General features: G+C 58.9%; 51 protein-coding genes and 1 riboswitch (2 of these 52 only partly in view). Of the genes, 23 read left to right on the top strand and 28 right to left on the bottom strand.

Features of this window, described 5'->3' with window-relative positions; all coding sequences use genetic code 11:
* On the bottom strand, positions 1 to 4,222 hold the 5' portion of the coding sequence (locus ACQRAP_RS04215) for a hypothetical protein (RefSeq protein WP_427747531.1). Its footprint begins 137 nt before the window's first position; the window shows 4,222 of its 4,359 coding nt (coding positions 1–4,222); its start codon is at positions 4,220 to 4,222; its stop codon lies off the left edge, out of view.
* A 155-nt stretch (positions 4,223 to 4,377) separates the two neighbouring features.
* Complete coding sequence (locus ACQRAP_RS04210) at positions 4,378 to 5,382, bottom strand: helix-turn-helix domain-containing protein (RefSeq protein ID WP_427794976.1); 1,005 nt, start codon at positions 5,380 to 5,382, stop codon at positions 4,378 to 4,380.
* Positions 5,383 to 5,679: 297 nt separating this feature from the next.
* On the opposite strand from ACQRAP_RS04210, the gene guaA reads away from it, so the two are divergent.
* The 3 genes from guaA to ACQRAP_RS04195 all read left to right on the top strand — a co-directional run bounded on the left by guaA (position 5,680) and on the right by ACQRAP_RS04195 (position 11,020).
* Positions 5,680 to 6,660, top strand: coding sequence for a glutamine-hydrolyzing GMP synthase (gene guaA, locus ACQRAP_RS04205; protein ID WP_427794284.1), 981 nt, complete (start codon positions 5,680 to 5,682; stop codon positions 6,658 to 6,660).
* Positions 6,661 to 6,938: 278 nt separating this feature from the next.
* On the top strand, positions 6,939 to 7,523 hold the full coding sequence (locus ACQRAP_RS04200; protein ID WP_427794975.1) for a DUF5714 domain-containing protein: 585 nt from the start codon (positions 6,939 to 6,941) through the stop codon (positions 7,521 to 7,523).
* 242 nt (positions 7,524 to 7,765) lie between these two features.
* Positions 7,766 to 11,020, top strand: coding sequence for an ATP-binding cassette domain-containing protein (locus ACQRAP_RS04195; protein WP_427728377.1), 3,255 nt, complete (start codon positions 7,766 to 7,768; stop codon positions 11,018 to 11,020).
* A gap of 419 nt (positions 11,021 to 11,439) precedes the next feature.
* Here the strand turns inward: ACQRAP_RS04195 and ACQRAP_RS04190 are convergent, their stop codons facing one another.
* Positions 11,440 to 12,156 (bottom strand): hypothetical protein, encoded by a 717-nt coding sequence (locus tag ACQRAP_RS04190; protein ID WP_427794974.1) that lies wholly within the window; start codon positions 12,154 to 12,156, stop codon positions 11,440 to 11,442.
* Positions 12,157 to 12,465: 309 nt separating this feature from the next.
* Between ACQRAP_RS04190 and ACQRAP_RS04185 the strand changes: the two genes are divergently transcribed.
* A complete protein-coding gene (locus ACQRAP_RS04185; RefSeq protein ID WP_427794973.1) occupies positions 12,466 to 13,419 on the top strand; it encodes a tRNA dihydrouridine synthase in 954 nt (317 codons plus the stop codon).
* Between the two features lie 144 nt (positions 13,420 to 13,563).
* Here the strand turns inward: ACQRAP_RS04185 and ACQRAP_RS04180 are convergent, their stop codons facing one another.
* The 5 genes from ACQRAP_RS04180 to ACQRAP_RS04160 form a co-directional block, all read right to left on the bottom strand.
* Positions 13,564 to 13,830, bottom strand: a complete 267-nt coding sequence (locus ACQRAP_RS04180; RefSeq protein ID WP_195361954.1) for a ribbon-helix-helix protein, CopG family — start codon at positions 13,828 to 13,830, stop codon at positions 13,564 to 13,566.
* A gap of 8 nt (positions 13,831 to 13,838) precedes the next feature.
* Entirely contained in the window at positions 13,839 to 14,105 is a 267-nt protein-coding gene (locus ACQRAP_RS04175) for a hypothetical protein (RefSeq protein ID WP_427794972.1), read from the bottom strand.
* Positions 14,106 to 14,162: 57 nt separating this feature from the next.
* Positions 14,163 to 15,566 (bottom strand): hypothetical protein, encoded by a 1,404-nt coding sequence (locus tag ACQRAP_RS04170; protein ID WP_427794971.1) that lies wholly within the window; start codon positions 15,564 to 15,566, stop codon positions 14,163 to 14,165.
* Between the two features lie 175 nt (positions 15,567 to 15,741).
* Positions 15,742 to 15,987, bottom strand: a complete 246-nt coding sequence (locus ACQRAP_RS04165; RefSeq protein WP_427794969.1) for a glutaredoxin family protein — start codon at positions 15,985 to 15,987, stop codon at positions 15,742 to 15,744.
* Between the two features lie 51 nt (positions 15,988 to 16,038).
* Entirely contained in the window at positions 16,039 to 16,866 is an 828-nt protein-coding gene (locus ACQRAP_RS04160; RefSeq protein ID WP_427794968.1) for a TipAS antibiotic-recognition domain-containing protein, read from the bottom strand.
* A gap of 141 nt (positions 16,867 to 17,007) precedes the next feature.
* Here ACQRAP_RS04160 and tsaA point away from each other — a divergent pair, with 141 nt between their 5' ends.
* Both tsaA and ACQRAP_RS04150 read left to right on the top strand, forming a co-directional pair.
* Positions 17,008 to 17,745 carry a tRNA (N6-threonylcarbamoyladenosine(37)-N6)-methyltransferase TrmO gene (gene tsaA, locus ACQRAP_RS04155; RefSeq protein WP_427794967.1) on the top strand — a complete coding sequence of 246 codons (738 nt, stop codon included), beginning with the start codon at positions 17,008 to 17,010 and terminating at the stop codon, positions 17,743 to 17,745.
* A 112-nt stretch (positions 17,746 to 17,857) separates the two neighbouring features.
* On the top strand, positions 17,858 to 19,129 hold the full coding sequence (locus ACQRAP_RS04150) for a MalY/PatB family protein (protein WP_427794966.1): 1,272 nt from the start codon (positions 17,858 to 17,860) through the stop codon (positions 19,127 to 19,129).
* A gap of 35 nt (positions 19,130 to 19,164) precedes the next feature.
* Here ACQRAP_RS04150 and ACQRAP_RS04145 read toward each other — a convergent pair whose 3' ends face one another.
* Positions 19,165 to 19,644 (bottom strand): pyridoxamine 5'-phosphate oxidase family protein, encoded by a 480-nt coding sequence (locus ACQRAP_RS04145; protein ID WP_154516961.1) that lies wholly within the window; start codon positions 19,642 to 19,644, stop codon positions 19,165 to 19,167.
* Positions 19,645 to 19,819: 175 nt separating this feature from the next.
* On the opposite strand from ACQRAP_RS04145, the gene ACQRAP_RS04140 reads away from it, so the two are divergent.
* The 3 genes from ACQRAP_RS04140 to ACQRAP_RS04130 all read left to right on the top strand — a co-directional run bounded on the left by ACQRAP_RS04140 (position 19,820) and on the right by ACQRAP_RS04130 (position 22,326).
* Positions 19,820 to 20,326 (top strand): potassium channel family protein, encoded by a 507-nt coding sequence (locus tag ACQRAP_RS04140; protein WP_427794965.1) that lies wholly within the window; start codon positions 19,820 to 19,822, stop codon positions 20,324 to 20,326.
* Between the two features lie 36 nt (positions 20,327 to 20,362).
* Positions 20,363 to 20,896 carry a TIGR00730 family Rossman fold protein gene (locus ACQRAP_RS04135; protein WP_427747526.1) on the top strand — a complete coding sequence of 178 codons (534 nt, stop codon included), beginning with the start codon at positions 20,363 to 20,365 and terminating at the stop codon, positions 20,894 to 20,896.
* 125 nt (positions 20,897 to 21,021) lie between these two features.
* Positions 21,022 to 22,326, top strand: coding sequence for a chloride channel protein (locus tag ACQRAP_RS04130; RefSeq protein WP_427728357.1), 1,305 nt, complete (start codon positions 21,022 to 21,024; stop codon positions 22,324 to 22,326).
* A gap of 83 nt (positions 22,327 to 22,409) precedes the next feature.
* Here ACQRAP_RS04130 and ACQRAP_RS04125 read toward each other — a convergent pair whose 3' ends face one another.
* From ACQRAP_RS04125 to ACQRAP_RS04105, 5 genes are all read right to left on the bottom strand, one after another.
* Positions 22,410 to 23,147, bottom strand: a complete 738-nt coding sequence (locus ACQRAP_RS04125) for an SAM-dependent methyltransferase (RefSeq protein WP_427794964.1) — start codon at positions 23,145 to 23,147, stop codon at positions 22,410 to 22,412.
* A 257-nt stretch (positions 23,148 to 23,404) separates the two neighbouring features.
* Positions 23,405 to 24,280, bottom strand: a complete 876-nt coding sequence (locus ACQRAP_RS04120; RefSeq protein ID WP_427794963.1) for an EamA family transporter — start codon at positions 24,278 to 24,280, stop codon at positions 23,405 to 23,407.
* 450 nt (positions 24,281 to 24,730) lie between these two features.
* The gene (locus ACQRAP_RS04115) at positions 24,731 to 25,429 is read right to left on the bottom strand and encodes an ABC-2 transporter permease (protein ID WP_427728346.1); all 699 of its coding nucleotides are present in this window, start codon (positions 25,427 to 25,429) and stop codon (positions 24,731 to 24,733) included.
* Positions 25,426 to 26,307, bottom strand: coding sequence for an ABC transporter ATP-binding protein (locus tag ACQRAP_RS04110; protein WP_427728343.1), 882 nt, complete (start codon positions 26,305 to 26,307; stop codon positions 25,426 to 25,428). The genes ACQRAP_RS04115 and ACQRAP_RS04110 overlap by 4 nt, the downstream gene beginning before the upstream one ends.
* A gap of 23 nt (positions 26,308 to 26,330) precedes the next feature.
* Positions 26,331 to 26,711: a GntR family transcriptional regulator gene (locus ACQRAP_RS04105; RefSeq protein WP_370450620.1), complete on the bottom strand. Its 381-nt coding sequence runs from the start codon at positions 26,709 to 26,711 to the stop codon at positions 26,331 to 26,333.
* A 471-nt stretch (positions 26,712 to 27,182) separates the two neighbouring features.
* Here ACQRAP_RS04105 and ACQRAP_RS04100 point away from each other — a divergent pair, with 471 nt between their 5' ends.
* The 3 genes from ACQRAP_RS04100 (at position 27,183) to ACQRAP_RS04090 (ending at position 30,365) form a co-directional block, all read left to right on the top strand.
* Entirely contained in the window at positions 27,183 to 28,796 is a 1,614-nt protein-coding gene (locus ACQRAP_RS04100) for a peptide chain release factor 3 (protein WP_427719358.1), read from the top strand.
* A gap of 156 nt (positions 28,797 to 28,952) precedes the next feature.
* On the top strand, positions 28,953 to 29,675 hold the full coding sequence (locus ACQRAP_RS04095) for a VUT family protein (RefSeq protein ID WP_427728338.1): 723 nt from the start codon (positions 28,953 to 28,955) through the stop codon (positions 29,673 to 29,675).
* A 9-nt stretch (positions 29,676 to 29,684) separates the two neighbouring features.
* On the top strand, positions 29,685 to 30,365 hold the full coding sequence (locus tag ACQRAP_RS04090) for an SDR family NAD(P)-dependent oxidoreductase (protein WP_427728335.1): 681 nt from the start codon (positions 29,685 to 29,687) through the stop codon (positions 30,363 to 30,365).
* 49 nt (positions 30,366 to 30,414) lie between these two features.
* On the opposite strand, the gene ACQRAP_RS04085 is transcribed toward ACQRAP_RS04090, so the two are convergent.
* Positions 30,415 to 31,140 (bottom strand): uracil-DNA glycosylase, encoded by a 726-nt coding sequence (locus ACQRAP_RS04085; RefSeq protein WP_154516983.1) that lies wholly within the window; start codon positions 31,138 to 31,140, stop codon positions 30,415 to 30,417.
* A gap of 11 nt (positions 31,141 to 31,151) precedes the next feature.
* Here ACQRAP_RS04085 and ACQRAP_RS04080 point away from each other — a divergent pair, with 11 nt between their 5' ends.
* Entirely contained in the window at positions 31,152 to 31,445 is a 294-nt protein-coding gene (locus ACQRAP_RS04080; protein WP_427794961.1) for a hypothetical protein, read from the top strand.
* A gap of 27 nt (positions 31,446 to 31,472) precedes the next feature.
* On the opposite strand, the gene ACQRAP_RS04075 is transcribed toward ACQRAP_RS04080, so the two are convergent.
* Entirely contained in the window at positions 31,473 to 32,855 is a 1,383-nt protein-coding gene (locus ACQRAP_RS04075; protein ID WP_427728328.1) for an MATE family efflux transporter, read from the bottom strand.
* A gap of 178 nt (positions 32,856 to 33,033) precedes the next feature.
* Between ACQRAP_RS04075 and ACQRAP_RS04070 the strand changes: the two genes are divergently transcribed.
* Complete coding sequence (locus ACQRAP_RS04070) at positions 33,034 to 33,849, top strand: putative RNA methyltransferase (protein ID WP_154516992.1); 816 nt, start codon at positions 33,034 to 33,036, stop codon at positions 33,847 to 33,849.
* A 129-nt stretch (positions 33,850 to 33,978) separates the two neighbouring features.
* Here the strand turns inward: ACQRAP_RS04070 and ACQRAP_RS04065 are convergent, their stop codons facing one another.
* On the bottom strand, positions 33,979 to 34,380 hold the full coding sequence (locus ACQRAP_RS04065) for a hypothetical protein (protein ID WP_427728325.1): 402 nt from the start codon (positions 34,378 to 34,380) through the stop codon (positions 33,979 to 33,981).
* A 440-nt stretch (positions 34,381 to 34,820) separates the two neighbouring features.
* On the opposite strand from ACQRAP_RS04065, the gene ACQRAP_RS04060 reads away from it, so the two are divergent.
* Positions 34,821 to 35,525, top strand: a complete 705-nt coding sequence (locus ACQRAP_RS04060; protein WP_427728322.1) for a class I SAM-dependent methyltransferase — start codon at positions 34,821 to 34,823, stop codon at positions 35,523 to 35,525.
* A 48-nt stretch (positions 35,526 to 35,573) separates the two neighbouring features.
* Here ACQRAP_RS04060 and ACQRAP_RS04055 read toward each other — a convergent pair whose 3' ends face one another.
* A complete protein-coding gene (locus ACQRAP_RS04055) occupies positions 35,574 to 35,870 on the bottom strand; it encodes a hypothetical protein (RefSeq protein ID WP_427794960.1) in 297 nt (98 codons plus the stop codon).
* A 77-nt stretch (positions 35,871 to 35,947) separates the two neighbouring features.
* Here ACQRAP_RS04055 and ACQRAP_RS04050 point away from each other — a divergent pair, with 77 nt between their 5' ends.
* Positions 35,948 to 36,436 (top strand): N-acetyltransferase, encoded by a 489-nt coding sequence (locus ACQRAP_RS04050; protein WP_427794959.1) that lies wholly within the window; start codon positions 35,948 to 35,950, stop codon positions 36,434 to 36,436.
* 118 nt (positions 36,437 to 36,554) lie between these two features.
* Here ACQRAP_RS04050 and mscL read toward each other — a convergent pair whose 3' ends face one another.
* Positions 36,555 to 36,980 (bottom strand): large conductance mechanosensitive channel protein MscL, encoded by a 426-nt coding sequence (gene mscL / locus ACQRAP_RS04045; protein ID WP_154517006.1) that lies wholly within the window; start codon positions 36,978 to 36,980, stop codon positions 36,555 to 36,557.
* 243 nt (positions 36,981 to 37,223) lie between these two features.
* Between mscL and ACQRAP_RS04040 the strand changes: the two genes are divergently transcribed.
* From ACQRAP_RS04040 to ACQRAP_RS04030, 3 genes are all read left to right on the top strand, one after another.
* Entirely contained in the window at positions 37,224 to 39,227 is a 2,004-nt protein-coding gene (locus ACQRAP_RS04040) for a GTP-binding protein (RefSeq protein WP_427794958.1), read from the top strand.
* Between the two features lie 93 nt (positions 39,228 to 39,320).
* Positions 39,321 to 40,439 (top strand): AAA family ATPase, encoded by a 1,119-nt coding sequence (locus ACQRAP_RS04035; RefSeq protein WP_427747512.1) that lies wholly within the window; start codon positions 39,321 to 39,323, stop codon positions 40,437 to 40,439.
* Positions 40,432 to 42,945 (top strand): excinuclease ABC subunit UvrA, encoded by a 2,514-nt coding sequence (locus ACQRAP_RS04030; protein WP_427794957.1) that lies wholly within the window; start codon positions 40,432 to 40,434, stop codon positions 42,943 to 42,945. The genes ACQRAP_RS04035 and ACQRAP_RS04030 overlap by 8 nt, the downstream gene beginning before the upstream one ends.
* A gap of 111 nt (positions 42,946 to 43,056) precedes the next feature.
* Here ACQRAP_RS04030 and ACQRAP_RS04025 read toward each other — a convergent pair whose 3' ends face one another.
* From ACQRAP_RS04025 to ACQRAP_RS04000, 6 genes are all read right to left on the bottom strand, one after another.
* Positions 43,057 to 43,656: a tRNA (cytidine(34)-2'-O)-methyltransferase gene (locus tag ACQRAP_RS04025; protein ID WP_427728310.1), complete on the bottom strand. Its 600-nt coding sequence runs from the start codon at positions 43,654 to 43,656 to the stop codon at positions 43,057 to 43,059.
* Between the two features lie 98 nt (positions 43,657 to 43,754).
* Positions 43,755 to 44,885, bottom strand: coding sequence for a GTP-binding protein (locus tag ACQRAP_RS04020; protein WP_427719863.1), 1,131 nt, complete (start codon positions 44,883 to 44,885; stop codon positions 43,755 to 43,757).
* A gap of 86 nt (positions 44,886 to 44,971) precedes the next feature.
* The gene (locus ACQRAP_RS04015; protein ID WP_022093957.1) at positions 44,972 to 45,313 is read right to left on the bottom strand and encodes an arsenate reductase family protein; all 342 of its coding nucleotides are present in this window, start codon (positions 45,311 to 45,313) and stop codon (positions 44,972 to 44,974) included.
* 16 nt (positions 45,314 to 45,329) lie between these two features.
* Entirely contained in the window at positions 45,330 to 45,953 is a 624-nt protein-coding gene (locus ACQRAP_RS04010) for a flavodoxin family protein (protein ID WP_427728306.1), read from the bottom strand.
* Positions 45,954 to 46,064: 111 nt separating this feature from the next.
* The gene (locus tag ACQRAP_RS04005) at positions 46,065 to 47,594 is read right to left on the bottom strand and encodes a diguanylate cyclase domain-containing protein (RefSeq protein WP_427728303.1); all 1,530 of its coding nucleotides are present in this window, start codon (positions 47,592 to 47,594) and stop codon (positions 46,065 to 46,067) included.
* A 126-nt stretch (positions 47,595 to 47,720) separates the two neighbouring features.
* On the bottom strand, positions 47,721 to 50,438 hold the full coding sequence (locus tag ACQRAP_RS04000) for an EAL domain-containing protein (protein ID WP_427728300.1): 2,718 nt from the start codon (positions 50,436 to 50,438) through the stop codon (positions 47,721 to 47,723).
* 322 nt (positions 50,439 to 50,760) lie between these two features.
* On the opposite strand from ACQRAP_RS04000, the gene ACQRAP_RS03995 reads away from it, so the two are divergent.
* Positions 50,761 to 51,630: a patatin-like phospholipase family protein gene (locus ACQRAP_RS03995; RefSeq protein ID WP_427728297.1), complete on the top strand. Its 870-nt coding sequence runs from the start codon at positions 50,761 to 50,763 to the stop codon at positions 51,628 to 51,630.
* A 174-nt stretch (positions 51,631 to 51,804) separates the two neighbouring features.
* Here ACQRAP_RS03995 and ACQRAP_RS03990 read toward each other — a convergent pair whose 3' ends face one another.
* The 3 genes from ACQRAP_RS03990 to thiM are packed head-to-tail and all read right to left on the bottom strand — an operon-like array spanning position 51,805 to position 53,681.
* Positions 51,805 to 52,500, bottom strand: coding sequence for a thiamine phosphate synthase (locus ACQRAP_RS03990; RefSeq protein WP_427728197.1), 696 nt, complete (start codon positions 52,498 to 52,500; stop codon positions 51,805 to 51,807).
* Entirely contained in the window at positions 52,497 to 52,838 is a 342-nt protein-coding gene (locus ACQRAP_RS03985) for a thiamine-binding protein (RefSeq protein WP_427719764.1), read from the bottom strand. The genes ACQRAP_RS03990 and ACQRAP_RS03985 overlap by 4 nt, the downstream gene beginning before the upstream one ends.
* Before the next feature lie 3 nt (positions 52,839 to 52,841).
* A complete protein-coding gene (thiM, locus tag ACQRAP_RS03980) occupies positions 52,842 to 53,681 on the bottom strand; it encodes a hydroxyethylthiazole kinase (protein ID WP_427794956.1) in 840 nt (279 codons plus the stop codon).
* 51 nt (positions 53,682 to 53,732) lie between these two features.
* A riboswitch (TPP riboswitch) is annotated at positions 53,733 to 53,843 on the bottom strand.
* Between the two features lie 160 nt (positions 53,844 to 54,003).
* Between thiM and ACQRAP_RS03975 the strand changes: the two genes are divergently transcribed.
* From ACQRAP_RS03975 to ACQRAP_RS03965, 3 genes are all read left to right on the top strand, one after another.
* Positions 54,004 to 54,912 (top strand): HAD-IIB family hydrolase, encoded by a 909-nt coding sequence (locus ACQRAP_RS03975; RefSeq protein ID WP_427794955.1) that lies wholly within the window; start codon positions 54,004 to 54,006, stop codon positions 54,910 to 54,912.
* Positions 54,913 to 54,922: 10 nt separating this feature from the next.
* Positions 54,923 to 55,819 carry a LysR family transcriptional regulator gene (locus ACQRAP_RS03970; protein WP_427728200.1) on the top strand — a complete coding sequence of 299 codons (897 nt, stop codon included), beginning with the start codon at positions 54,923 to 54,925 and terminating at the stop codon, positions 55,817 to 55,819.
* 148 nt (positions 55,820 to 55,967) lie between these two features.
* On the top strand, positions 55,968 to 56,863 hold the 5' portion of the coding sequence (locus ACQRAP_RS03965) for a 5-methyltetrahydropteroyltriglutamate--homocysteine S-methyltransferase (RefSeq protein ID WP_427794954.1). It continues 238 nt past the right edge of the window; 896 of the gene's 1,134 nt are visible here — the first part of the coding sequence; it begins with the start codon at positions 55,968 to 55,970; its stop codon lies off the right edge, out of view.

Below are 56,863 nucleotides of genomic sequence, written 5' to 3'. Positions count from 1 at the left end.
CCGTGCCCGCAAGCGCGCCCGCTTTTCCGGGGCGCTTGCTATTGTTGTGGTCCTTGCCGCTGCTGGAGCTGCTTCCGCCGGAGCCGCCGCCCTTGTCAGTACCGCCGCCACTCGAGCCGCCACCGTCGTCCGCCGTCATCGGTGCATCGTGAAGCCCCGTCGTATCCGCGCTGTCGCATACGCCGACCTGAACTTCTGAGCGTTCGCATGCCGCGTCGGGCACATGAAGCTCGTGCAGTACGGCACCCAGCGCCGAGTTTGCACCCGGCCGAATTTCCTCGAGCGTTACGGGATCGAGCGCCACCAGATTATGCGCCTTCGCATACAGCGTTACGCGTTTGCCCACTTCGTCGCTCCAGCTCTCGGGGATGGCAAAGCTCATGCGGAACTGTGCCGTGCAACCCGGTGCCAGCACGGCGTTGCCGTTGTCGGCTACCAGCGGGTGCGTTGCAAAACGTGCGCCCAGCGTCTCGAGCGCGTACTTCACGTGTGCCATGTCTTTGGCCGAAGCATCCTCGGCAAGCTCTGGATCGTAGATCGAAACCATGCGTGCGTTCAGTCCGAATCCGATGGATGCGCTGGAGAACGGCTGGCTGGAGCCCTCTCGGTACAGATCGATCGTGCCGGCGGTCAGCAAGGTGTTGCCGTCGTTTCGCACCGTGACCATGAAGGATTCGCCTGCTGCTCCGGGTACCACCGCGCCCGAGGTAGCGACCGCGCCCGTCGGAGTGGCACACGCCACCAAGGGCACTTCGATGCCGTGCAGCTCTGCCTCGCTCTTCTCCGCGCTCACAATGTGCGTGGCGAGTGCGGAGAGCATGCCTCCCGACGTCAAAAATGTCGTTATCTGATCGACGGGATGGTCCAGCTCGCACATCACGAACGGCTCCGTGAACAGATCGCCTGCCAAGGTGCTGGCGAAGATGCGGAAGTGCTTGCCCATCACTGCTACCGGGTTGCCTTCTTCGTCGTAGGTTTGTCCCACCTTGCCATCGGTGTTCTCTACATAGAGCACGCACCTGCCGTTGTTGCTTACGCTAAACGATGCCGGGCCACAGCCTGCGGCACCCACGGGCTGCGTTGCAAATGCCGATGCGCCTCGCGTCCAAGTAATATGCTGCAGTTGCTCGTTGACGGTTGCCAAAAAGCCCGAATGTTGTGGCCATGGCACCGCATGAGGTACCGTGGCGTCTGGTGACATAACGTCCCAGCACGCAATGGACTGGCCGATCACGGCGTACGATGCGCAGCCGCAACCGTCTGCGGTCTCGTACGCAACGGACACCACCATTTTGCCGTTGATATTCTCGGGCTTGCCCAGCTCGATACTCGACGGTGCTTGCGGAAAGCGGAGGACCTGACGGAACGTGAGACTGTCGCCCAAATCATCCGACCACAAGGTAAAACATTCCAGCGCAACCTCGGCCTCGCTGCCGAGCGCCTTTTCTGCGGTGGTTCCGCGGCGGTGGAGGTAGGCACCCGACAGGCGCCCGTCGACGAGCGTCTTGCCCACCGTGATACGCGGGCACTGCAGACAATGGTAGCCATCCTCCTGAAGGCGGCCGCGCGAGATGCTGCGCCACGACGTATACGACACCACGCGAACTTCGCTATTACTTATGCGCAGGCGCACGACGGACAGTATGCCGGCTGTGCTTGCCGTATCGAAAAGGGTGTTGTCACCGGCGGGGCGCTCGCCCGAGATCAGCAGCACGTAGGCGTCCTGGTTTCCTCTTCCGTCCGTATATTCCACCACGTCGAAGTCGTAATCGAATATGCCGTCGCGCTCCACGTCGCCCTCGCCAAACCCAAGGGGAAAGTCCACGGGAGTGGGAGCGGACCACGTGCCGTTTGCCTTTGTGTGCACCACCAGGCGCGAGCGGCCATTGTCGCCGTAGCGCACCGAGGCGATACGGAACAGACATTCTACGCCGGCAATCATTGCCAGCTTCATGTGGGCTTCGCTGAGCACGCCAGCAAACAGCACGTTGTCGCTCGAGGGTTTTATGCCGCCACGCTCGTCCTCCGATACACCAGCAGAATTGGCGTTGGGGTCCGCAGCGGCGTCCTTCGCCTGCCCGATATAGGTGTACTCATACATCGGCGCGGCGTTTTCTATCAGTGTATGGACGAAATGCTCGATCTGTCCCGTGTCGTCGCTTTCTGCATCCGCCTCGAGCTCAATGCGCGTGACCGCTTGATCCCAATCGCGCACGACAGGCGCGACGTTTACGGCAGTGGCCTTAACCTCGGCGCGTGCGAGCAGCTCGGCGTTGGTGACGATGGTGGCCGATGCGATAAATTGCGGCACGCCGCCTGCCTCGGCGTTGCCGGCCGTGCCGAAGCGGGCATCCAACGTGTAAGGCGTATCTCCACCCAATGCGAGCTCAGAGCGCTGGAGCACATACTGGTTGCCATTGTTCACCGACATATTCCACGAATCGAGGAGTGTGGGCCACGACCCCGACCAAGCCTTGGTGGTCCACTTGAACATTACGAACTGGAGTATCACATCGACATCGACGTCTGCACCTACGCGCAGTCGCGGAAGCTGGTGTCCATCTGCCTTCTCGTACCCAATGAACAGCGTGAGGGATGCGGCGCCGCGCACGGCAGACGAAGCGACGCCTGCAACGCCGGCGCCAAAGGTGACGGCAAGCCCGATCTGGATGGTGAACGAGCCCGAGGTGTTTGAATAGTCGAGCGAAATGTTTTTAAAAAACGCCGCGCCGCTGCCGTGCGTGTGGGCACCCACGGCGAGCGCCAGCTTCGCCAGCACCCAGGGGTTGACGTTTAGGAAAAACGGCACCGGTCCTAGGGTAAACTGCTCGGTCCAATTGAGGTCGGTTCTTACCTGGAAGAGGGCCTTAATATTGCCAAATGCGGGGTCGTTGTTGTCACCCCAGGTTTTGCCCACCCAGTCGTAGGCGAGCGATCCGTACAGCTGTGTGGCGATATCCATCGTAAAACGCGGCGTGCAGTGGTGACGAAGCAGCTTAGTGTTCCTTGGATCGGTGCCCGAACCGGCACTCATACTTTTGTACTGATTCCACTTCCCCTCCATCTCGTCGAGGTAGCGGTTTGCCTGCTTGGCGCCCGACTCGCGCGGTGACTTCTTCCAGTACTCCGGATCCGGATTGCCCGAATCGTTCATGTAGCCGACCGGTTTGTATCCTCCGCCAAACAGCACGTATCCGGCAAAAGAGAAATTGAACAAAATGGGGAACGAGGGCATCCAGCACGTGAACTTATTGCCGCCGATTCCGGGAAACGCCGCCGGGAAATCAAACGGAGTAATCTCTTGGTCCATGGTGGTGGGGACGATAGTGGTCGAGCCCGATTCTGCCTTTGCGGCCGGCGCGGTGACAACGGCCATGTGGGAGGAGAGTGTATAGGTCTTGCCCTGATAGTCGAGGACAAAGCGCAGCTTGCATCCTTCCTCCAGAAGGCCCGAAGCTGCATCGAGGAACGTGTCTTCGAGTGTGAACGTTGCCAGATTGTCCGAACCCGATGCACTGGCCTTGACTTGGCCAATTTGCGTGACGGTTTCGGATGAGCTGCTCGTGGCGGGCATTACCTTGTTGATGCACAGCGTTGCCTGTCCACCCTGTGGCAGATGTGCCTGCACGGTAAAGGCGTGCGTGTCGGGTTGGTCGTTTCCGGCGTCGTCCTTCGGCAGTGCCATGAACGTGGCGTCGGCGTACTGGATGTCCCACTCGTCGAACGTAAGCTGGCGAAAGTACGGCTCACCGTCGGAAAGCGGACGTGTGGGCGCGGTAATGGCGGTGCCGCCCTGGATGCGCGTGAGGGGGATCTCGACATCACGGTAGCCCGCCATGCTGATGGAGATGCCACCGTTAAAGTCGTACGCGTCGAGAAGCGTTGCCTGGTCCACGTAGCCTTCCGAAAGCGGCGCGACCTCAAAGATGGCCGTGCCCTCGTCGTCGGTAGTGGCGGAGATCTGCTTGCCCGCGGCATAACGCGACGCGAGCGTGACCTGGGCTCCCTTGATGGGCATATTCTTGTTGGCGACGTCGACCACGACCACACCAAACATGGTGCGTGAGAGAACGAGCACCTTGAAGGGGTCTTCTTCGTCGGCATAGGCCTCGGTGGGGGCGAATGGCAGTATGAAGGCGTTTGCGCTGCTCGGCACGCGAGGCAGCATGATGCCTGCCAGCGAGGATGCTCCGGCGATAAGTAGCGAACGACGATCAAGCATTCTGGGCTCCCATCCCGCAAATAACGGAGGAAATAATCCTATTTTGCGAGGAGGTGCCCCGTGGCGGTAGTGCCGTTCACGGGTCAAAATGTCCAAATTGATCGAGCGAAGCGCCGGGTTCCGGAACGCGTTCGATGCGCTTGGCAGCCCGGTCGCTAACGCAACATATGCGCGACCAGCTCGGCGCGAGTTCCGATACCAAGCTTGGCATACACTCCTGATAGGCGGTTTTTAACAGTGCCCGGCGATACTTCCATGTGGCGTGCGATTTCGGCGTTGGTCCATCCGCGGCAGGCGAGCATGGCCATGGTGAACTCCGTGGTCGTTAAATCGTCGGCCACGTCCTCGCCCGAATCGGGGTTGTGGATGCGCCGCCAGCCGTAGCTGAATCGATACGTAATCTCGATGATGCGTGCGAAATCGTCAGGGTATTGCGCTTTTAGGCACACCTCGATGAGCCCCTGTAAAAGGCCGTGGTGCGCGCCAATGAGCTCGATAAGGCCGTCGGGGCGCGCAATGTCCCAAGTGGCTCCGAAATGTGCCTTTGCGGCGTCGATGTCCTTGAGGCTCATGCATGCCATGGAAGCCGCCAGGTGCAGGAACAGTTCCGAGATGGGATAGCTTCCCTGTTTCATGATCAGGGCATTTTCCACCATGCCCAGGCTGCGGCCGTATTCGCCGCGCAGATACAAGGCGTGCGCCATCACGTAGCTGGCGAACAGGCGCAGGCCTTCGGGCAAATGCGCCGCAAGCGGATAAAACTCTTCGGCGGAATACGGGGAAGGCAAGTGCAGCAGGATGCTCGCGGCCGAGGCGAACAGGATATGCATGGCGTGGACGGCAGGCGATTCCTCGTCGGCCGGCGTATCGAGGATGCCAGTAAGGCACCGGCGGGCATCGGCGATACGGTTGAGCGACAGACTGGCGTATCCGCAGATAAAGCATGCGGAATAGCGCAGTGCGGGGTCGGTGGCGTCAAGATAAGGGCGCGCCGTCTTGGCAGCGAGGGTGGCCTGTCCGCGAAAGTACAGCGCTTCTGCCGTGGCAATGGCGCGCGAATCGGGGTCGGAAATGCCTGCAACCGCAGCGTCAATCTGCCCCGGCACAAAGGCGGTGCACATCAACGGCATGGGAACGCATGGGTAGCCATCGCAGTCCATCTTCCATCTCCCAACAGCTGGCAACAATAGCAGCAATTGTACTCCTGTTACTCGGGACTGGAATTTGCGGGTATGGCATACGATTACGCAGAACGTATAAAGGAAGAGTCTATTGGCGATGCTGCCAAGGTGGCTACCGAAGCCTAGCTGACCTCGACAATAGGAAAAATTGCCACCCCTGCAAAAAGCTTTGTCGCAGCGATGGGAAACACATCTTCTTCTGCATATAATGAGGTCATATGACGGTGCGTCTGCATACGAGCGACGCATTTCCATCGAACCGAAAAGGAGCTTTGCATGGATTCCAACAAGCGTCCCGACGACATGGTGCGTATCACCACTTCCGAACTTGCCCAGGTGTTCATCGATGAGCAGGTCGCTGCAATCCGCGAGCAGATCGGCGACAAGAAGGTCCTGCTGGCCCTTTCCGGTGGTGTCGACAGTTCGGTTGTCGCGGCCCTGCTCATCAAGGCCATCGGCAAGCAGCTTATCTGCGTGCACGTGAACCACGGCCTGATGCGTAAGGGCGAGAGCGAGCAAGTCGTCGACGTCTTCAAGAACCAGATGGACGCCAACCTGGTCTATGTGGACGCGACCGATCGCTTCTTGGATAAGCTCGTGGACGTCGAGGAGCCCGAGGCCAAGCGCAAAATCATCGGCGCCGAGTTCATTCGCGTGTTCGAGGAGGAGGCCCGCAAGGTTGGCGACGAGGTCAGCTTCCTCGCCCAGGGCACCATCTACCCCGACATCCTGGAGTCCCAGGATGGCGTGAAGGCCCACCACAACGTGGGTGGCCTGCCCGAGGACCTGCAGTTTGAGCTTTGCGAGCCCGTCAAGCTGCTGTACAAGGACGAGGTCCGCGTCGTGGGCCGCGAGCTCGGTCTGCCCGAGAACATGGTCGAGCGTCAGCCGTTCCCCGGTCCCGGCCTGGGCGTTCGCTGCCTTGGTGCCATCACCCGCGACCGTCTTGAGGCGCTGCGCGAAGCCGACGCCATCGTGCGCGAGGAGATCGACAAGGCAGGTCTGACCATCTGGCAGTACTTCGCCGTGGTGCCCGACTTCCGTGCCACCGGCGTGCGCGAGGGCAAGCGCGCCTACGACTGGCCCTGCATCATCCGCTGCATCAACACCGTCGACGTGATGACCGCCGAGGTACCTGAGCTCGACTGGGCACTGCTCAAGCGTATTACCGCTCGCGTCACAGCCGAGGTTCCCGGCATCTGCCGTGTGTGCTACGACCTCACGCCCAAGCCCGTCGGCACCGTTGAGTGGGAGTAAGCTTTTTGGGCTGCTTTGATCATAGTTCCATGAATGGGGAGGCCTCGCGCGATTGCGCGGGCCTTCTTTTTCGAAAAGGGCTGCCGTCGTGGTGTTGCCACTGTCCATCGTGCTTGTCATCGCCTCTGGTGTTGCTCCTGAGCAGGGCTGGTTTGCGACGAGAACTAGCAGGGCTTGTTGGCGGCACGAGCGAAGCAGGTTGTTTCGCATTGAGCGCGCCGGGCAGAAGAAGGCCATAATGGAGTGTGCGCACAATTTGTTTTAGAGGAGGATGCCGCATGGCAAAAGACGAACAAACAGGCTGGATTGTTGAGATGCTCATGGCCAGTGTGTCGGTGGCGCCCGCGGCTCTTTTGGAAGAGGTTATGGCAGATGAGCGCTGCGTGGCTTTTGGCCCCATCCACCATTTTATTGTGGGCGCGGTGCTGCTTGCGTGCTGGCGCAACGCCGAAGCATCTGGGGAGCGAGATGCGATGCTCAAAGACGATCTTGCCGATTTGATGTCTCGGTCGGATTGCGTGCCGGGGGCGACGTGTGCCCGTTGGGGCGTGTGCGGGGCAGCTGCGTCTGCGGGCATGGCATATGCAATCGTGCGCGGCAATGCGCCGCTGCGCAGTGAAGGCTGGCAGGAGGGGCAGCTTATGGTTTCGGAGCTGCTTGCCGCCATCGCGCGCTCGGGAAGCCCACGGTGCTGCAAGCGAGATGCGCGCGTGGCGATTCGTGAGGCCGTTTCGTTTTTTAATGCGCTCGGCGGACCACAGCTTAAAGCATGGGAGAAGACGCCAGCCTGCGATAGCTATGCGGCCAATACAGTGTGCATGGGCGAAAAGTGCCCGTATCATCCGTCCTTTATCATCCAATAGGGAACCGGGTGCCCCAATAAGGGTTGGGCAGATGTGATAAAATGACAGTTCCCTTGTAACATTATCGACGGTATGCGCGGGATGGCGCGCCACGCGGCGTGCCGTCCCGTTCGTTTTTTGGTGCGGTTTGTTACATTCCTCACTGGCGCCGGTAAAAAATGGGGATAGAGTAGGACAAACGCGTCGAATACGAACGGCGGGGGAGAGCGGGCAAGGTGCCTGCGCAGGAGAGGTTGCCGTCCATGCTGGAGCTCAAAGGAATTTGCAAAAGGTACGTTACGCAGTCGTTTACGCAGGTGGCGCTCGACAGCGTGAGCCTGTCTTTTCGGGATAACGAGTTCGTGGCCATTCTGGGGCCCTCGGGTTCGGGTAAGACCACGATGCTCAACGTTATCGGCGGACTCGACCACTTTGACTCGGGTGACCTGCTGATCGACGGTATTTCGACCAAGGACTTTCACGATCGCGATTGGGATGCCTATCGCAACAACCGCATCGGCTTTGTGTTCCAAAGCTATAACCTCATTCCGCATCAGACCATTTTGGAAAACGTGGAGCTGGCGCTTGCGCTCACGGGCGTGGGGCACGCCGAGCGCCGCCAGCGTGCGCGCAAGGCGCTCGAGGCCGTTGGTCTGGGCGAGCACGTGAACAAGCGCCCGAGTCAGCTTTCGGGTGGACAGATGCAGCGCGTGGCCATCGCCCGCGCCCTGATTAATGATCCCGAGATTGTGTTGGCAGACGAGCCGACCGGCGCTTTGGATTCCACAACGTCCGTGCAGGTCATGGACTTGCTCAAGGACGTCGCGCGCGACCGTCTGGTTATCATGGTCACGCATAATCCCGATTTGGCGTACGAGTACGCCACGCGCATCGTCAACCTGGCGGACGGCAAGATTACCGACGATTCTGATCCTTTCGATGTCGCTGACGCCACGCGCCGCGAGGCCAAGCCTACGCGCAAAACCTCGATGAGCTTTGTGACGGCGCTGGGGCTTTCTGCCCGAAACCTTATGACCAAGAAGGGCCGTACGGCCATGACGGCCTTTGCGGGCTCGATTGGCATTATTGGCATCGCGGCGATTTTGGCGCTGTCCAATGGCGTAAACGGCTACATCAAAAAGGTCGAGGAGGATACGCTTTCGAGCTACCCGCTTACCATTTCCAAGCAGGATTACGACCTGTCGTCCATGATGGGCGAACAGGGGGCCACGGATGACGATACGTCCAAGAACGAGGGTTCGTCCGACGACGGCACCGACGGCAAGGCTCAGGGAACCAAAAAGATTCCCGTGGTCACGGCCGTAAAGGATATGTTTGCAAGTGTTAAGTCCAACGATATGACGAGCTTTAAGGCATGGCTCGATGCCGGCGGCGACGGTATCGACAAAGAGGTCAACGCCATCCAGTACGGTTACGGCGTGACGCCGGTTGTCTATCGTGCCGGCAAGGGCGATGAGAAGCCTGTCCGGCTGGTGCCCAACGCTATGACCGAGGCCATGAGCGGTGGTGCGAGCTCGGCGGCAACGGTGAGCATGGAATCCATGGGGACCTCGGTCTTTAACGAGATGATCGACGACCAGAGTTTGCTCGACAGCCAGTACGATGTTGTCGCCGGCCATTGGCCTACGTCTGCTCACGAAGCCGTAATGGTGCTTTCGAGCCGTGGAACGGTGGGCGACTATACGCTTTACAGCATCGGTGCGCTGGATATCGATGAGCTCAACGACCTGGTGAACAGTGCCATGGCCGCCGACGGTAAGATTGAGACGCCTGAGAGCGGCGTCGACTTTACTTACGACGATGCGCTGTCCACGACGTTTAAGGTGTTGTCGCCGGCCGATGCTTATCGCAAAAACGAAGAGACCGGCATGTGGACTGACATGTCCGGCGACGCCGACTTTATGACGGCCAAGGTTGCCGACGGTATTGACGTGCACATTGTGGGCGTGGTGCGACCTAACGAGACGGCCAATGCGAGCGCGTTGTCTCCGGGCATTGCCTATACGCATGCGTTGACTCGCCAGCTTATGGAGCGCGCCGCCGATTCGCAGATCGTGCAAGAGCAACTTGCCCACCCCGAGACGGATGTCTTTACGGGCAAAACTTTCGACGAACTGCAAGGCGAGGCCAAGCAAGGCGTGGATCTGGGCAGTATGTTCAGCGTGGACGAGGCGGCGCTCAAGAGCGCGTTCTCGTTCGATGCGTCTGCACTCTCGGGTGCTGCCGGTGGCATGGATCTTTCGGGCATCGATTTGTCGGGCCTGGATATTGACCTTTCGGGCGTTGGCAAAGACATCGACTTAAGCGACATCATGGCCAAAGCGCCGACCCCCGATTTTTCGGGCATCTTTGACGGTCTGGAGCTCACGCCCGAGCAAATGCAACAGGTGGGAACGCTTGCCAACCAACTATTTGAGGGCTTTTTGCAGTCTGATCAGTTTAGGGCGCTGTCACCCGAAGATCTCAAAGACGCGTCAAAGCTTGCTGCCGCATTCTCGACGTATCTCGAGAACGATGTTGTGGCGCAGCAGTGCCTGGCACAGCTCAAGGCGCTCGGCGGCGATGCCCTGGCCGAGCGCCTGCAACAGGCGATGACCGACTATGTCCAAAAGCAGTTGGCTCCGTATCTGCAGCAGGCTATGGATCAGGTGATGAAGGCGATCGGCGAGCAGGTGGCAACGACCGTGTCGACCCAGCTTAAGGCCGGCGCGGCAGGGCTCATGGACCAGATGGTGACGCAGATGTCTTCGAGTTTTGCCAACCTGGCGAGCGCCATGCGCGTGGATGCGAGCGCCTTTGCTCGTGCCATCCACTTCAACATGGACGCCGAGGACCTGAGCTCGCTCATGATGAGCTATGCCAAGGCGTCGAAGCTCACCTACGACAACAATCTGACCACGTTGGGCTACGCGGATGAAGCGGATCCCATCTCGGTCAAGATTTTCCCGCGCGACTTTGAGGCCAAGGAGCGCGTACTCGACCATATCGATGCGTACAACAAGCAGGTCAAAGCCGCCGGCCACGACGAGCAGGCAATCTCGTACACCGACTACATGGGCATCATCATGGGCTCGGTGACCGACATCGTGAATACCATCAGCTTGGTGCTCATCGCGTTCGTGAGCATCAGCCTGGTCGTGAGCTCCATCATGATCGGCATCATCACCTACATCAGCGTGCTGGAGCGCAAAAAGGAGATTGGCATCCTGCGCGCGATCGGCGCGTCGAAGCGCAACGTGGCAAACGTGTTCAACGCCGAGACCTTTATCGAGGGCCTCATCGCCGGTGTCTTTGCCATTGTCGTTGTGGTGCTCGTGAGTTTTCCGGTTAATGCCTGGGCGCTTGCTGCTAAACAGGTACCCAATCTGATGAGCCTGCCCGTGCAGGATGCGCTGGCGCTCATTGCAATTTCGGTGCTGCTGACGGTCGTTGCCGGCCTGCTGCCGGCCCGCAGTGCATCCAAGAAAGACCCCGTAGAAGCCCTGCGCTCCGAATAATGTGACAAAGGGACTGTCCCTTTGTCACATTGAGTGACATGTAAATCGAGGTCTAATACTTTTCCCGAGAAGTGAACGAGTCAAAATGGACCCCCGAAGCATCGACACTTATTGAAGGCGGTTTCCTGCGGTTTTGCCAGCCAAATCCTGCGGGTTTGGCGTCTAAAAATGTCGATGCTTCAGGGGTCCAAATATAGCCGTTCACTTCTCGGGAAAAGTATTAGACCTTGAGATATAGACGGCGTTTGCGAGCGTCAATTAGAGCGTAAGTTGCTAGTCCTCCTTTGCGGAGAGCATGAGGCTAATTTCCGGATGGGTGTACTTGTCGAACTCTTCTTTGGGCTCGGTGTCAAAGGTGTAGTACGACTTGATAGATTCGTCCTCCGTCTTGATGCTGATTTCTTCATATAGGGATCCGGCTAAAATGCCTGTTTAAATTCATCCGACAGGCTGCATGGCGTGAGGAGGCCCGGTGTGGCAACGGAAATGTCCAACCCGTTAAGCGGGGCGCAGAGTGTCGCGATATCCTGCTCGGTGCAGGCGAGGTTGTCTGTAAGGCTTGCCTCGGGGTCGATCTGATTGGTGTAATCGACGTCCGCGAGCATGCCATCCGCATCGAAAGAAAGGTAGACATAGGCTGCTTGAGCGCCGAGGTCATTATCACGCAGATAGCCGATAATGCGGTAGCCGTAGTCGTGATGCGACTCGTATGGGTCGTCTGCCGCGACGCGTTTGCACACGGGTTCCAAGGCATCTTGCGCGGCGAGCACGCCGGCGACCTCCGCGGAGCGGTCTTTGTTGGTTTGGGCTACCGCAAGTCTGCTCTGCAGCTCCTTCCACTGTTTGCCCTGCATTCCAAAGCGCGGCGCAAGAGCGCAATAGCAAAAGATGACGAGTTCGATTGCGGTGAGTGCAATGGCGGTATATATGCCCGCGGGTTGGAATTCCTTTTGATGGAACGCGATATCGTTGATCATTTGGAGCGGCAACATCAACAGGCATGCTACGAACGACATGACGAGTGCGGTCGCTGCGATTTTGGGGTATGTGCAGCACCGCTGGATGCGTTTCTTTTCTTGCTCGGTGAGCGGCTGCATGGGGCCTCGACTCTCATTTTTTTCGGGGGCGATGCGCACACGTTCTTGAGTATAGATGAGCGGAGGGTGTCTGTTGTTCAGACATGGCGGTCAGCAGCGTGCTGTTGGTGATCGATTGATCGCGAACGTCCTCTTTTGGACAAGGAAAAAGTGGCGAGTGAGGGAGCTGCTGTGGGGCGGCCCTCCTTGCTGTTTGTGGGCGCCATTCACCTTGTTGCACAGGGATGGTCGGAGGGCTGGTTGACATCAAGTAACCGTCTCCGCCTTGTGGGCCGCCTCAAGGACAAGGCATAATGCATGTGACAAAGGGACAGTCCCTTTGCCGCATTGATCTGAGGGTAGATGTTGATGATTCTATCGTTGGCCCCCATGGAGGGGATTACCGGGCATGTGTTCCGTCGCGTGCATGCGGAGTGCTTTGGCGCGCTCGATTGTTATTACACGCCGTTTTTGCCGCCGCCGCGGGTGGGAAACCGTTTTGGCGGCAAGGCGTTTAAGGAGATCGATCCTGCCAATAACCAGGGACTTAACGTGGTGCCTCAGCTGATGTCTAAGAACGCGGACGAGTTTGTGTGGGCGGCACAGGTGCTCGCCGACATGGGCTACCGCGAGGTTAATCTCAACCTTGGCTGCCCCTCGGGTACGGTTGTTGCCAAGGGTAAAGGATCGGGCTTCTTGTGCAACCTCGATGAGCTCGAGGTGTTCTTGCTTGATGTGTGCGAGCGATCGCCCTTGCCGGTGTCGGTAAAAACCAGGCTGGGGCTGGAGAGCGACGACGAATACGAGCGCGTGCTCGACCTGTACTGTCGCATGCCGCTGGCAGAACTGATCGTGCATCCGCGCGTACAGAAGGATCGCTATACGGGCTCGCCGCGCAAAGAGTTTTATGGCGAGACGTTGAAGCGGGCACCGTTTCCGGTGGCATACAACGGCGATATTTTTGTTCTTGAGGACATGGAGGCGCTGGTGGAGGCCTATCCCGGTACACGCCATGTGATGCTGGGGCGTGGCTTGCTTGCGAACCCCGCGCTGGCTCGCATGGTCAAGGGCGGCCCTGCTGCCACGGCAGCCGAACTGCAGCGCTTCCACGACACGCTGTTTGCGGCATATGCAGAAGAGATTGGCGGCAACGCGGTTTTTCGCATGAAGGAGTGGTGGTTCTACGCTAAATGCGCCTTCGCCGAACCCGCTACCGTTCACAAGCTCGTACGCAAGACTAAAAAGGTCGACGAATACCGCGCCGCCGTCGATCGCGTCTTTCGCGAGCAGCCACTTGCGCCCATAGCCCGCTTCCACGGTTAGCTAGTCATTGGGGACGTTCTTTAACGGCTAGTCATTTAAGAACGTCCCCAATGACGATGTTGCAAAAGCTGTACATCAGCATCCAAAGATGTCGAAAAATGTCGACTTTGGATGCTGGTGTACATGTTTGGGTGTGGTGGGTAACTAGGCAATCATTGCATCAAGCGTGATGAGCTCCCTGAGTCGCTCCGTGCGTGTTTGCCCATGGCGCTTTGCTTTTGCGTCAAAGGCTTCAAGGACCGATTCACCTACACGTGCGGATAAAACAACGCTTGGCTCGTCAGAAATCGGCGGCCTTCCCAACTTGATGGTGCGACCCTTCGGCCACTCATCTTTTTCGTATGCCTCCGCGGCCTTTTCCAACTCTCCGGGGGCAAATCCGATCATCTTTTCGAGTTGCTTAGCGTCCATAGCGCCTCCTATCGATCGATCCCGATTTCCCTGAGCACCTTGCGCGTAGGAGGGACAAGGGCGTGGTAAATGATGTAGCCATCTCGATTGGGGCAATATCGAGCGATGAGCTCCATGAGACGGTTTCTTCCATCAAGTCCAACGAGAACGTAATCGATACCTCCGTTTTCAAGATCACGCCTGAACCATGCAAAAGCGGAGTTCCAGGCGCAGGTGATATCCGTCTCCGTCAGCCCGTGTTTGAGGGCGTGGGGGTGGATTGCGATGAGATCCATAAGGGCCTCTCTTTTTGTATACAGTTTTGTAGACAAAAATGCAAGCAGTTAATAGGCTTAAGCGGCTTGTTTTGATTGGACTTCTCGATGTAAAGCCGACGTCGGAGGCTCCACTACTCCTTCGCTTTCTAGCTCGGTATGTGAACGTCCGTTGAACTCCCAGAGTGGAGCGTCTTCATAGATTATCGAGAGGAGCTTGGAGACTTCGGCTGTTTTCTTGCGTTCGTAAAACTCGGGCCGTACGACAATCAATAAGAAAGCTGCGTCTTCGGTAATTTGCTGTGCTGTCGGCATACCGTTGAGTCCAACGGAACGCAAAAGCTTTGTCATGATGAAATCGAACTCATCTTCTCTTGCATGGAGATCGGATGCCTTAATCTCAGGGTCTCTCAGGACGTACTGCTTGAGTCGTTCGACAGATCGACTGCACTTTATATGCCCGCAGATGACTTCGTCATAGCTGAGCCTTTTGATTGGAAGACGTTCGTGACCGGCGAAGATGGCTGCCACTCTGATGCCAACGCGCCGTTCGCGCAGCGCGCGCATCTCACCGGTGTATTCGCTGCGTCGTTCATATTTTCGATAGGAGTATCCGTAGTCATCGTAGTAATAAGGGGCTTCATCGACAGCGACATCGAGCTCAGGCGCTATGAGATAGAGTTTTCCATCTCTGGATATGACGCAGGGATTGTCGATTAGACCCGATTCGTTCCTGATTTGCCAAATAGTTTCATTTATCTCAAATCTCGAGACTGGATTGGGGGCACAGGAGTTGTAGAGCTCAATAAGTTCATCGAGCGAAATGATTCCACAGACATCTGTGTAGGCGCGGGCGAAGCGCCGTACTTCTTGATTTGATTCAAGCGCACGGCGCTCCCAAGCATCCAAAACGTCCTGCGGACTTCGATAGCGGGCATGACGATCGATGCGCGATGCGCTCCAACGGTTATCAGCGGCAACGTTCATCAGATCCAAGCGCAGATCTTTGTCGGCGATGCGAGCGAGCGACTGATAGTGTTCTAGATCAAGCTCCGGTCGAAAACTCATGTCTTCCGGAACAGTTCGTGCGAGCTTTATGCAACGCTTGAGATAGGTCGTGCCCAGGCTTGGGCTAAAGTGCTGCTTGAGGTGGCAAGCGATGGGCGAGAGTAGGCCATTTAGATTGGAAATGGGGTATCCGGCAATCTCTTGCTCGAGACGGCGCCCGATGAGCAGAGCCCCTTCCGAAGAGGCCTCGTGGTCGGTGCCTTTCTGGCCGAGGTGTTTGGCCTCGACAATCCTGCTGATATCCGAGCAGGTGTTTGAAACAATGTTGGGTGAAAGGGTTGGTATCTTTTTGCCATAGCGACGCACTCCTGTGTGACTCACGGAAAAGAAACAGTCTGATTGTGAGTGCCGTTCTTTGATGGCGACGGCGAACAGGAGCGCAGCCTGTCTGAGATGGGTGAGTGCGGTAACCACCAATCTTACTTACCGAGCTCGCTCCAGCGTGTCATTGGGGACCTCCGCAGGAGCTCTCGACCAGTCTCATGCCTTGGGATGAGTATAACACAGAGAGCAAACATATGTTCTATAAAAATGAGAAACTGAATCCCTGCCTACTCATTTAAGTGCGTCCCCAATGAGTACTCGCACGCTAGAGCAGGTTCTCCTGTACCCATGCGATGATGTCGCTCGATTCGTAGAGTGGTTTGCCGTCGATGAACAGACAGGGAACCTGGCGTTTTCCGCCGACGGCGATAAGCGTCTGCTCGGCATCGGGGTCGGTCGAGATGTTGCGCTCAGGGATGGTCACACCGTTATCGGCAAGGAAACGCCTGACCTTCATGCAATACGGGCAGCCAGTCATAACGTACAGCGTGAGCTCATGTTTAGTAGCCATAGGTCTCCAATCGGTTGAGGTTTTGATTGAAATACCCAAAGCCGCCGCGGTCTATGCATGAGCTGACGACGACTCGATGGCCTGTACCAGAAACGCCGTGGCTCCGGTGCCGCAGGGCTTGTCGTAGTAGTCGATAAAGCGCTGGTCAGCAAGATAGCCGTGGGCGAGGCCCAGGTATGCTTCGTCTTGGGGCTTGTGCCCCCAGTTAAGGCCAATCCATCGACGGTGCATCGCGACAAGTTTGCGGGCCTCGCTTCCATCCGTATCGCCGTCGCCCATGGCAATCGAAAGCTGGCCCAGAATAGCGCGTTCAAGTTCCTTCATGTCGTTCCATGTCTCGGGGTCCATGTCCAGCAGTGCTTCGTTTGCTGCGTCGATCGCCTCGTCGCCATAGCGCGCCCGCGCCTCGGCACCGTAGCGCTTCTCGTTTTCCTGCACGGAGCGCCAGCGCTCCAGTTGCGGCAGGACGGCGCCCATGAGCGAGACGGCTTCGTCGAGCGACATGCCGGTGTTTTGCGCCAGCCGCGGGGCACAATCCTCGATCATCGCTTCCATGGTGGTGTCGTAGGTGTACTGGCCGTGGTCGTAGCACCACTTGCAGTAATGGTCGGTCGTGGCGCCCACAGCATCGGTGCCGCAGTCGTCGGGTGTGAGTATCATGCCGCAGCTCTGGCAATAGTGCTCGGGCATTTCGAGCAGGTGGGACAGCGGTTCTCCGGTTACGGAGGCAATGAGCTTCATCATGTCGATGCCCGGGGTGACTTCGCCGCGTTCCCAACGGCTGACGGCTTGGCGTGTGACGAAGAGCTTGGCGGCGAGCTGCTCTTGGGTAAGGTGATGGGCGCGGCGAATGGCAATGAGCTTTTCTGCAAAGGCCATAGCGACTCCTTTCTGCTGGTTGATGGCTTAAGCATACGCGGCGGCCAGCTTCCTTCCAAGCAACCGTTGGTTGCACGACGGGAGACCGCGGCGAAGAATTGCGCGCTGCACCCCACACCTCCATGCCGTACAATGACCGGCATGGAACCTATCGCACACATACATACCGACCTGCCGCAGAAGTTCGGCATTCCGCGCAACAGCTTCTTGGCGCTCCACCTGCAGGGACGCATCGTCTTTGAGCCGGAATTTGCCTCCAACGCAGCAGTTGAGGGTCTGGACTCCTTCTCTCACCTATGGCTGCTGTGGCGCTTCGAAAACGGAACGCCCGGCGGCACGGCTAAGGATATAGCTGCCGATGCCAAGACGCAGGACAGGTCCGGCACCAACGTCAAGTGGTCGAAGACTGTGCGCCCGCCGCGTCTGGGTGGAGCCGAGCGCGTGGGCGTGTATGCCACGCGGAGTCCGTTTCGCCCCAATCCCATCGGTCTTACCTGCGTCAAGCTCAGCCGCGTTGAGCGCACCGACGACGGCCCCATCATCCATGTACTGGGGGCCGACCTGCGTGACGGCACGCCCATCTACGACATTAAGCCCTACATCCCGTTTGCGGACTGCCACCCGGATGCGACCGGCGGCTGGATTGAGGATGCTCCGTGGCAAGAGCTCGATGTTGAGTTCCCGCAAGCGCTTCAAGACATGGTCCCGCCCGTAAAGCTCCCCGGCCTGGTCGAGGTTCTTCGCCAAGATCCGCGCCGCGCGGGCAGCAAGCACGAGCCAAACCGCGTTTACCACTTGGCTTACGCCGGACTCGACATATCGTTTACGGTTGACGGGGCCAGGTTGACGGTAACCGCCATCAACGACGCGCGAGACTAACCAGCCATTCGTCCACACCCGTCAAATTAAGCGCCAAACCCCATGCCAAAATCGCCTACGCTGGTGGACAATAACGCCTACCGAATCATTCCGCTCTGCACGGGGGCTCAGCATGAAATACGACTTCACTTCAATCATCGACCGTCACGGCATGGACTCCATCGCCGTTGACTCTTGGGGTGAGATCCCCGGTATGGCTCCGAACGCACCCGACGAGGGCTTCGACCGCATTCCCATGTGGGTGGCGGACATGAACTTCGCCACGGTGCCTACAGTCCAGGAGCACATCATTCAGCGCGCCCAGCACCCCATGTTTGGTTACTTCAATCCGCGTTCCGAGTACTTCGACCGCATCATCGAATGGCAGAGCCGCCGTAATGGCGTCGAGGGCCTGGCGCCTGAGCATATCGGCTACGAAAACGGCGTGCTGGGCGGTGTCGTGTCGACGCTGCGCGCGTATGTCCAGCCGGGCGATGCGGTGTTGGTCCACAGCCCCACCTACATCGGCTTCACCAAGTCCATCGAGGCCGCGGGCTATCGCATTGTCCACAGCCCGCTTCAGCTCGACGACCAGAGCGTGTGGCGCATGGACTTTGAGGACATGGAGCGCAAACTCGCCCAAAATCACATCCATGCCGCAGTGTTCTGCTCGCCGCACAATCCCTGCGGCCGCGTATGGGAGCGCGACGAGATCGAGCGCGCCATGGACATTTATCGCGAGCACGATTGCGTGGTGATCTCGGACGAGATTTGGTCCGATATCATTCTGCCGGGACACAAGCACATCCCGACGCAGTCGGTGAGCGAGGATGCCCGCATGCGCACGGTTGCCCTCTATGCGCCGAGCAAGACGTTTAACCTGGCGGGTCTGGTCGGCAGCTACCACATTGTCTACAACGAGACGCTGCGCGACCGCATGTGCGCTGTGTCTAACAAGACCCATTACAACGAGATGAATGTCCTTTCGATGCATGCGCTTATCGGTGCCTACCAACCGCAGGGCTACGAGTGGGCGGACGAACTCAACCAGGTGCTTGCCGACAATATCGAGTACTTCTGCGATTACGTGGACGAGCATTTTGAGGGTGTGTCCTATTCGCGTCCGCAGGGCACGTACATGGTGTTTCTGGACTGCACCGAGTGGTGCCGCGAGCATGGCCGTGATATTCAGTGGTTGCTCGACGAGGGGGCACGCGTGGGCGTGGGGTATCAGGATGGACGTCCGTTCCATGGCCCCTGCCACATTCGCGTGAATCTGGCGCTGCCGCTTTCGCGCGTAAGGGAAGCGTGCGACCGCCTAGACCGTTACGTTTTGGGGTATAGGGATCGCACGATTCAGGTACTGCGGCTTGCGCCCGCGTCGTCAACGTGCGTGGGCGCATAGGGCATAGAGGGTTGCGAGCGCGTTTTCCACGTTTGCTACTTTTCTTGAATTTGCTTGCCGCAAAGGTGTTCAACCGTAATTTCATACAGCTGGACGCCCCTGATACTTTGCTTGATCTCCTCTTCGACCTCTTCGGCAGAAGGATAGTACTTGAGGGCAAACTGTCGGACTTTGTCTTCGACAAACGCCGGGTCATCGTTCACGAGGCGGCAACGGCCAAAAACCACGGTGCTCTGAACATAGGGTGCCCAGTCGTCGTCTTTGTACCAATCGTTGCCATAGACGGTAAAGCAGACTTTGTCGCTGCGTTTGAGTGCATCGACCTTATGCCCCGCCTTGGCTCCATGAAAGTAAATTTTGTCGTGCTCGGGGTCAAAGTAGTAGTTAACGGGAATGGCGTAAGGATAGCCGTCGTCTCCGTTGACGGCAAAAATGCCGCGTTTGCAATTAACAAGTAGCTCTCGTGCCTCTTGATCGGTGATAGCACGCTTCTTTCTACGAAGAGGTCTAAACATCGTGGGTTTCCTTTCTTTCCGCGTGCTGCGTGCACGGCGGTGGGTGGTATGTCTATATCAAGATACTAGTTCAGGCTGCGAGGCCGACGGGAACATCCTATTTGTCGCAGATTGAAACGCACTTTTTGTTGTGGAAGGATTGTCCCTCACAACTCGTCGTCTAGGGGCATTCTCGATGGCTGGTTCCGTTTGCGGGGGAGGCGTGGGACAATACCGACCAAAAGCGATTGCTTGTCCTGAAAAAAAGGGGGTCTCGATGAAAAAGCTGAGGACGCTGGCCGATGTGTTGCGTCAAGCCGGTTTCGTGCGCATCACGGGCCTTTTTCTCGTCTTTTATCTTCTGTGTTCAATGGCTGTTTGGCTCTCTGAGCCAACAACTCTTACGTTTGGCGATGGCCTTTGGTTTAGCTTTGAGACCGTATCGACGATCGGCTTTGGCGACATTCCGGCCGAAACGCCGGTCGCCCGTGTCATCACGGTCGTCCTAAGCGTTATCAGCATTTTTTACATTGCCATGCTCACGGGCGTGGCGGTGAGCTACTGCAATATGCTTATCAAGATGCATCAAAAGGACACTATGGCGCGCTTTATGGATGATCTTGAGCATTTGGAAGAGCTTGATCGTGACGAGCTCGCCGATCTGTCGCGCCGCGTGCGCGAATATCGCCGGCGCCAGCGCTAAAACGGGCGCCGCGCGTCACGATGAGGGGGACTGAATTTGAATATCACCGTGTATCTGGGTGCCAGTATCGGCAATGACCCGGCGTTTCTGCCTGCGGTGCAGGAGCTGGGCAACTGGATTGGCGCCAACGGGCACGCGCTCGTGTACGGCGGATCCAAATCGGGCCTGATGGGCGCGCTCGCCGATAGCGTGCTTAATGCCGGCGGGCACGTGACGGGTGTGGAGCCGAGCTTTTTTATCGAGGCCGAGTTTCAGCATGACGGTATCGACGACCTCATCGTGACGAGCGATATGGCGGAGCGTAAGGCAAAGATGATCGAGCTCGGCGATGCGTTCATTGCCTTTCCCGGTGGGACGGGCACGCTCGAGGAGATTGCCGAGGTTATGTCCGCGGTGTCGTTGGGGCACCTGAGTGCTCCGTGCATCCTGTATAACCTGGACGGTTACTACAACGACCTCAAGGCGCTGCTCGTACACATGATTGATAAGGGTTTATCAAGCCCACGGCGCCAGCAAGGCATTTACTTTGCCGAGGATCTGTACGAAATCGCATCAATTATCAACGGATAAGCCTTGAGCCTGTCCCGCTGCGGCCCCCGGTGGCTCCGTTTGCAGCGCAGACGGTTGGCTCGTCTGGGCCACACTCGCTCTACAATAAAATGTATCTATGTCGACTTTGACCGCGGGAGGACCCGATGGATAAGCTCGCTAAACCCACAAACCGCGCGCTGTTTTTAGTTAGCGTTGCCGTGACCGGTGCGTTCGCAGGTGCCGCGGTCTGGCTGTTCTTTTTTGTGATGGAGCACGGCATCGACTATCTATGGACCGAGATTCCGCACGCACTGGGCGTCGCTTCGCCCGAGCTCGCCAGCGGCCCGTTTGGCTTTCTGCCGTACCCGTTTTTTGTCTGCCTGCTGGGCGGCCTGTTAATCGGTCTGTACGAAAAGATGACAGACACCAAGACCGATAACCTCAATCAGGTGATGGCTAAGGTCAAGCAAGATGGGCGCTACCCGTACGACAATCTGGGCAAGCTTTCGCTTGCGGCATTGCTGCCGCTGCTGTTTGGCGGAAGTATTGGACCGGAGGCCGGCCTGACCGGCGTTATCGCGGGCCTGTGCAGCTGGGTCGGCGACCGCATGCGTCGCTTTGGCGCCGAGTTTAGGGAGCTCACGCTGCTAGGTACCCAGGCTGCCCTGACGGCGCTCTTTACCGCGCCTGTCTTTGGCTTTGTGGCGCCGCTCGCCGGTAGCGCCGACGGCCAGGGCGAAGATGCCGACGATGAGTCCGCGTCCGACGAGATCACCATCAAGCTGCCCAAGGCGCAAAAGACCGTGGTCTATGGCATTGCGATTGCCGGCGGTCTGGGCACTTACCTGTTGCTTGGCCAGCTCGTGGGCGGCGGCATGGGCATGCCCAGGTTCGAGTCCGCCGAGGTGGGCAACCTGGAGCTTGCCTGGCTCATTCCGCTGGCGTTGCTCGGCACCGTTTGTGGTTGGCTGTACTTTGTCTCCGAGCATGCAAGCGAGGCGCTGTCCCGTGCAATAGGGGAGCGTCCTGTCGTCAAGGCCATGATGGCCGGTCTGGCGCTCGCCATCTGTGGCACGCTCCTGCCCTACACCATGTTTGCCGGCGAGACCCAGGCCGACGTGCTCATGGAAACCTATCTGACCATTCCCGCCGGCGTGCTTATCGCGACCGGTCTTGTCAAGGCTATGCTGACCCCCGCCCTCATCAATATGGGCTGGCGTGGCGGTCACTTCTTCCCGGTTATCTTCTCGGGCGTAAGCCTGGGCTATGGCCTTGCCATTCTCACCGGCGCCGATCCGGTCTTTTGCGTTGCCGTCTGCACGGCATCGACGATGGGCGCCGTCATGCGCCAGCCTGTTATGGTCGTGGGCCTGCTGCTCATGTGCTTCCCGCTCAAGGGCATCGTCTGCATGATCATCGCCGCAGCCATTGCCGCCGGCATTCCGCTGCCCAAGCCGCTGCGCAAGTAGCATATTGCGCTTTGCGTTTGTTCAGAACTCGTTTTGAAGAAGCCGCGCGAGGCCATTTGTTTACGGCCTCGCGCGGCTAATGTTTAGAGCTTCCTCAGCACAATGGCGATGGTGTTGAGGTATTCGAGCGCGCCGGCTTCAACGGCAGCGCGGTCGCCTGCTGCGTACTCGTTGTCGCAGGCGAGCCAGTCTTTCCATGCTTCGTCCGTGCAGAGCATAGGCTGCATCGAGACAATCTCGACGCCAGGGGTCGGCTCGATCATGGTGCGCCACCAGGCTATGTCGTGCATATACTCGAGCTGCTCGGGTGTCCAGGATTTGAGCAGGCAAACGGGCAGGTTGTCGTGGCAGTCGCGAACCATGCCGGGGATGCTTAAGTAGAGCATCCCGCCTTGCTTTACGTAGGGGAGTAGGCGCTCGCCCAGATAGTGTGGGTCACGGCCGTAGTAGTTGTACGAGTCGATGCTTACGACCGCATCAAAATAGTCGTGCTCAAACGGCAGCCCCTGCGAGGCGTCTGCCTTAACAGGGTGAATCGTGTCGCGCGAGATACCGAGCGAATCGAAGAACGCACGGTTTTCGACGGGATCGCTCCACAGATCGACAGCGTAGGTGTCAAACCCGTATTCGCGGGCGAGTAGGGCGCTGGTGATACCGGTGCCCGATCCAAGGTCGCAGACGCGGACGCCGCAGGGGATATGCACATCGCGAAGCAGCTCTTCGCAGAGCTTGAGGGGATTGGGTCCCATAATCTTAGAGCGTACGAGTGTCGCGTCGAAGCTAGTTGCTTTTGGGAAGGATTGAGATTTCTGGGTTTGCATTGTTCTTTCCTATCAGGCGCAAAAATGGCAGATGACGGAGGCGGAACGGCGCAACAAACCACGGCCGTTGGACGGCCGTTTTCGTGGTTCTATGCGATTGACCGTTCCCTAAAGAACAATGACCAAAAAGACATCCCCTTGGATGATCGAGACTGAGCCGAGGCCCGTGACGTTTATATTGTAAAACGTCACGGGCGTGCCGGGATATGCCGTTTGTCACGGATTTGCGAGCGTCTAGATCTCGCTTGGCATCGGCGCTATTTCCAAATCGCGAGCGCGGCGGTGCCCAGGACGATGAAGGCGAGACCGATGGCGCTGCGCCGTGAGAGTTTTTCGTTGAATGCCAGGCGCGCAAATAGTACCGATACGACAATCGATAGTTTGTCGATCTGCACCACGACGCTCACCTGGCCTGTGGCGATGGCGTAGTAGCACAGCAGCCACGATGCGCCAGTCGCAATGCCCGATGCCGCGAGAAATACGAGTTCGTAGCGGTCTACGTGCACGGCTTGGCCCATCTTGCCTTTAGCTGCCACGATTGCCCATGCCATAACCAGTACCACACAGGTACGGATTGCCGTGGCCAGGTTGGACTCGACGCCTTCGATGCCAACCTTGGCAAGGATGGACGTGAGCGCCGCGAACACGGCGGCGCCGAGGGCGTAAGCGAGCCAGGTCCGGTCTTGCTGCCGCTCGGGTCCGGCAGACTGCTTCTTCTCGATCATTAAAAACGTGCCGAGGGTGATGACAGCGGTTCCCACGAGCTTAACCTCAAGGTTGCTCGTCTCGCCAAAAAGCACGATGGCGATCAGTGCAGCGAGTACGGTGCTCATCTTGTCGACCGGTACGACCTTATTGACGTCTCCGATGCCCAACGCCTTAAAGTAACAGATCCACGAAGCACCGGTAGCGAGTCCCGAGAGGACGAGAAAGAGCCAAGATCTGGGCTCGATGCTGCCGATGGTTCCAATGGATCCAGAAATGCCCGCCATTGCCCAGGCGAAAACGAGCACCACGCAGGTGCGAATGGCCGTCGCGACATCGGAGTCGGTCTGCTTGATGCCGCATTTGGCCAGGACTGATGTGACGCCGGCAAAGAAAGCCGACACAAATGCTGCTGCGACCCACGACACGGGTGAAATGCCTCCCCAAAGAACGACCGAGCCAGATTTACGGCGCTCGTCCGATGATACCGTCCCGCCATGAAGCTTTGATATCGCTGTGGTGAGACAGGGGCCATAGTTCGAGAGGGCATTTGGTTAAGGCTCGAATCGAAGGTGAATGGTTTTCCGCGAAGTGAACGAGTAAATCTGGATCCCTGGAACATGCACACTTTTTTCGAACAAAACCGCAGGATTCTTAGACAAAAACCGCAGGAATTGAGTCCTTAAAAATTTCGATGCTACAGGGCACTGTTTTTACTCGTTCACTTCTCGGAAAAGTATTCACCTTCGATATGCTGACGGTGTCTTTTTGGTTGCCAAGAACTAGACGGCCTGCTGTGAAGGGCGGTGGTGACGCTATGCCGCCTCGTTTCATTGAAAAAATAAGCGGGGTACCGCCTAAGCTTTTTTAGCCGTCGATTACAGATCGCGTACTCGATAAACCTTGGTGCTGACAGCGCAGCTGATTACACATAGTGCGAGCGCCAGTACTGCAGTTCCTGCACACAGCCAGCCAAGAACGGCGGGATCGGGATTCGCCCCGGCAATCGACATAAGCCAGTTGCTGATGGGGTTGGAGGAGCTCAACGTGGCCATGGCAAGGCATCCGAGCAGGGCAAACAGGCCAACGGATAGGCGCAGCGCCTCCATGTGTCCAAATCGAAAGAACAGCGGCTGCGCCAAAAACACCATCATGAGGGAGATGAGCATCGATGCTGCCGAGGCGATTGCGATTTCAAAGACCGTCTGTCCCGTCGAAGGAATGCCCGCGCTGTTGAAGAGCGGGATGGCGACGATACTCAAAAGCGTGGCGGCGCACGTCATGACGGCCGAGAAGACAACGATGCTCAGGTAGCGTGCGCAGATGATGTCTTTGCGCGAGAGGGGCAGCGTTGCCCGATAACGCTCCCATCCGTTTTGATTGTCGAAGCCTGCCAGCGAGCTCATGACCATGATAGGCGACATGGCGCTGAGCGCGCAGGCGCCGGCACTCATGCCGGAGTCGCCACCTGACGTGTTGGCGAGGGTCAGCACAACGAATATGAACAGGCCGACGCCCGCTATGCTTGGGACAAGCGTGCGAACGATGGCGAGCTCGGACATAAAGGCGCGTTTCATTTCGAAGCCCCTTTCAGCGTGAGGCGTAGATAATCGTCAATGGTTGCCCGATCGCAGGGAATCTCGGGGAAGGCCTCGAGCGTTTCGCGACGGTTGGGCACGAGCACGTCCACGCTATAAGCGTGGTGGGCGGCACGGGCGCCTTCGACGCAAGCCATAAGCTCGGCGGCCTGCGCTTGGGTACAGTGGGCGATGCCGGCGCGGTCGGTAATGTCCTCGCGCGGCAGGTCAAACACAATCGAGCCGTTATCGATGCAAATGATGCGGTCGGCAGCGCGATCGAGGTCGGACGTAATGTGACTCGAGAGCAACACGCTGCGCTGGCCGTCGGAAACAAAGACGAGCAGCTCGTCGAGCAGCTCCTCGCGTGCCATGGGATCAAGACCCGCGGTGGCTTCGTCCAAAACGAGCAGCTTGGCCTTGTGGCTGAGCGCGCAGGCAAGCTGCAGCTTCATGCCCATGCCGCGGGAGAGGTCCTTGACCTTCGCCTTGGGATCCAAGCCAAATCGGTCGATGAGGCTGGCGAAGGTGTCGTGGCTCCAGGTGGGGTACGCCGGGCTTACGAGTGCCTCAACTTCGGTCACCTTGAGTGTGGAAGGGAAGGGGCATGTGTCCAGCACGAGGCCGATACGGGTGCGCAAGCAGCGCTGCACTTCACCGGGCGCGTCGGCGCCGCAGTGCTGCCCAAACAGGTGCACCTCGCCGGCATCGAGCTTTATAAGCCCGAGCGCGGCGCGAATGGTCGTTGTCTTGCCGGCGCCGTTTGCGCCCACAAAGCCAACAATCTGGCCGGGCTCCACGGCGAGCGTGACATCGCGTAGTGAAAAGCGGTCGCTTACAGCGCGTGAGATGCCTTTGAGTTCAAGCAAGTTTTGCATGGTATAGCCTTTCTTGCAGATGGCTACTGCATGGTTTCGGGGGCTACCAGGTCGAGCATTTCGTGCAGTTTGTCGCGCGTGACGCCCAAGGCTTCGGCTTGGCTCGCCGCTTTCGCAAGCAGGTCTTCGATATGGCAGAGCTGGTTTTCGCGCAAGAGCTCCTGGTTGCCCTCGGCGACAAAACAGCCCTTGCCCTGCACGGTGCAGATAAACCCGAGTTGCTCTAGGTCGGCGTAGGCGCGCTTGGTGGTGATGACGCTCACACCCAGGTCGCTCGCGAGTGCACGGATGCTGGGGAGTTTGGCTCCCGCAGCGAGCGTGCCCGATAAGATCTGAGCTTTGACTTGCGAGGTTATCTGCTCGTAGATGGGCTTGTCGCTCGAATTGGATAGGATGATGTCCACAGCGGCTCCTTAGCTGTTGGGCTACACGTGTATATAACCGGTAAGCACAGTATATATACACTATGCACAGTTATGCAAGAGGTAAATAGGGATTGTCCGCTCGTTCATTCATCTCAATCTGTAACATCTGGAACCGATTTGGACGGCTACCTGTTACAGATTGAGATTTTGCTGGTGGGCCCCACCTGGTTGTCTCAATCTGTAACAACTGGAGAAGTTTTTGGCTGCTAGATGTTACAGATTGAGATCTTTCTGGGACGCCCACCTGTTTGTCTAAATCTGTAACAGGTAGAGGTTCAAAAACCGTCTAGATGTTACAGATCGAGAAAAACTGCTGTGGAGTGCCGTCATCGACTGCTACACAGGCCCCAACTGATGAATTTGTCCTGATAGGCGCCCTAGAGCGGAATTTCGCGGCTACAATAGTGCGGTTACAACGACGTAATGCACTCAATGCAAGAAAGGATCCGCATGGCAAGCCTGTCGGATGAAATCTCGTCGCGCCGCACATTCGCGATCATCAGCCACCCGGATGCCGGTAAGACCACGCTTACCGAGAAGCTGCTGCTCTATACCGGCAGCATCCAGACCGCCGGCTCGGTCAAGGGCAAGAGCTCGGCCAAGCATGCCGTCTCGGACTGGATGGACATCGAGAAGGAGCGCGGCATTTCCGTCACCTCCTCGGTGCTGCAGTTCACTTACAACGGCGCCTGCGTCAACATCCTCGATACCCCCGGTCACCAGGACTTTTCGGAGGATACCTACCGTACCCTTATGGCCGCTGACGCCGCAGTCATGGTCATCGACGGCGCCAAGGGCGTCGAGGCCCAGACCAAGAAGCTCTTTAAGGTCTGTACGCTGCGCCACATTCCCATCTTCACCTTTGTGAACAAGCTCGACCACGAGGCTCGCGATCCGTTTGAGCTCATGGAAGAGATCGAAAATGTCCTGGGCATCAATACGTATCCCATGAACTGGCCGATCGGCAGCGGCCGCAATTTCCGCGGCGTGTTCGATCGTCAGACCCGTCGCGTCATTGCCTTTGAGGGCGACGGTCACGCCAACGCCACCAAGAAGGTCGCCGAGGTCGAGGCCGAGCTGGGCGATTCTTCCATGGATGAGCTCATCGGCGAGGAGAACCATAAGAACCTGATGGACGACATCGAGCTGCTCGATGGTGCCGGCGACGAGCTCGACTTGGATGCCGTGGCCTGCGGCAAGCTGAGCCCGGCGTTCTTTGGCTCGGCGCTTACCAACTTTGGCGTGGAACCCTTCCTTAAGGAGTTCCTGCGTCTGGCCCCGACACCGCGTGCCTATACCGATACGCTTACCAGTGAACCGGTCGATCCCTGCCGCGACGACTTTAGCGGCTTTGTGTTTAAGATCCAGGCCAACATGGACAAGAACCACCGCGACCGCATCGCCTTTGTGCGCATTTGCTCGGGTAAGTTCGAGCGCGGCATGGATGCCTTCCACGTGCAGGGCAACCGCAAGCTTAAGCTTGCCACGGGCACGTCGATGATGGCCGACGACCGCGCCATCGTGGACGAGGCGTACGCGGGCGATATCGTGGGCCTGTTCGACCCGGGTATCTTTAGCGTCGGCGACACCGTGTGCTCCGGCAAGCGCCATGTGCAGTATCCGCAGATCCCGACGTTTGCCCCCGAGATGTTCGCTCGCATTACGCAGGTCGACACGCTCAAGCGCAAGCAGTTCGTCAAGGGCATGGAGGAGCTTGCCCAGGAGGGCGCCATCCAGATCTTCCGCGAGCTTGGTGCCGGCATGGAGAGCGTCATTGTGGGCGTGGTCGGCGTGCTGCAGTTTGAGGTACTCGAGCGCCGCCTCAAGGCCGAGTACCGTGTTGAGGTTCGTCGCCAGCCGCTGCCCTATACGGATATTCGCTGGATCCAGAACGACCCCGACACCATCGATATCCCGGGCCTTTCGCTCACGCGCGACACGCTGCGCGTCGAGGACATGCGCGGTGGCAAGCTGTTGCTGTTTACGAGCCCGTGGAACGTGGATTGGGCAACCGACCACAACCCCGACCTTATCCTGTCGGAGTTTGGCAACGTAGTCTTTTAACGCATCGGCGTGGTGGCCCTGCGGGGCTGCCGCGCTGCCTGCTTGCCTGATGCCGCATGAGCGGCTATCATGCCCACCGTCGCCTCAAGACCGGGGCGTCCGAGCAGTTCGGGTCCGATATCCTGCTCGTTAAACCTAAAACCAAAGGAGTACATAATGATCAAGAAGGTCATGGAGGACTACAAGGTCCTGTTGCGGAGCATTCCCGCGGCAACGGTTTCGCTGTTTTTCGTGAGCGTTATCATGATGAACCTGCTGGCCAACAAAGAGCTCATCAGCCTGCCGTATCTGGCACTCGATTGCGGCTTTGTGGTGAGCTGGGTCTCGTTTTTGTGCCAGGACATGATCTGCAAGCGCTTTGGCGCCAAGGCATCCATCAAAATCTCTATCCTCGCGCTGGCGGTCAACCTTGCCGTGAGCCTGTGCTTTTGGGCATGCTCGCTCACGCCCGGTATGTGGGGTGCCTACTACGACACGGGCATGATCGAGGTCAACACCGCCCTTAACGCCACTATCGGCGGCACCTGGTACGTGGTGCTGGGCTCTTCGCTGGCAATGTTCGTTTCTGCCGTGGTTAACTCCACGCTCAACCAGTCGCTCGGCCGTATGCTCAAAAAGAATAACTTTGCGAGCTTCGCCTTCCGCTCCTATGTTTCCACGGGTGTTGGCCAGTTTATCGACAACCTGGTCTTTGCCATTGTGGTGAGCCACACGTTCTTTGGCTGGACCTGGGTACAGGTCCTTATGTGCTCGCTGACCGGCGCTGTTGCCGAGCTGCTGTGCGAGGTCTTCCTGAGCCCCGTGGGCTACAAGGTCGTGCGCGGCTGGGAGCGCGAGAATGTGGGCGCCGAGTACCTTGAGCGCCACGCAACCGCCTAAGGAGCAAGTATGCGGGTTTTGATTACGGGCGCTTCGGGCGGTATCGGAGCCGCGTGCGTGCAGCGCTTTTTGGACGAGGGCCACGAGGTAGTGGGCTTTGATCTGCTGCCGGCGGCGATCGAACACGAGCGTTACCGCCATCTGGTCGTTGATGTACGCGAGCCTGACTCGTTTCCAGGCGATCTTGAACCCCAGGTGATCGTGAACGTTGCCGGTGCGCAGGATTCGGCTGACGACATCGCCGCCAACCTGTGTGGCACCATCAACGTGACCGAGTGCTACGCCTTTGTGGGGGAGGGGCTTGCTGCCAAGCCGGCGTCGGCTATCAAATCCGTGGTCAATGTGGGGTCGGCGAGCGGGCATACGGGATCGGAGTTTCCCGCCTATGCTGCCAGCAAGGGCGGCGTTATCGCCTACACCAAGAACCTTGCAAACCGCCTGGCACCGCAGGCCATCGCCAACAGTGTGGACCCGGGTGGCGTTATCACGCCGCTCAACCGTTGCGTGATGGAAGACGAACACCTGTGGAACCAGATTATGGAGCTTACGCCGCTTAAACGCTGGGCAACCGCCCAAGAGATCGCCGAGTGGATCTACTTTGTGGGCGTGACCAACCGGTTTATGACCGGGCAGAGCCTGCTTATTGATGGTGGCGAGGCCGGCCGCACACAATTTATTTGGCCCGAATAGGAAACGCGCCCGATGGAAAGCCGTCGGGCGCGTTTTTGATGTATCGATTTTAGCCGAGACAAGTCCAGTTGACGGGGGTCGAGCCGTGCTGTTCGAGTAGCCGATTGGCTGCCGAGAAGGGTCGCGACCCCATAAAAGCGGGGAGTTCTGCCGTGGCACGGTTGGCCGAAAGCGGCGAGGGGTGCGTGGAGGCAAGGCAGAACTTGCCGGTTGTTTTGCCCGCGTCGATTGCGGCGAGCTTGCCCTCAACCATCTGCTGGGCAAAGCGGCCCCATGCCAAAAAGACTACCGGTTGGGGTAGCTGGCAGCAGCGTTCGATAACGTAGTCGGTGAGCGTACTCCAGCCCAGCTTGGCGTGTGAGTTCGCGGCATGCTCGCGCACGGTAAGCGTAGTGTTGAGGAGCAGGACGCCCTGTTGTGCCCATGGCGTCAGATCTCCCGTGGCGGGAATGGGACAACTCAGATCGGCTTTGAGTTCCTTATAGATGTTGCGCAGGCTTGGCGGCAACTTGGTTTGCGTCGCGGGGACCGAGAACGATAACCCCATGGCCTGGTTGGGCCCGTGATAGGGATCTTGGCCCAAGATGACAACTTTGACCTGGTCGGCCGGCGTGTAGGCGAGGGCATTGAGGATGTCGTCTTGTGCCGGGTAGATGGTCTGCTCGGCACGCAAAAGGGCGATGCGCTCGAGCAGCTGGTTCGTAGTGTCACGTACCGGCTGCGGCGCATCGTCCAACCAAGTTGCTATGTTGCGGTCGCGAGTTGCGGTGTCCATGGAGCTCCTTTATGGCAAATGCTATGTTGGCATCTATTGTAAAGGCGCACCGGTTGCCTTTATGCCGCGGCTGTATGAGGGGCGAGTCCACCGCCGCCTACACCATTATGGCGATGCTGGAGGAGGGCCTGGACGTGAGCATGCTGTATCGCCGTACCGTCGAGGGCATGCGGGCCGATATTCGCGTACGTCCCATCGTGCACGCTCCCTCACGTGACGTAGTGGCGGCCTGGCTCAGCTGGGACACCATGCCTATTGCCACGAGGCGCTTTATCGACTACATGAGCTCGCATATCGTCAATTAATGACTGGCGTGGCGTTGAGTGCGGTGTTTAGCAGGCTGTCGCTTTGGCTTGGGTGGCGCGATGGGTGCGTGCCGGGTGGCAGAGTAGTACCGCCACGACCATAAAGAACGCCGTGGTGCCCAGGCTGATGGGGTAGACCATCATGATGTTCGCAAAGGTGCGGAAGTGCGGGAACACGCAGAATACCCAATAGAAGCGGATGCCGCAGACGCAGATCATGGTGATAAGGGCGGGCATGAGCGAGATGCCAAAGCCGCGCAGGTAGCCGGACATGTTCTCGTACAACATGATAAAGGCGTACGCAGGGAAGATAGAGCACACGCGGATATAGCCGATTGAGACGATGTTGGGATCGCTGTTGAACAACGACAGGATCTCGCGCCCCAGGCCGACAATAACAATAATCGTGATGAGCGCGACGACACCGCCTTCGACCAGGCAGACCTTAAGGGTCTTGGTGCAGCGGTCGATCTGACAGGCACCGTGGTTTTGTCCCACAAAGGTGGTGCAAGCCTGGCTAAAGCTGTTGAGCAGGTTGTAGCACACGCACTCCAGGCTCACGGCGGCGCTCGAGGCCGCCATGACCTCGGTGCCCAGGCTGTTGATGGCGGACTGGATGATGATGTTGGCGACGGCAAAGACGGCGCTTTGGATGCCGGCGGGCAGGCCGATCTTGACGATGCGCTTGAGGGCGACGGGGTCGATAGCAAGGTCGCGCGGGGTGACGCGGACGACGGAGTCGGTCTTGAGCAGGCGGATAAAGAGTGTAGCGGCGCTGACGGTGTAGGCGATGACGGTGGCGATGGCGACACCCGCGACGCCCCAGTGGAGTACGGGGACAAAGATGAGGTCCAGGCCAATGTTGAGGACGGTGGACACGGCAAGCGCTTGCAGCGGCATGCGGGTGATGCCGACGGAGCGGAAGATCGCGGCCTCAAAGTTGTAGAGCAAGATTGAGGGCATGCTGAGCAAAAAGACGCGTAGATAGAGCGAAGCGAGCGGCATGGTCTCGGCGGGAACGTTGAGCGCGGCGAGCATGGGCTCGGCAAAAATCTCGCCCAGAGCGATGACGACAAAGCCCACGAGCGCCATTAAAATCGAGGTATGGACGGCGCGTTTGACCATATTCTGATCGTTGCGGCCGATAGCGTTGGCGATGACCACGTTGGAGCCAAGCGACATGCCAATAAACAGGTTGAGCATAAGGCTGGTAAGCGGAACATTGGAGCCGACTGCCGCCATGGCGAGGGTTCCCTGGTCGCCCGAGAAGTTACCGATAATGACCGTGGCGATGAGGTTTGACAGCTGCTCCAAGATGCTCGTGGCGGCCACGGGCAAGGCGAACAGGGGGATATTGCGCCACAGTGAGCCGGTGGTCATGTCGATGTGCTTAGATGCGGTATCAGCCATACGCTCTCAATCTCTAACGTGCTATTTCGTGCTTATTTGCGCAGACGATGATACTCCTAATCACCTAGTCATTGGGGGCGTTCTTAAACGACTAGTCATTCAAGAACGCCCCCAATGACTAGGTGGGGAAGGCGTGCGACAATGGTGTACGTTGTGTTGTTCGCGCTAAGGAGTTGCCATGTTGTTGTGTCCCGTTTGCCATGAGCCGTTGGTGGACGACGAGCGCGGTGCTGCATGCGCGGGCGGACACCGGTTTGACCGCGCGCGCGAGGGTTATCTATATCTGCTACGTTCGTCCAAGAGCGGCGACTCCATGGGCGATCCCAAGTCGCAGGCACGCAGCCGTCGTGACTTTTTGAACCGTGGCTACTATGCGCCGCTGCGCGATGCAATGGTCGAGCTGGTGCGCAAACGGGTTTCTGGGCGTGCTGCGTCTACAGGCGGCCCCATGACGCTGCTCGATATTTGCTGCGGTGAGGGTTACTACACCAGCGCGATGGGCGCGGTGCCGGGCGTGGACGCTTATGGCTTTGACCTGGGCAAAGAAATGGTACGCCTGGCCGCCAAGCGCGGCGATGCGACCTATTTTGTGGCCAACATGAAAGACATCCCAGTGGCCGATGGCGCCTTCGATATGGTGACCGAGCTCTTTGCTCCCTTTAACGAGCGCGAGTTTGCCCGCGTGTTGGCGCCGGAGGGTTCGCTCTACACCGTGGTGCCGGGTGCCCGTCATCTCTTTGGGCTCAAGGAGGTGCTCTACGACACGCCGTACCTCAACGACGAAAAGCTTCCGAAGACGATGGAGCTTAAACTGGTCGGCACACAGCGGGTGTCCGCGAATATTACGCTCCAAACCCAGGCCGACATCGAGGCGGTGTTCCAGATGACGCCGTACTACTACCGCACACGCCCTACCGACAAAGAGCGCCTGGCAAACCTGGACACCCTTAAAACCGACATCGACTTCATCATTGCCGAGTACCGCCACAGCTAACCAACCTGCCAAAAAGGGACAGGTTTATTTTGGCAGGTTTTACCTGGGCAAATGTAAAGGGCCGACCGCGTTACTACGCGATCGGCCCATGTTAGTTGCTTGGCTGCAGGGGTTATGAGAAGCGAGTGCCTACAAGCGGTCCTTGTTCTCGGCCTTAACGGCGTGCGCCTGCTGAACAAAGAACAGGTCGTAGACCACGATGACAAAGGCACCGATATTGACGGCGCTGCCGCCGAGTGCGGGAAGCGTGAGCACGGCCTGCGCAATCGTGGCGATTGCGGCAACGATGCCGAGCTTAAACGCGCTATCCACCTGCGAGGGCTTGTTGGCGCCCTTGATGCCCGCAACACCTGCGGAAAGATCGACAATGCCCTTGACGACAAGCACGACCGCGGCGAGCATGGCGTTCGACCCGTACGTGGAATCGAGGCTGCCCCTGGCGATACCGATGCCGGCGATGACGAGGCTGGCGATGCCCAAAACAAAGTAGATGAGGGCAAGGATTTTGAGAGTCTTGCGAGCGGAGCTCATGGCTGGTCCTTTCGATACGAGTACGCCGATCTGGCGTAGCCCATGTGTTGCACATATGGTGAAGCACATTGTAGTTCAACGCAGCGATGCGTGCGCCTGAAAGCGCTTTGAGCCCGCGCAGCCCAATTCGACCTTTCAAAAAGGAAAGCTGGACGTAAGCCAAATCGATGGCAGCTCATGTGCGGCGCTGCGATGATGAGACCGTAACAAGGAGCCGTTCTTAAGGAGGAGCCATGATGTACGGAGCGGGGCGAGTGCATGAGCCGCGGTCGTTGGGAAGGCGCATGGGCGATTCTGTGATCGCTGCCGTGTGCACGGGATTGATGGCGGTGCTTTGCATTGGGATGCTGTGGGCCATGTCGCATGTGGGACAATAGCGGACGGTTGGGTGCTGGCATAAACGGCGCTCACGTATTCATTTTGCTTGTTAAGGAGTACCCATGGGCGTCGTCGATCCCTTTTCTGTTGCTCGGGCCGCGGGGCTTGAGCTGACCGGGAAGTCCGCGGGCCTCACGCTCACCGACGGCACGATGGAGTTGCGTGCCGATTTTGACCGCATGCTGCCACGGCTCAAACAGGGTCGTCTGCAGCAAGAGCTGTTGGTAAAGGCTGCGCGCGCAAAAGGCGTCGAGTGCCCATGGGCGATTGATGCCACGGCAGGCTTTGGCGAGGATTCGCTGCTGCTGGCGGCTGCGGGCTTTACCGTCGATCTGTATGAGCAGGATTGCGTGATCGCGGCGCTCCTCAAGGATGCCTTGGATCGCGCGGCAGATAATCCGGCGCTTGCGACTGCCGTGGCACGCATGCGCTTACGTGCGGGCGAGGACAGCATTGCAGGCCTTCACCATATAACTGAGTTAATCGGGCAGGGCGAGCTCACCGCTCCCGACGTGGTGTATCTGGACCCCATGTTTCCCGAGCGCACAAAGAGCGCGGCGGTTAAAAAGAAGTTTCAACTCTTGCATCATCTGGAACAGCCGTGTGCCGATGAGGAGACGCTGGTCGAAGCTGCGCTTGCGGTGCGCCCGCGCAAGGTCGTTATCAAGCGGCCGATGAAGGGGCCGCTGCTTGCTGGCGTTAAGCCGAGCTATCAACTTGCGGGCAAGGCCGTTCGTTACGATGTTTTGGTGCCGCCGCGCCCGTAGCTTGCGGGCGATGGTTGGCGCTCGGTCAGTGTCGTGCCGATGCGGGGCCTATTTCCAAGGGTGCGACGTCAGGTGCCAGCCGCCGCAGTATTCGCATTTGTAGCAGGCCAAACCACGCCGCCCGCGGCTTTCGCAGTCGGCCATAACGGCCTCGGCCTCGGCGCGTGTGCCGTAACGGTTTTTGCGCTCGCACGACTTGTAGCGCCAGGCTTCATCGCGCTCGGCGTTCAGGGTGTCGCGGCGCTCGTCCTCGCGCGCAAACAGGTCGCTCATAGCGCCACCGGTGGCAGCGCCCAAAAACTCGCTTTTGGCCTTTGACCAGGCGGCTCGCTTTTTGCTTCCCATCTGCTTCTCGCCCCTCTTCAAACGCTGGTATCATTGCTCAATCAAAGTGATACCAATAAACGTGAGGTCGCTGCGTGATGATCAGAAAAACCCTCGATACCGACATTCCCGCCGTCATGGCTATCTATGACGCGGCCCGTGCCTTTATGCGCGCGCATGGCAACGCCACGCAGTGGCCCGAGGGCACGCCTTCTGCCGAGCAGCTGGCTGCCGATATCGCCGCCGGTGGTAGCTATGTGTGCGAAGTCGACGGCCGCGTGGTGGCGACGTTCGCCTTTTTACCGGGCCCGGACGAGTGCTATGACGTAATTGAGGACGGGCAATGGCGCAGCGACACTCCGTACGCCGTGCTGCACCGTGTGGCGTCCGACGGCACCGTGCACGGTATCGCGGCTGCGATGTTCGCCTTTGCCAAAGAGCGTGCCGACCACCTGCGTATCGATACGCATCGGGACAACCTGCCCATGCAGGGCGCGAGTATTAAAGCGGGGTTTGAGCGTGCCGGCGTCGTGTATGTGTCGGACGGCACGCCGCGTGTTGCGTTTGACTGGCTGCGCGAGGCATAAGAGCGGGGGCGCGTATCTACGCTCCATGTAAGCGAAAATGGCCTCGGGTGGGGCCATTTTTGATCGCTGCGCTGTTTTGCAAGGTGGTAGATGCCGCTCGCTGTCGGCTCTAAGGCACCTACGCTCGGGGCAGCTCGCTTCCGCAGTGGCAACACTTGGTCGCGCCTTCGTGCACCTCTTCCAGGCAATACGGACAGACGGGCGCCGGTGCGGCTTCCTCGGCGGTGGCACCGGCGAGCCTGTCGCCGATTTCCTGCGCCTTGTTGAATGCCTTGACGATGGCAAAGACGATTGCCGCCACAATCAAAAAATTGATGCACGAGCCGATAAAGGCGCCAAAGTCGATATTAGTGCCCGGCACCACCAGCCCCGAGATCTCGGTAGCGCTACCGCCGGCAATCACGGAGATAAGCGGGTTGATGATGTTATCGGTAAGTGAGGTCACGATGGCGGTGAATGCGCCGCCGATAATCACGCCGACGGCCATGTCCATCACGTTGCCGCGATTGATGAATTCCTTGAACTCGTTGAGCAATGTCTTCATGGTGACTCCTCGCTGTTGTGGGGTTAGCGTTGTTACCGCCCCGGATGAGCCCGGGCAGGCAAAAAGGGGGTGCCGGCTTTCGCAAGGCGCGAACCTACGAAAATCGCCGCGCGGCAACGCGGGGCGATGAGCTCGGTCGGGGGATAGGGCCCGCTTCGCCCGCCGGCCCGTAAATTGTATCATCCAGTGTGGAACGAGAGCGCCCGTTGCCGCGTGCGACGGGCTCGCAATAAGAGGAGAGCCATGTCGAAGCAAGCGGTCGTTGGAATCTTGGCGCATGTCGATGCTGGCAAGACCACGCTGGCCGAGGCCATGCTGTTCGATGCGGGTCGCATTCGTAAGCGCGGCCGCGTGGACGATGGCGATTCGCATCTGGACACTAACGCGATCGAGCGCGAGCGCGGCATTACGATTTTCTCGTCGCAGGCCGTGCTCGACCACGGTGATACCCGCGTCATGCTCGTGGATGCACCGGGGCATGTCGATTTTTCTGCCGAGGCGGAGCGCACGCTGCGCGCACTCGACTACGCGATTTTAGTTGTGGGCGCCAACGACGGCGTGCAGGGGCACACCGAAACCCTGTGGCGCCTGCTTGCACGCTATGACATTCCGACGTTCATCTATATCAACAAAATCGATTTGGAGAATCCCGGCCGCGATGTTTTGCTGGCACAACTTGGGCGGCGTCTTTCCGAAGGATGCCTGGATGCCAACGAACTGCTGGAGGGCGGCGCCGTTCAGGAGGACGCTGCTGCGTTGGACGAGGCGGCGCTCGAGGAGTTTCTTGAGGCAGGTGAGCTTTCCGTCGCAACGCTGTCGCGCATGGTTGCCGAGCGCAAGCTCTTTCCCTGCTTTGCCGGCTCGGCGCTCAAGGACCAGGGCGTGAGCGAGCTGCTGGATGGCATATGCGTGCTGATGCGCGAACAGATATGGCTTCCGGAGTTTGCCGCACGCGTCTATCGTGTCAGCCGCGGGGATCGAGGCGAGCGCTTGGCATGGGTTAAAGTGACCGGCGGCACGCTGTGTGCAAAACAGATGATCAGCGGACGTTCCGGTGCCGAGGTATGGGAGCAGAAGGTCGATCAGGTGCGCATCTATAACGGCGAAAAGTATGAGCTTGCCCAAGAAGTTGCTGCTGGCGGTATTTGTGCCGTGACGGGTCTTGCGCACGTTCGCCCAGGGGACGCCTTGGGTGCGGAGCCCGTGTGTGATGCGCCCGTCATCGCTCCGGTCCTCACCTATACGGTGCTTCCGGGCGAACACGATGTCCATGCGGTGTTTAAAGCGCTGACTGAGTTGGCGGACGAAGACCCCATGCTCGGCGTAAGCTGGAATACTCATCTGGAGCAGATTCACCTGCAGCTGATGGGCGCCGTGCAACTCGAGGTCGTGCAGCGGGTGTTGGCCGATCGCTTTGGCCTTTCGATTTCGTTTGAGCCCGGCGGCATTCTCTATAAGGAGACCATTTCGCAGCCGGTCGAGGGCGTGGGCCACTTTGAGCCGCTGCGCCACTATGCCGAGGTGCATCTGCGCCTAGAGCCGTTGCCGGCGGGTTCGGGCGTGCAGTTTGGCACCGTGACTTCGACCGACGAGCTCGATCTTAACTGGCAACGCCTGGCGCTCACAAACGCCATGGAGCGAGATCACCTGGGCGTGCTGACCGGCTCGCCCATCACCGATGTGCGCATTACGCTCACAGGTGGCCGTGCGCATGCCAAACACACCGAGGGCGGCGACTTTCGCCAGGCCACGTACCGCGCGATTCGCCAGGGGCTCATGCAGGCGCGTGAGGCCGGCGCGGCGGTGCTGTTGGAGCCGTGGTATCGCTTTGAGCTCGAGGTGCCGGGGGAGTGTGTGGGCAGGGCGTTGTCAGACGCCACGCGTATGGGAGCCGACTACGAGCCGCCGACGATGGCGGGCGAACGGGCAAAGCTTGTGGGTCGCGTGCCGGCATCCGAGGTGCAGGATTATGCGCTGGAGGTGGCCGCTTACACGAGCGGTCGCGGGCATCTGTACCTGGAGTTTGCCGGCTATGCGGCATGCCATGATGCCGAGCGCGTCATCGAGACTGTCGCCTATGAGCCCGAGGCCGATCTACCCAACACGCCCGACTCGATCTTTTGCTCTCACGGCGCTGGCTACACGGTCAAGTGGTACGACGTCCCCGAGGCAGCCCACGTAAAGGTCGATCCCGCCACCTTCCGCCCCTGGCGAGCGGCGGACGTCGAGTTTTTCGGCCATAGGTGATAGAGGGTCAGTCTCTTTGTCGCATCCTGTTGGTATAACTCGGTATAAGTTGGTATAACTGTTACCAGGGTTTGCCAATCCGAGGAGGCCGACATGAATCCAAATCCCTTTAAGCCCACGGCTGGCAAGCGGCCTCCGATACTCATCGGCCGCGAGTCGGTCATCGAAGATTTCGAGGAAGGGCTCGATAACGGCGCCGGAGCGCCGGGCAGGCTCATGCTCATTACGGGAAACCGCGGCTGTGGCAAAACAGTTCTCTTGCGGGAGCTGCAGCGTTTAGCTAGCGAGCGCGGATGGGCGGTTGTCTCCGATTCCGCCTCGCTTGGCCTATGCGACCGCTTGGCCGACGCGCTTCGCTCGAATAAACCCGTTGTGACGTCAATGGAGTTTGGTCCGTCGTTTGGCCGAATGTCGGTCGAGGCGGCGCGGGCAAAAGGCGAGACGTTGCGCGGGTTAGTCAACGAACGCCTCAAGAAACTCGGGCCGGGAAAGGGCTTACTGTTTGCGATTGACGAGGCCCAATCGGCATCTATCGAGGAGCTGGCGGCGCTGGCCGTTCTCTATCAGCAGGTGCTCGGAGACCAGGATGCTACGGGCTTGCCCGATAGCGACCAGCGCGGTCTTGCGCTGGTTTTTGCCGGCTTGCCCAGCATGGTTGATGACTTGCTCGAAGAGCCGAGCGTAACGTTTTTGCGCCGCGCCCAGCAGCGTACGCTGGGGGCGATTTCTTTGCCCAAAGTGCGCGATTCATATATCCAGACGGTCAAAGGCACTGGTCTTTGCGTTGATGCGGAGACGGCGGACCTTGCGGCGCGCAAGAGCATGGGGTATCCCTATATGGTTCAGCTGGTGGGATATTACATGTGGAGGTCTGCTGTCCGGCGTGACTCGCGGGTCATTGAAGTGTGCGATGTCGAGGCTGGCTACGCCGATGCCATCTCCGAGTTCTATGAAGCAGTCGACGCCCCTTTGTATTACGGGTTGCGCAGTCCGCAGCGCCTCTTTATCGAGGCCATGGCGGCTGATGGGGGCAAGCCGACGCGCATGGCTGACATCATTGAGCGCTGCGACCGCACCCAAAGCTGGGCGAGTAAATATCGCGCAAGCCTGATTCGCGAGCGCGTCATCGAGGCTGCCGGATACGGCCTCGTCCGGTTTACCGTGCCCATGCTGGGCGAGTACATCCGCGACCGCGTTTTATGGCATGAGTAGGGTGATAAAGGTGACGGAACAGAAGATGAGCCCGCAGGCTATAGAGGTACGTGGCGCGCGTGTGCACAACCTCAAGGACATCGATATCGATATTCCGCTGGGAAAGCTCGTGGGTATTGCTGGCGTATCGGGTTCGGGCAAGAGTTCGCTGGCACTGGGCGTTCTTTACGCCGAGGGCTCGCGTCGCTACCTGGAGGCGCTTAGCACCTATACTCGCCGCCGTCTGACGCAGGCCGAACATGCCCAGGTGGACGAGGTGCTGCACGTACCGGCGGCGCTCGCATTGCATCAGCGCCCCAGCGTGCCGGGTGTGCGCTCGACCTTTGGTACCATGACCGAGCTCAACAATAGCCTGCGTCTGCTCTTTAGCCGTTGCGCCCATCACGTGTGCCCGCACTGCGGGGCGCGCGTGGAGCCGAGCCTTAACGTGGCCGCGGGCCTGTCGCTCACGTGCCCCGAGTGCGGCCGTGAGTTCTACGCGCCGGGTGCCGAGGACCTTGCCTTTAACAGCAGCGGCGCGTGTCCCACCTGCGGCGGCACCGGTGTCATGCGCGAGGTGGACGAGGCGAGCCTGGTGCCCGACGAGTCCAAGACTATCAACGAAGGCGCGGTGCTTCCTTGGGGCATGCTCATGTGGGATCTGATGAAGCAGGTGGCAGGCGAGATGGGTGTGCGTACCGACGTGCCGTTTAACCAGCTCACGCCTCAAGAGCGCGACATCGTGTTTCATGGCCCGGCGGTTAAGAAGCACATTCTCTACGTTCCCAAAAACGGCGAGGGCGCTACGCCGCTCGACTTCACCTATTACAATGCCGTCTATACCGTCGAGAACGCGCTCGCCAAGGTTAAGGACGATAAGGGCTTAAAACGTGTGGCGCGCTTTTTGCGCGAGGGGCCATGTCGTGACTGTGGCGGCACGCGCCTCTCCGAGGCTGCGCGCCAGCCCCAGGTGCGCGGTATCAATCTGGCGCAGGCCGCGGCCATGACGCTTGGTGATGCGGTTGAGTGGGTGCACGGGGTGCCCGCATCCTTGCCGCCCGAGATGCGGCCCATGGCGATGGATATCTGCGATTCGTTTTTGAGCGCGGCCCGTCGCCTGGTCGATCTGGGTCTCGACTATCTTTCGCTCGATCGCGCCGGCGCCACGCTCTCCACGGGCGAGCGTCAGCGCGTGCAGCTCGCCCGCGTGGTGCGCAACCGATCGACGGGCGTGCTCTATGTGTTGGACGAGCCTTCGATTGGCTTGCATCCTGCCAATGTTGATGGTCTGGTAGGCGTGATGCGCGATCTGGTTGATGACGGCAACACCGTGGTTGTTGTCGACCACGATACACGTGTGCTGGTGGAAGCCGACTATCTGGTCGAGATGGGCCCCGTTGCCGGAGCTGGCGGCGGTAATGTGATTGCCGCTGGCACGGTGGACGAGGTCGAACAATCGCAGGGCAGCCGCATCGCCCCGTTTTTGCGCGCAGACCCCAAGCGTATGCGCCCGCAGGTGACTGACGACGAACTGTTCGACCAGGGCCACATCCGCATGGCAACCGATGCCATCCATACCGTCAAACCGCTCGAAGTCGATATACCGCGCGGTCGCCTTGTCGCGGTGACGGGCGTTTCGGGTTCGGGTAAGACGACGTTGGTGCTCGAGACACTCATCCCGGCGCTTAAGGCCCAGGCAGCTGGCGAGCGCCTGCCAAGCCATGTGCGCTGGGTCGACGCCGAGGGTATCGCACGCGCAAACCTGATTGACGCCACACCTATCGGCGCCAACGTGCGCTCGACGGTAGCGACCTATGCCGACATCCATGATGAGCTGCGCCGCGCCTTCGCCCGTACGCCCGAAGCCAAGGCAGCCGGCTACAAAGCGGGTGCCTTTAGCTACAACACTGGCGCCTTGCGCTGCCCTACGTGTGACGGCACGGGCTCGATATCGCTCGACGTGCAATTTTTGCCCGACGTCGAGATCATCTGCCCAGCATGTCGAGGCTCGCGTTATGCAGACGCGGCTTCGCATATCCATCGCGAGGGCAAGGACGGGAGCAAGCTTACGTTGCCGCAGCTCATGGACATGAGCGTGGACGAGGCTCTCGACGCCACGGTGGGGCTCAAGAAGGTTCAGGCGCGCTTGCTGACCTTGCACGACCTGGGCTTGGGCTATCTTACACTCGGTGAGCCCACGCCGGCGCTTTCGGGCGGCGAGGCGCAGCGTTTAAAGCTTGCGAGCGAGATGGGCCGCGTGCAGGACGATGCCGTATTCGTATTCGACGAGCCCACGATCGGCCTGCATCCGCTCGATGTTCAGGTGCTGCTGAACGTGTTTGACGGCCTCGTCGCCAAGGGTGCAACGGTTATCGTGATCGAGCACGATCTCGACCTTATCCGCAATGCCGATTATGTGATCGACATGGGGCCGGGCGGTGGCGATGCGGGCGGGCAAGTCGTCTGCGCCGGCACGCCGGCGGATATCGCTGCTTGCTCCAAGAGCATTACTGGCCGCTACCTATAGGCAAAGCGACAAAGGGGCAGCCCTTTGTCGCGTTGATGCCAAAACCAATTTGTCAAGGGTTAGAGGGTTTGAAAGTCTACCATTTCTGCCCCGTCCCCTAATGGCAGGTTTTTACATACCGGCAAAGCCTGTCTGGCGCAGGGCTTCGTAGAGGACGATGGCGGCGCTGTTGGAGAGGTTGAGTGCGCTGATGCGGTAGTCGTCCGGATTGACGAAGTTGCCGCAGATATCCTGCCGAAGGATGGCCTCATGGCCGTTCTCGGTATGTCCGAGCGATTCCTCGTGGGCTTCCCAGGCCTCGGCGTTGTCGAGTGAGTCACAATCGCGCAGCATGGGGATGCGCTCGCAACGCTCGGGCGCTGCGGCGAGCAGCCCTTCGGGAATCCCCGAGCTTTCGCTGCCAAAGACCAAATAGTCGCCGTCACGGTAAGTGCTTTGCGCATAGGTTCGGCGTGCCTTTTTGGTCAGCAGATGCAAGCGGTCGTCGGCGGGGGAGAGGTCATTGCGCGCAAGGAAATCCTCCCAGCTGGCATAGGTCGTCACGTCCAAGTTTTGCCAGTAGCCCAGGCCGGCGCGACGCACCGTTTTGTCGTCGAGCGAAAAGCCCAGTGGCTCCACCAGATGCAGGCGGGCGCCGGTAACCACGCAGGTACGGCCGATATTACCCGTATTGGCCGGAATCTCGGGAGCATACAGCACGATATTGAACATGAATCTCCTTGGCATAGAACGAAAAACCACCACGAAGGGGCAGTCACCTTCGTGGTGGTTTGATGGTTACGTGGGCGGAAAACGCCCACTTGGATAACCTAAGCGCGGTGCCAGTCGGTCAGGCAGGCATCGAGGGCGGCGATGAGCGCATCCTTGTCCATGTGACGGCCGATGATGCACAGGCTCGTCATGCGGTCGCCCGTCTCGTCGTCCCAAATCTGCATGATCTCGGGGTTCTCGTCGATGATCTTCTGCTTCTCGCCCTCGGGCGCCGAGTCAACGAACAAGCCGTTCTCCATCAGGCGCATCTGGCGGCCGGCCTGCTCGAACATGTAGCACATGTCCGGATCGCCGGTCTGCCACAGCGGACCCTTGACGCGAATGACCTCGTCGGGCCACTCCTGCTCAACAAAATCGGTGAACTTCTGCAGGTCAAACGGCTTACGGCGCGAGTACACAAAGGTCTCGATGTCGTACTCGAGCACCTCGGGGTCGTCGTGCTCCTCGGGATGCTCCATGGCCTCGATCCAGGCGGCGGAGTTGTAGGCGCGCATAAAGTCGAAGCGATCGGTATCGAGCAGCTCCTCCATGGGGACCTCGCCGTTTTGAGCCTCGACAATCACGGCGTCCTTCTGCAGGCTGCGCACGATGGCCTTGAGCTCGGCGATCTGCTCAGGGCTCACGGTATCGGTCTTGTTGAGGATCAGCGTGGAGCAAAACTCGATCTGCTGGATGAGCAGGCTCTCGATGTCGTCCTCGTCGATATCCTCGGCCAGCAGGTCGCGACCGCCGTTGAACTCGTCGTACATGCGGGCGCAGTCGACCACGGCAACGATGTTGTCGAGCGCGAGCTTGGGTTCGCCGCCCACTTTGGCCTCGTCGCAGAAGCTCGAGATGGTGTAGGCGATGGGGATAGGCTCGCAAATACCGGAGGCCTCGATGATGATGTAGTCGAACTTGCCCGAATCGGCAATGCCCTGCAGCTGGTTGGCCAGGTCGTCCGAAAGCGTGCAGCAGATGCAGCCGTTGGTGAGCGGGATGAGGTCGTCGGTCTCGGAAAGGCCGCCGTCGGCGATAAGGCTGGCGTCGACGTTGATCTCGCCGATATCGTTGACGATCACGGCGGCGCGGATACCGCCGTCGTTGGCGAGGATATGGTTGAGCAGCGTGGTCTTGCCGGCACCGAGGTATCCGGTAAGCATGATGATCTTCACGGGTTTGTTGGGCATGTGCCCTCCTTTGTTAGACATGGCTTACAGTAAAATCATATGCCAAACGCCTGCTCTTATACCCACGCGCCGGCAAATAACACAGGCTACTCCCAGGCTCCCCACACATCGGGGCAATAACCGACGGTGGCCTTTTTGCCGTTGCGCACGATGGGCTCGGCCAGTACCTGCTGATTCTCGAGCAGCTTATCAAAGCGCTGGCTGGGAGTGAGGTGCTGGATAAGTGCGAGTGTCTCCTCGTCCTTGGCTTTGGGGTTGAGCAGCTTGTCGATGCCGCCGACCGCCTGCATCACGCTCGTGAGCTCGCCTTTGCTCATCTCCTTTTCCTTAAGGTCAATAAACTGCACCTTAATGCGGCGCTCCTTAAAATAGCGCTGGGCCTTCTTGGTATCGAAGGACTTTTTGGTGCCAAAAATCTGGATATTCATATATTGCTCCGCCGTTCTACCTGATGAAGTTGGTGCGCTCGCGATCGGCTTCGGGCGCGCTGATGCCGGCGGCCTGTCCTGCTTCGATACATTGCAGGAGCCAGGCCATGTTCTTGCCGATGTTGCGCATGGTGGCAAGGCCCTCGGCATCCCCATCGGCGTCGCCGGGCACGCGACCAAAGACGTTGTTCCAGTACGTGGAGGCGACCACGGGCATCTGGTTAATGGTGAAGTACTTGTTGAGCACATCGAAGGTGGTCGACGTGCCACCGCGACGGGCGACAGCGACCGCGGCGCCGGGTTTGTGCGCAAAGGCGTGCCCGCCCGCATAGAAGGCGCGATCGAGGGCCGAAAGGATGCGTCCGCTGGGGTGCGCATAGTAGACGGGTGAGCCAAAGACAAAGCCGTCTGCCTGCTCAGCGGCAGCGATGAGCTCGTTCACCACGTCGTCGTCAAAGGTGCAGCGACCGCCAAGCTTGCCGCACTGGCCGCAACCGATACAATCGCGAATGGGCTTGGCGCCCAGCTGAAACACCTCGGTATCAATGCCTTCGGCATTGAGCTGCTCGGCGACTTCGGCGAGTGCGCGGGCGGTGTTGCCGTTTGCCTTGGGACTGCCATTGACCAAAAGAACCTTCATCACAAACTCCCTCTGTTGTCGGTGACTTCTGCGGAGGATTATCGCACGAGAGGGCAGATGGCGTGGGGAGCGATGTGAAACGGCTTGTGTTTCACATCGCTCCCCACGACGCTAGTCCAGCTTGGTGCCCGGTACTTGCGGCGCCTCTTCAAGCAGCGCTTTGAGCTCGTTCAAAATGGAAACGGGCTGTCGGTCGACAGCGTCTAGATGAAGTGTCGCTACACGAATGGGCGGCTGATATTCAAATGAGCCAAAGAGCACGGGCGACCCCAAGAATCGCTCGATTTCGTCTGCGATCGCGTCGGTCTCTTCGGGATCAAAGTCGTCGAAAAGCGCCACGAACATTGGTCCCGTCGAGCGGAACAGACGACCCTTGCCGCGCGAGCATTCCATAAGGCAGGCGGCACTTTCTGCCAAAACACGGTCGCCCGCATCAAAGCCAAAGCGGGCATTGACCTGAGCGATATCGTTGATTTTAATGGCAATAAAGCCTGCCTCGCGCGCCACGCGACGCATTTCACCAATGGCGTTGACCAGGGCGTGAATATCGCCCAGGCCAGTCACGGAATCTGTCGTATCTGCCAAGCTTCGGTTGATGATAATGCCCACATACATGCTGGGCTCGGTATCGGTGCCGTCCAAGCGGTAGCCCGTGCAGTCGCAAAGCGCGTATTTTCCGGTGGCATCCATTACGCGATACTGCATGTAATGGAAGTGCCACGTGCCGTTTATCACCATGTCGAGCTCGGCGCGCACGTTGTCGCGGTCCTCGGGATGAACGCGGGCGAGCCACATGTCGAGTGAGTTAAAAGGGTGCTGGGAGGGCAGGTCAAAATCGCGCACGGCGTTAACCGACCATTGCGATTCTCCCGTATCGAGGTTAAGGATGAACGGATAGCGCGTCTCGGAGCTCATGGAGATCGCTTGGAACACCCGGTCGTTGCAGGGAAGCTGATCGACGATTGGGCGTTGCGGCGCGTCATTGTCTTTCGGTTGCTGCACACGATGCATAAGCTTATAGCGATACATCTTGCGATCGGCATCCATCGTCATCTGGCGACGCGTGTCGCCGGCAAGTGGATCGACGCGCGAGCAGCCAAAGCTAAAGCTGGCGATCATGGGCGCCTTGCCACCTGAGCTCGCCTCGATCAGCTCGGCACGTACCTGCTCCAAGCGCTGCTCGAGTTCAGTCTCGTTTGCGGAGAGCGAGATAAGCACAAACTCGTCTCCACCGATACGGAACAGCATCTCATCGTGCTCCATGGTTTCGGAGAGCGTGCGGCAGATACTCAGAATATAGCGATTGCCTTCGGCGTGGCCAAACATATCGTTGCAATGCTTGAGATGGTCGATGTCAATATAGGCGCAGGTGAAGGGGTCGCCTTTGCACCAGAGCTGCTCGACGTGACGGTCGAGTCCGCTGCGGTTGCCCAAGTTGGTGAGCGGATCGATATAGGCGTTGCGCTCAAGCAGCTGGCGCTCTTGTTGCAGGATGGCATACGTCTTTTGCAGTTGCTCACCAACGGCGCGTAGCCCAGCGGGCAGCGCGGCAACATCGAGTTCGGCGGTCGAGATGCCATTCGCAAGTCGCTGAAGATAGGCAATAATCGATTGCTCGCCCATGCGGTACGACTCGTTCATGATGGATAACCTCCTTGGGCAGGACAACGGTTTGTATCATATCCCCAATTCGGCTTGGATTGGGAATATGAGTTAGCCATGGGGACAAATGCTTCCTTCGACGGTGGCGTTTTGCGCGCGAGCGTATCAGTTGTTATTGCCGCCATCGAGCAATGCCTCAAAATCCTTTGCCTGCATGGGTCGGTAGTAGAGGAAACCCTGAGCGTAGCGGGCGCCCATGTGGCGTAGCATGTTCGCCTGCTCATTTGTCTCGATGCCTTCGATTACAACGGGCAGATGGAGCGACTGCGCCATCTCGAGCATCGATGACACGATCCGCGCGCTGCGGCCTTGATCGCGGTCGGTGGGCACAAAGGTGCGGTCGAGCTTGATGACGTCAACATTCACGTTCCTGAGCATCGCGAGCGTGGACTGGCCGGTACCAAAATCGTCCATATAGGTCGAGAAGCCGCGGGTGTGCAGATCCGCGGTCAGCTTATCCACGGCCTCGGACTCTCCGGTATAGGCGGTCTCGGTGATCTCGATACGCATAAGCTCGGGCGGCAGGTTGTATTGGGCGGCGAGCGCCCCCATATGTTCGGCAACGTCGCAGGCAAGAATGTCCACGCGCGACACGTTGAGGGAGATCGGAACCACGCGAAGACCGCGATCGAGACGCTCGCGAAGCCATGTGGCAACGCCCTGCCAAACATATTTGTCGAGCGTTACCACAAAGCCGCTTTCCTCGAGAGCGGGGATAAAGGTGACAGGTGAAATGAGGGATCCATCCTTGTCAATCCAGCGTGTGAGCGCCTCGGCGCCAATGATCTCGCCGGTTTCCATATCGACCTGGGGCTGCAGGTAGTAAGTGATGCGGCCGTTTGAGAGCGCATACTGGAACTCGGTTAGCGTGTGGTGGAACGCAACCTCATGCTCGTATTCCTCGGGGCGGAAAACGGCAATGCGCTCCTTAAAGTCGTTTTTGGCGCGTCGATTGGTAAACATGGCCTTGGCCTGGGCATCAATGGTGATTTCCTCGCTCGCGTCGATGGGGCATACGCCCATGGACGGCCAAAAGCCTACGCCGTCGTCGTGCTTGGCTACAGCCTCGCGCACGCGCGCATAGACTCGGTGAACGAAATCGCGCTCAAAGGGTATGAGCAGACAAAAGTCGTCTTGCCCCCAGTATCCCGCGACACCCATGTCGGCGTTCTCGATATCCTTGAGCACCGTGCCCACATCGGCAAGCATACGGTCGCCTTCGGCCTGTCCATACCATTCGTTAAATAGGCGCATGTGGCCCATGTCGACGGTGGCGATACACCAAGCGCCGTCGCGCTTTGCCTTGATGAAGGCATTGGCACGGCGCATAAACTCGCTGGGTCGGCAGAGGCCGGTGAGCATATCGATGCGTTCGGCGATTGCGCTTTTGCGCTCGATCTCGGGTATAGGGAGGCTGTCGTTGGGGACAAGCCCGCCAGCCGTGCGAAGGCGACGGTCGAGTTCGCGCAAAACAGCAGATGTTTGGTAGTCCAGTCGCTCGTAAAAGACCGGGGCGACAATGCAAACGGGCGTGATGGTGTCGCCCGCGATTTGAACGGGGGCAAAAATGGTCTCTTTTAGACGATGGGTCAGGAGTTCAAATGCCCCGTGGTCCAAAGCGTTGCTGAGCACGACGAACTGGACACTTCGTGAACGGAAGACGCGACTCCTGCCGCGGGTGATCGACAGCATACGGCTTGCGTATTCGGCAAGCATGCTGTCGACCGCCTCGGCTCCATAGAGCTCGTTGAGCTTCGTCGTGCCGCGAACGCGCACGGCGATGAGTCCTGTTTTGCAGCGGTCAAGGCGACAGGCATCGATAGCGTTGACCAGCATACGCTGCGTTCCAAGCCCCGTGGCGGCGTCGACGGTCTCGGCAAGGGAATGATTGACGAGCTCGCCGACATAGAGCGAGGGCTCGTTTTCGCTCCCATCGATGCGAAAACCGCGAGCACGGCAGAGCACGTAGTCGCCTGTGGCGTTGCGTACACGATACTGCATGACTCGATGGTGCTTGGAGCCGTTATAGACTTGGTCGAAGTCGTCGGTAAAAGCCTCAAGGTCATCGGGATGGACGCGCTTTTTCCAGTAATCGAGACAGTTGTCTATGTGCTCTGAAGGAAGTCCGAGATCGCGCAAGGCACCTTGTGACCAAAGGGTGCGATGTTTGTCCAAGTTCTCGATAAAGAAATAACGACCTTCGTTGAGCATCGAAAAGGCGTCGAAAACACGGTCGCTTATTTCGAAGTCGTCGGTATGGACTTGCGTGATATTGCGTCGATCGAGGTGCAAGGCATGGCGTAGTTTGTAGTCGTACATGCGACGGTCGGCATCGAGCGTCATGCGATTGGGGGCTTCGCCCAGGGCGGGGTCGGCGTGGGACACTCCGTAACTAAACGAGTGGGGCATCCCGGAATCGTTGTTGTTGAGCAAGATTGTTCGGCAGTGTTCCAGACGATCGGCGAGGTCGTCCTCGGTTGCAATCGTAGAGAGGATGGCGAACTCATCGCCTCCCAGTCGAAACGCCGCCTCGTCCACCTTCATATACAGCTTGAGATAGAGGCTTACCTGCAAGATGTAGCGGTTGCCCTCGTCATGCCCAAAGACGTCGTTGCAGTGCTTAAGGTTATCGATGTCGATAAAAGCCATGGTGACGGGCAGTTCCTGCTCCCAGAGCTCCTCGAGGGAACGGACAAAGCCGCCGCGGTTGCCAAGTCCGGTAAGCTGGTCGGTAAAGGCGGTCCTGATCAGATCGTCCTGACGTTCAAGAAGGTCGCGGACGGTCTTTTCGAGCGTCTCGGTGTAATTGCTGACAGTATCCATGTCGTAAGCGGCTTTCTGAGGTCGGGCGAATTGCGTCGGGCGAGCTCGTTGTGCACACGCGTTGTTGTTCGGCGCTTTGCGTGTATCCAGGCCCCGCCTCGCTGCGTTGTTGGGTTAATTTACCGGCTAATGTTTGCAGTTGATAACTGCTGAGTAGTATAAACAACAGCGCAGAATTATATATGGGTGCCCATGCTGTGCGCGGCCATTATTCGCTAAACGGTACCGCAATGATGAGATGTCCGATAAAAATGCGACTGAGACGCTATATGTTGACGGGTATACTTGTCCCGGTTTTAAACGCAGGAACGGAGATGGTCGCATGGCACAGCCGGATACGACGCGCACGGTGGGGCTTGCGCTCGAGGGAGGCGGCTACCGCGGTATGTATACGGCGGGCGTACTCGATGTCTGGATGGAGCACGGCTTAACTTGTGACCATATGGTGGGTGTCTCGGCGGGTGCGGCGTTTGGGTACAATTTTAAGTCACGCCAGATCGGTCGCGCCATTCGGTATAACAAGGCCTATTGCGCCGACAAGCGCTATGCGAGCGTGACAAGCTGGCTGCGAACCGGTGACATGTTCAATGCCGATTTTGCCTATCATGAGGTGCCGCTTGAGCGCGATCCTGTCGACTTAGAGGCGTATCGTGCCTGTCCTATGCGGTTTACGTGTGTGTGCACCGATATCGAGACGGGTGAGGCCGTCTATCACGACCTGCCGTATGGCGATGAGCGCGATATCGAGTGGATTCGGGCATCGTCGGCGATTCCCGTGGCGACCAAACCCGTTCGGATTGACGGACATCGATATCTGGATGGCGGCGTGGCCGATTCCATTCCCAGTGCGTGGTTATTCGAACAGGGGTATGACCGCAACATCGTGGTGCTGACGCAGCCGGCAGGCTTTGTAAAGCAGCCGAACAGTTTGATGCCCATGCTGCGACGTGTGTTCCGCCACTATCCGAAGTTTGTCGAGGCGCTTGAACGCCGGCACGAGGTATATAACGCTGCACTCGACGACCTGGCGCGTCGCGAGGCCAGCGGCGAGGTTTTCGTGGTGCGTCCGAGCGAATCGGTGAAGGTGCCATCGCTGTGTCGCGAGCCAGAGGAGCTCGAGCGCATCTACCAGGTCGGTCGTCGTGATGCGGCCGCGACCTTGTCGGCGTTGGAAGCATATCTGGCAGAGTAGGGCAAACTGCAGAGCCCTCGGCGGAAAGTGCGTCCCAGAATTTGCGTCTGGAATGGGATGCAGTTTCCCAATGGAGTCGCATGCGGAAAACGCATCCCAGAATGGAGGTCCAAACTGGGATGCGCTTTCCGCTATTGAAGATATGAGGCTGCGAATCAGCTGCTCGGCCGATGCCTATGCCTGCTGCCAGGTGTCGACAAGCTCCTTGGCTGCGACACGGGGGTCGTCAGCGCTGCAGACGGCGCTCACCACAAAGAAGCCCTCGACGCCGGTGGCCTTGAGTTGCGGCAGATCGGCTTTTTTGACGCCGCCGCCGACCACGATGGGAACGGGGCTTGCCGCATGGAGCGCGGCCAGGTCCTCAAAGCTCTTGGTGATGATGGAGCCATCTGCCGCGCGTCCACAGTCGCGCTTGGTCTCGGTCTCGTGGAGCGGGCCGATGCCCAGGTAGTCGACTAGGCTCATGTCGGCGGTCTTGACGTACTCGAGCATTTCCTCGCAACGGGCCGAAAGACCCACGATGGCATCGGGGCCCAGAAGCTTGCGGCAGACCTCGACGGGAATATCGCTCTGGCCCACATGCACGCCGTCGACGGAGATACCCTGTTCGCGTGCGGCGAGTACGCAGTCCAGACGGTCGTCGATAAGCAGGGCGACCTTGCCGGTCTTGCCGGCGCGAGCGATAGCCTGCGCGGCGTCGCCCGTCAGCGCGATGATCTCGCGGGCACTTGCCACCTTGGAGCGCACCTGGATGCAGGTAAAGCCGGCATCGAGCGCCTGCGCTACCACATCGCCCACGGGACGTCCCAGCGTGTTTTCGGGGCCGAGTACCAGATAGGCCGAGATATCAAGGTTGTCGCGGATGCTCATCGTGCTTCCTCCTGCTTTTTGATCTGCGCTTCCATGCGCTCGAGTTTGCCGGTCATGGTGTCGGTAAAACCGGGTCGAATATCGGCTTTGAGCACGACTTCGGTGCGGATGCCCTTGCTTGCCAACACAAAGGTTGCGTCGCGTACGACCTGCATGACCTCGTCCCAGTCGCCCTCGATCTCGGTGAACATCGAGGTGGTGCGGTTGGGAAGGCCGCTCTCGCGAATGACGCGCACGACCTCGGCGACCTCGGCGGAAAGCTCGTCGCCTGTGCCGCACGGGGCGATGGCTACGGCGACGAGCGTGTTCATGTCGGCAGCGGTTGCGGGTTCGGACATGGCTTATGCCTCCTCGAGCTCGAGGTGGTTATTCGCAATATCCTGAGCGGTCGCGCGGTAGAGTTCGTCGATAAAGGCGACCTTAAAGCTTGCCGGGGCATCAGCGACAGCGGCGGCACGCGTGCCGGCAACGTTGTAGACAGCGGTACCGCAGATGGCTGCCGTAAACGGATCGGCGGCGCAAGCGTACACGGCCAGGACGCCGCCCTGCGAGCAGCCACAGCCGGTAATCTTGGACATGAGCGGGCTGCCGCCGTGGGACTTGGCCACGGTCGTGCCGTCGGTAATCAGGTCGACTTCGCCCGAGACCACTACGGCGCCGCCGGTGTAGCGGGCGAGTGCCACGGCAGCGCCGCGGGCGGCGTCGACCGTATCGGTGGTATCGACACCGCGCACGCGGCTCAGGTCAGCCGCCTCGCCTTCAAGACCCCACAGGCCGGCGAGCGCGATGATCTCGGAGGCGTTGCCGCGCACGATGGCGGGCTTGTACTGCTTGAGCTCGTTTACCAGCTGGGTGCGCAGGCTACCGATGCCCAGGCCCACCGGATCGAGCACCCAGGGTTTGCCGGCGTCGTGTGCCGCTTTGGCCGCACGGGGAATCGTCTGCTCGTAGATGGGGAAGAGCGTGCCCATGTTGAGATAGATGGCGTCGCCGCCGGCAACGAGCGCCTCGCCCTCGTCGGGCAGATAGACCATGGCGGCCGAACCGCCTACGGCGAGCTGCGCGTTGGCGACAAAGTCGATCGTCACCGTGTTGGTGATGGAGCCGGCCATCGGGTTGGTGGCGCGAATCTCCTCCACGGTCTTGACCACATTTTGTTTAAGCTGTTTCGAATCAATCACTGCACATGCCTCCTTGGCATAGAAAAGGGGCGCTGTGCATAGACAGCGCCCCTGTAAAGGCGGCATGCTCCCTACGCCAGCATTAACTGACAGGTTCAAAGGATTGGGCCCCATGCCCTCTCAGCCTTGTGGTTTGCACCGCCGGCACTCCCGCATCGAATCTGTTGTTCCCTATACTAGCGCACCTGCCAAAAAGGGACAGGTTTATTTTGGCAGGTGGCAACTGGGGCGTTGCATTTTCCCAGATAAAACCTGCCAAAATAAACCTGTCCCTTATTGGCAGGTCGCTACAATGGATACGGTGAAAATGACTGGGGGCCTTATGATCAAACTTGTGCTGACCGATATGGACGATACGCTGATTCCAGCCGGGCATGACGGCGCCAGCGACTACGCCATCGAGGGCATTCATGCCATGCAGGCGGCGGGCCTGCACTTTGGCCCGGTTTCGGGCCGTCAGCCTTCCGCGATGGGCTGGATGTTTCGTAATCGTTCCGAGTGCTTCTCGACCGGTGCGTTTTGCAACGGCCAGGTCATGTTTGTCGACGGCGAGGTGGTAGCCTCGCATGCGACCGATAACGCCGCCCTTATTCGCTTGGCTGACTACTTGGAGCAAGAGACCGATGATACCTATCTGAAGGTCTACAGCCTGGGCGATGACTATTGGGACAATGACGCCTATTGCGTGACGAGCGACCCCGAGCGCGTGCGTCGCGCTATGGAGTCGGGCGGCAACGCGTGGCTCAAAGGCGAAGAGGCCCCGTGCCGTCCCGTTGTCGGTGACGCGCCGGTGTTCAAGGCGAATATCTGGAGTGCCCGTTCGCGTGAGGGGCTCGCGGAGCTACGCGAGCGCGTTGCCGCCGAGGTGCCGGAACTCTCGCTCGTGTTTCCCAACAGCCGCGTGCGCCTTTTCGATATCTTGCCGGCTGGTTGGGACAAGGGCTGTGCCACGCTGGAGCTGGCGCGCGCTTTGGGCCTGACGCCCGACGAGGTGGCGGTGTTCGGCGATTCCGATAACGATCTGCCCATGATTAATGCCGTTCCCAACTCCGTTGCAGTCGCCAATGCCAATGAGGCCGTCACGGCTGCCGCGCGTTGGCATATCGGCGCTGCGGCAGACGATGCGGTTGCCGGGGCTCTGCATCAGATTGCCGCCTGCGCCGCGACGGGGGAGATGCCGTCGTTTATGCGCCAGATGGACGCGACGGGTCTTGGCGTCACGAACGTCTAGGGAGAAAGTCATGAAGCTTCAGCAGCTCAGGTATGTTGTTAAGGTTGCCGAATGCGGCAGCATCACCGAGGCCTCGCGCCGGCTCTTTGTGTCGCAGCCTTCGATTACCGCCTCGATTCGCGATCTCGAAAACGAGATGGGTGTGCACATCTTTGAGCGCACCAACAAGGGCGTCATTGTGTCCGAGGAAGGCGAGACATTCTTGGGCTACGCGCGCCAGGTACTCGATCAGGCCGATCTGCTCGAGGATAAGTACAAGGGTGCATCCGAGCAAGTGCCGCACTTTAGTGTGAGCTGTCAGCATTATTCCTTTGCCGTTAATGCGTTTGTCGACGTGATCCGTGAGTTCGATGCCGCGCGCTACGACTTTACCCTGCGCGAGGAACAGACTCACGAGATCATCGAAGATGTCGCGCACATGAAGAGTGAACTGGGCATTCTGTACTTATCCGAACATAACCGCGAGGTTATCGAGCGCATGCTGGCGGCCAACGAGCTCGTATTCGAAGGACTCTTCTGCGCCACGCCGCACGTCTTTGTATGCGCCGACCATCCACTGGCGGACCACGCCAGCGTGACGCTCGGGGACTTGGAAGACTATCCGTTCCTATCCTACGAGCAAGGCAGCTACAACTCGTTTTACTATTCCGAGGAACTGACCTCGACGTTTGAGCGCCGCAAGAATATCCGCGTGCGCGACCGTGCGACGTTGTTCAACCTAGCCATGGGTCTCAACGGCTACACGGTGTGTTCGGGCGTGATTAGCCACGAGCTTAATGGCCCCGGTATTATCTCGATTCCGCTCGATGTGGATGAATACATGGAGATTGGCATTATCACGCGCAAGAATACGACCCTCACGCGCTATGGACAGGCTTATGTCGAGGCCATCCGGAGGCATATCTAACCGGTAGCGTTTGATGTTGCTGTCTTGGGCTGTCGAAATGGCTATAGGAAAACTATATGGCAAACATATATAAACGCATATTTTACGATAACCAGGAGTGCGCTCATACTCTTGCTCGCCAAAGTATTCCATGCAAAAGGAGATTCCTATGAGCAATTCCACCCAGCTCAAAGCGCCGTTTCGCGCCGATATCGTCGGCAGTTTTCTTCGTCCGCAGGCCGTAAAGGACGCCCGCGCTGCCTATGCGGCAGGCGCGCTTGATGCCGAGGGACTTAAGGCAGTCGAGGACGAGGCCATTCGCGATTTGGTGGCAAAGCAAAAGGCCGCCGGCCTGCAGGTCATCACCGACGGCGAGTTCCGCCGCAGCTACTGGCACCTCGATTTTATGTGGGGTCTCAACGGCATCGAGCGCCGCACCTCGCGTACGGGCTATATGTTCCACGATGAGGAGACTACCGCCGACACCGCCGTGGTGACCGGGCCTATTAGCGGCGAGAACCATCCGTTCGTCGAGCACTTCAAGTTTGTCAAGGCGCTTGAGGGCGAGGGCCAGGTTGCGCGGCAAACCATTCCGGCGCCGATCCAGACGTTCTCCGAAGTCACGCTCGACCGCTGCGACGGCCAGCAGGAGAGCCTGCGCGCCGTCTACAAGACCGACGAAGAGCTCACCGATGCCATCGCCGCAGCATACCGCACCGTGATTGCCGATCTGTATGCCGCGGGTTGCCGCAACATCCAATTTGATGACTGCACCTGGGGCATCTATTGCGATACTGACTTTGTGTCCAAGACCGGCATGAGCCCGGTTGACCTGCAAAAGGTGAGCGAGCTGGGCGTGGCGCTCAACAATGCTGCCATCGCAGGCAAGCCTGACGACTTGGTGATCAATACGCATGTATGCCGTGGCAACTACCACTCTACTTATGCCTTTGAGGGCGGCTATGATCCCATCGCCCCGTACCTGTTTGCGCATGAGGACGTTGACGCATTCTATCTGGAGTTCGACACTCCGCGCGCCGGTGGCTTTGAGCCGCTCAAGTACGT

Origin of the sequence: Collinsella sp. SGI.180 (assembly GCF_050313455.1) — a bacterium.
Taxonomy (GTDB): domain Bacteria; phylum Actinomycetota; class Coriobacteriia; order Coriobacteriales; family Coriobacteriaceae; genus Collinsella.
Note: the sequence above shows the minus strand (reverse complement) of the source record. Positions and strands in the feature narration are given on the sequence as shown.

Bases quoted from the DNA above. Each gene is read 5' to 3' on its own strand.
- ACQRAP_RS04210 (WP_427794976.1), bottom strand. From the start codon at position 5,382: ATGGACTGCGATGGCTACCCATGCGTTCCCATGCCGTTGATGTGCACC.
- guaA (WP_427794284.1), top strand. From the start codon at position 5,680: ATGGATTCCAACAAGCGTCCCGACGACATGGTGCGTATCACCACTTCC.
- ACQRAP_RS04200 (WP_427794975.1), top strand. From the start codon at position 6,939: ATGGCAAAAGACGAACAAACAGGCTGGATTGTTGAGATGCTCATGGCC.
- ACQRAP_RS04195 (WP_427728377.1), top strand. From the start codon at position 7,766: ATGCTGGAGCTCAAAGGAATTTGCAAAAGGTACGTTACGCAGTCGTTT.
- ACQRAP_RS04185 (WP_427794973.1), top strand. From the start codon at position 12,466: ATGATTCTATCGTTGGCCCCCATGGAGGGGATTACCGGGCATGTGTTC.
- ACQRAP_RS04180 (WP_195361954.1), bottom strand. From the start codon at position 13,830: ATGGACGCTAAGCAACTCGAAAAGATGATCGGATTTGCCCCCGGAGAG.
- ACQRAP_RS04175 (WP_427794972.1), bottom strand. From the start codon at position 14,105: ATGGATCTCATCGCAATCCACCCCCACGCCCTCAAACACGGGCTGACG.
- ACQRAP_RS04165 (WP_427794969.1), bottom strand. From the start codon at position 15,987: ATGGCTACTAAACATGAGCTCACGCTGTACGTTATGACTGGCTGCCCG.
- ACQRAP_RS04160 (WP_427794968.1), bottom strand. From the start codon at position 16,866: ATGGCCTTTGCAGAAAAGCTCATTGCCATTCGCCGCGCCCATCACCTT.
- tsaA (WP_427794967.1), top strand. From the start codon at position 17,008: ATGGAACCTATCGCACACATACATACCGACCTGCCGCAGAAGTTCGGC.
- ACQRAP_RS04150 (WP_427794966.1), top strand. From the start codon at position 17,858: ATGAAATACGACTTCACTTCAATCATCGACCGTCACGGCATGGACTCC.
- ACQRAP_RS04145 (WP_154516961.1), bottom strand. From the start codon at position 19,644: ATGTTTAGACCTCTTCGTAGAAAGAAGCGTGCTATCACCGATCAAGAG.
- ACQRAP_RS04140 (WP_427794965.1), top strand. From the start codon at position 19,820: ATGGCTGGTTCCGTTTGCGGGGGAGGCGTGGGACAATACCGACCAAAA.
- ACQRAP_RS04130 (WP_427728357.1), top strand. From the start codon at position 21,022: ATGGATAAGCTCGCTAAACCCACAAACCGCGCGCTGTTTTTAGTTAGC.
- ACQRAP_RS04125 (WP_427794964.1), bottom strand. From the start codon at position 23,147: ATGCAAACCCAGAAATCTCAATCCTTCCCAAAAGCAACTAGCTTCGAC.
- ACQRAP_RS04115 (WP_427728346.1), bottom strand. From the start codon at position 25,429: ATGAAACGCGCCTTTATGTCCGAGCTCGCCATCGTTCGCACGCTTGTC.
- ACQRAP_RS04110 (WP_427728343.1), bottom strand. From the start codon at position 26,307: ATGCAAAACTTGCTTGAACTCAAAGGCATCTCACGCGCTGTAAGCGAC.
- ACQRAP_RS04100 (WP_427719358.1), top strand. From the start codon at position 27,183: ATGGCAAGCCTGTCGGATGAAATCTCGTCGCGCCGCACATTCGCGATC.
- ACQRAP_RS04095 (WP_427728338.1), top strand. From the start codon at position 28,953: ATGATCAAGAAGGTCATGGAGGACTACAAGGTCCTGTTGCGGAGCATT.
- ACQRAP_RS04090 (WP_427728335.1), top strand. From the start codon at position 29,685: ATGCGGGTTTTGATTACGGGCGCTTCGGGCGGTATCGGAGCCGCGTGC.
- ACQRAP_RS04085 (WP_154516983.1), bottom strand. From the start codon at position 31,140: ATGGACACCGCAACTCGCGACCGCAACATAGCAACTTGGTTGGACGAT.
- ACQRAP_RS04080 (WP_427794961.1), top strand. From the start codon at position 31,152: ATGGCAAATGCTATGTTGGCATCTATTGTAAAGGCGCACCGGTTGCCT.
- ACQRAP_RS04075 (WP_427728328.1), bottom strand. From the start codon at position 32,855: ATGGCTGATACCGCATCTAAGCACATCGACATGACCACCGGCTCACTG.
- ACQRAP_RS04070 (WP_154516992.1), top strand. From the start codon at position 33,034: ATGTTGTTGTGTCCCGTTTGCCATGAGCCGTTGGTGGACGACGAGCGC.
- ACQRAP_RS04065 (WP_427728325.1), bottom strand. From the start codon at position 34,380: ATGAGCTCCGCTCGCAAGACTCTCAAAATCCTTGCCCTCATCTACTTT.
- ACQRAP_RS04060 (WP_427728322.1), top strand. From the start codon at position 34,821: ATGGGCGTCGTCGATCCCTTTTCTGTTGCTCGGGCCGCGGGGCTTGAG.
- ACQRAP_RS04055 (WP_427794960.1), bottom strand. From the start codon at position 35,870: ATGGGAAGCAAAAAGCGAGCCGCCTGGTCAAAGGCCAAAAGCGAGTTT.
- ACQRAP_RS04050 (WP_427794959.1), top strand. From the start codon at position 35,948: ATGATCAGAAAAACCCTCGATACCGACATTCCCGCCGTCATGGCTATC.
- mscL (WP_154517006.1), bottom strand. From the start codon at position 36,980: ATGAAGACATTGCTCAACGAGTTCAAGGAATTCATCAATCGCGGCAAC.
- ACQRAP_RS04040 (WP_427794958.1), top strand. From the start codon at position 37,224: ATGTCGAAGCAAGCGGTCGTTGGAATCTTGGCGCATGTCGATGCTGGC.
- ACQRAP_RS04035 (WP_427747512.1), top strand. From the start codon at position 39,321: ATGAATCCAAATCCCTTTAAGCCCACGGCTGGCAAGCGGCCTCCGATA.
- ACQRAP_RS04030 (WP_427794957.1), top strand. From the start codon at position 40,432: ATGAGTAGGGTGATAAAGGTGACGGAACAGAAGATGAGCCCGCAGGCT.
- ACQRAP_RS04025 (WP_427728310.1), bottom strand. From the start codon at position 43,656: ATGTTCAATATCGTGCTGTATGCTCCCGAGATTCCGGCCAATACGGGT.
- ACQRAP_RS04020 (WP_427719863.1), bottom strand. From the start codon at position 44,885: ATGCCCAACAAACCCGTGAAGATCATCATGCTTACCGGATACCTCGGT.
- ACQRAP_RS04015 (WP_022093957.1), bottom strand. From the start codon at position 45,313: ATGAATATCCAGATTTTTGGCACCAAAAAGTCCTTCGATACCAAGAAG.
- ACQRAP_RS04010 (WP_427728306.1), bottom strand. From the start codon at position 45,953: ATGAAGGTTCTTTTGGTCAATGGCAGTCCCAAGGCAAACGGCAACACC.
- ACQRAP_RS04005 (WP_427728303.1), bottom strand. From the start codon at position 47,594: ATGAACGAGTCGTACCGCATGGGCGAGCAATCGATTATTGCCTATCTT.
- ACQRAP_RS04000 (WP_427728300.1), bottom strand. From the start codon at position 50,438: ATGGATACTGTCAGCAATTACACCGAGACGCTCGAAAAGACCGTCCGC.
- ACQRAP_RS03995 (WP_427728297.1), top strand. From the start codon at position 50,761: ATGGCACAGCCGGATACGACGCGCACGGTGGGGCTTGCGCTCGAGGGA.
- ACQRAP_RS03990 (WP_427728197.1), bottom strand. From the start codon at position 52,500: ATGAGCATCCGCGACAACCTTGATATCTCGGCCTATCTGGTACTCGGC.
- ACQRAP_RS03985 (WP_427719764.1), bottom strand. From the start codon at position 52,838: ATGTCCGAACCCGCAACCGCTGCCGACATGAACACGCTCGTCGCCGTA.
- ACQRAP_RS03975 (WP_427794955.1), top strand. From the start codon at position 54,004: ATGATCAAACTTGTGCTGACCGATATGGACGATACGCTGATTCCAGCC.
- ACQRAP_RS03970 (WP_427728200.1), top strand. From the start codon at position 54,923: ATGAAGCTTCAGCAGCTCAGGTATGTTGTTAAGGTTGCCGAATGCGGC.